This window comes from Enterobacter sp. WPR_3_1 (assembly GCF_003635055.1).
GTDB lineage: Bacteria > Pseudomonadota > Gammaproteobacteria > Enterobacterales > Enterobacteriaceae > Enterobacter > Enterobacter ludwigii.
In genome coordinates this window covers 57,672-113,685 of record NZ_RBXU01000009.1, presented here as the reverse complement: position 1 = coordinate 113,685, position 56,014 = coordinate 57,672, and the positions used below count along the sequence as shown (strand labels likewise).

Here is a 56,014-nt window from a genome sequence, read left to right as displayed (position 1 = left end):
AAACCATCGCCCGGGCCGGTGACGTGGTGCGCTTTCCGGCGGACAGTGATTTGCCCGACCCTTACGACGGGCTGATCCCGGGGCAGGAGAGCCTGAAAGTTCATGCCTGTATCGGTCTGCCGCTGTTTGCCGGACAAAACCTGATTGGGGCATTAACCCTCGACGGCCTGTCGCCGGATCAGTTCGACACCTTTAGCGATGAAGAGCTGCGGCTGATTGCCGCGCTGGCCGCCGGTGCGCTGAATAACGCGCTACTGATCGAACAGCTGGAGAGCCAGAACATCCTTCCCGGCAGCCCGTCGGCGTTTGAACCGGTGGCACACACGGAGATGATTGGGTTGTCACCGGGGATGGTGCAGCTAAAAAAAGAGATCGATATTGTGGCGGCCTCGGATTTAAACGTGCTGATTTTCGGGGAAACCGGCACCGGTAAAGAGCTGGTGGCGAAGGGCATCCACGAAGCCTCGCCGCGCGCGGTCAACCCGCTGGTGTACCTCAACTGCGCCGCGCTGCCGGAAAGCGTGGCGGAAAGTGAGCTGTTTGGTCACGTCAAAGGGGCGTTTACCGGGGCGATCAGCAACCGCAGCGGCAAATTCGAAATGGCGGATAACGGCACGTTGTTCCTCGATGAAATTGGCGAACTGTCGCTGTCGCTTCAGGCCAAACTGCTGCGCGTCCTGCAGTACGGCGATATTCAGCGCGTCGGCGACGATCGCAGCCTGAGAGTCAACGTGCGTGTGCTGGCGGCAACCAACCGTGACCTGCGCGAAGAGGTGTTGGCCGGGAATTTCCGCGCTGACCTGTACCATCGTCTGAGCGTGTTTCCGCTTACCGTGCCGCCGCTACGCGAGCGCGGTGACGATGTGGTGCTGCTTGCGGGGTTTTTCTGCGAGCAATGTCGGTTACGAATGGGCCTTTCCCGCGTGGTATTAAGCCCCGGCGCGCGAGCCCATCTGATGCGCTACGGCTGGCCGGGTAACGTACGCGAACTGGAACATGCGATTCACCGCGCCGTGGTGCTGGCGCGGGCGACACGTTCGGGAGATGAGGTGGTGATCCACGCGCGGCATTTCGCATTGCACGATGACACCGCTTCGTTCGTTACGCCTGCCGCGCCGGAAATGGCCCATGAGAACCTGCGGGAAGCAACAGAAGCATTTCAGCGTCAGGCTATCGCCCGCGCGCTGGAGCAGAATAACCGCAGCTGGGCGGCGTGTGCGCGGGCGCTGGAAATGGACGTCGCCAACCTGCACCGGCTGGCGAAACGTCTGGGACTCAAAGGTTAAATAATCCCGGCCTGGTAGAAATCCTGCAGGTTGATGGCGCCGCACAGCTTGCCGTGCTCATCCACCACCGGCGCGGCGGTGATTTTGCGTTTCATCAGCACCTCTTTGGCTTCGATGGCGCGGCTCTCGGCGTTCAGGGTCAACCCGCCCCGGGTCATCGCTTCCGAAACCTGGGATTCCAGCTTGCCGCCGCCCACCAGCCAGCGGCGCAGGTCGCCGTCGGTAAACACGCCTTTAACGCTACCGGTTTCATCGCACACCGCCACCAGACCCAGCCCGGTGCGGCTCAGTTCCAGCATCGCATCCATTACGCTGGTGTTGAGTTTGACCTGCGGAATGGCCTCGTCGGTCCGCATCAGATGATGAACTTTATTGAGCAGTCGCGCACCGAGCGCGCCCGCCGGGTGCGAGCGGGCAAAATCTTCTTCGTTAAAGCCGCGTGCCTGCATTACCGCCATTGCCAGCGCGTCGCCCATCATCAGCGTATTCACGGTGCTGGAGGTGGGGGCGAGGTGCATCGGGCAGGCTTCGCGCTCAACGGAGATATCAAGCGTGGCCTTGGCCGCCAGTGCCAGCGGTGAGCGGGATTTACCGGTCATCGCCAGCAGCGCGACCGATTTTTCCTGCAGACGCGGGATGATGAGATCCAGCTCTTTGGCCGAACCGGAGTAAGAGATAAATAGCATCACGTCGCGGCTTTCAATCATCCCCAGATCGCCGTGCAGCGCTTCGGCCGGATGCACGAAGAACGCCGGTGTGCCGGTGCTGGCAAGCGTAGCAGCAATCTTTTTGCCGATATGACCGGACTTGCCGATCCCGGAGACCACCACTTTACCTTCGCACTGGATAATGGTGTTTGCCGCGCGCACAAAATCCTCGCCCAGACGTTCCGGCAGGCGGCTGGCTTCCTGCAGCTCCAGCATCAGGGTCTGGCGGCCTGCGTTTAACAGAAAATCACTCATCTCTCTCTCCGGTTACAATCACGTCGATCCCTTTCTCTTCCAGCGCTTTTTTGAACGCCGGGTCGATACCTGCGTCGGTAATGAGCTTATCGACGCTTTCAAGGCTGCAGACAATGTTGGGACTTTTACGGCCAAACTTCGACGAGTCTGCCATCAAAATCACTTCGCGCGCGGCGTTGCACATCGCTTTGCTGACGCTGAACACCTCGTTAAAGGTCGTCACGCCGGCGTTCAAATCGATACCGTCCGTGCCCATAAAGAGTTTATCAAAGCTGAAGTGTTCAAAGGCGTTTTCCGCCAGTTGACCGTGAAACGACGCAGATTTTTTACGGAACGTCCCGCCGGGCATCAGAATGGTTTGCTCGCTGTCGAACTCCGACAGGGCGTTGACGATGTGCAGACTGTTGGTCATCACCGTGATGTTGTTAAAGCGGCTGAGCATCGGGATCATCTGCAGCACGGTGCTGCCTGCATCAAGGATAATGGAGTCGCCATCATGGATAAATTTTACGGCGGCCTCGGCAATCAGCGCTTTCTGGTGAGTATTGATCAGCGTTTTGTGATCGATAGGCGGGTCGGCTTCATCTTTGTTGAGCATCACGCCGCCGTAGGTTCGGATGACTGCACCAGAGTTTTCGAGCAATACCAGATCCTTTCGTATTGTCGTGCCGGTGGTGTCAAAGTAGTGGGCCAGTTCTTCTACCGAGCATTTTCCCTGCTTTTGCAGATGCTCCAGAATGGCCGCCTGACGCTGACGTGGTTTCATAGGCGCTCAATTCCTTAGGTTGCGAAATGATAATTTCGCAAGCTTATCGCGTTCACAACGAAATTATCCATGTTTCAGATTAAGCGCTAATGATAGAGCATTCTGGCAGAGCGAATCATGGGGAAAGATCACATCGGGTTGTAATTCCTGCAGCGATATCCCGTTAATCGCCTGGATTTTCGCCGGGCGGGCAAAAACGGTCATCCCGCGCATGATGAGAGAATCGCAGACCCTATTGTGTTCGTCCAGCGCAATGGCAACCACCACGCGCGGTTTGAAACGCCCGCCGGAACGCCCGACGCCCACGCGCCCTTTCTGACACAGGGCATCAAACGCGCGGTTAAACTGGCGGATTTGCCAGCCGCCAAAGATCAGCTGGCACATCCAGGCGATGGCGGCAACGGTAATGAGTGCGGTAACCATACGAGCTCCTTGTTGTTCCCTCTCCCGAAGGAGAGGGGGATACGGGCATCAGCGTGTTCGATCAGAACATCACCTGCCCGCCGGTGACATTAATGGACTGCCCGGTGCAGTAAGAGGCTTTGGGGCTGGCATAAAACAGCAGCATGTTCAGCACGTCCTGATAATCGCAGCCGCGCTTCAGCGGCACTTTGTCGATGTAATACTGCTCCACTTCCTCCTCTTTCAGCCCGAGCTTGGTGGCATATTGCGGCAGCAGGGACTGGAACATCGGCGATTTCAGCAGGTTGCCCAGCATCAGCGAGTGAACGGTAATGCCATATTCGGCCAGATCGAGGGCCAGAGATTGCGTCAGCCCTACGCCGCCAAATTTCGCCGCGCTGTAACCGGAGTTGTGTTTGCTGCCCACTTTGCCCGATTTCGAGTTGATCTGGATGATGCGCCCCTGAATGCCATCGCGGATCATCAGACGGGAAAACTCGCGCGCGCAGAGGAAATAGCCCACGAGGTTAACCTGCAGAGAGCGGTCGAAATCCCCCAGTTCGAAATCGCTGATAAAGGCTGCTTTGGCTATTCCTGCGCTGTATACCAGCAGGTCGGTACGGCCAAAAATCTCGTCCACGCCGCGGGCCAGCGCCATTACGCTCTGCTCGCTGGTGGCATCAGCACCAAATCCGTAGGCCATCCCTTCACCCAATTCGGTGTTGATGGTGTCCGCCACGCGTGCGGCTTTTTCACTCTGAATATCCACTACCGCCACGCGGTAACCCTCTGCAGCAAGCCCACGGCAGAGGAACTCGCCTAAGGTTTGTCCCCCACCAATGACAACGGCAACCTGACTCATATCTTTCTCCTTAAATTACGCAACAAACTTCAACGTGCAGCCTGGGGTGACAGCCTGCGGAACCGGGCCATCCACATGAACCGTACCGGGATATTCCGCCTGCGGCTGGCCATCAAAACGCAGGGTGATATGGCCGAGCTCCCGCAGGTTTTGTCCGGCCACGTCGCCGACGGCGGTCACGGCGTAGCGCGCGTCGCCCAACTCCAGCTGGCTCCCGGCCTTCAGCTCACCGTTCATCTCGCCGTGACAGTGGATAAAGCAAAACTCTTCGATATCCGCGGGCGCACCTTCGCGGAAGGTAATCAGCATCTTGTCGCTGAGCGCATCGGCCGCGCTCTGGCCAATGCGGGTGATGGTGGTCTGGTAAATTACGGTCATCACAGGAACCTCTTATTGGTAAATAAAGCCGGAGACAAACCAGGCAATCAGCACCGTCGGTGCGCCGGTCAGGAAACGGCTGACCAGTACAGACGGCACGCCAACGCGCACGGTGTCCTGGCGCGCTTCTGCCAGCGACAGCCCGACAGGAATGAAATCACACGCCGCCTGGGCGTTAATGGCAAACAGGGCGGGCAGAGCCAGATGCGGGGGAATGTTGCCAAGGCCGATCTGCACGCCAATCAGCACGCCGATAACCTGCGCAATGACCGCGCCCGGGCCGAGAAACGGCGACAGCAGCGGGAAGGAGCAGATCAGCGCCAGCGTCACCAGCCCGAGCGGGTGGCTCGCCAGCGGGGCGAGGCCGTGAGCAATCCAGTCGCCAAGACCCGAGGCCATGATGATGCCGATCAGCGCCGAAACGAATGCCATAAACGGCAGAATGGTTTTCAGCACCGTGTCGATGGTGTCGCGCCCGGACTGGAACAGCACGGCCACGGCAGAGCCCATCCCCATTCCGACTTTTGCCAGCAGGCCGTCACTCTGTTCGGTGATTTTTTTACTCGTGTCGTAATCACGCGGGGCCGCTTTCTGAGGGGCAGCAGACCCTTGTGCCAGGTGAATGTTTTCCTCCTTCACGCCGGAGACGTAAATGTCCTCCAGGATGTACTGAGCCAGCGGACCTGATTTACCGGTGGAATGGATATTCACGGTAGGAATACGCCGCTTGGGGTAGATGCCGCAGCGCAGCGTGCCGCCGCAGTCAATCACCGCCACGCCAATTTCCGCTTCAGGCGGTTCGCCCTCTTTGAAGCCGTCGACCGCTTCCCAGCCGGTCAGCTCACGCAGTTTGTCGACAATGGCCGGACGTGTGCCTGCGGTGATATAGACGATTTTTTTGCCTTCAGTGGCGTCGAATTCCAGCGGGCCGCCCCAGCCGCCCGTTCCTTTTTCAATGCGAATACGGCTCATGCTGCGGCTCCTGAAAGATGGACTTTCTGTTCAAGCTGGATACCCATTTTCTTCTCGAAAATGGCGGTGGTGAGGTCCGTGACCCAGCCGCGGAAAAAGTTGGTGACCAGACCGACCAGCAGATAACTTACCGCCAGCGGACCGAGCGGCAGGCCAAGCGTGGTCAGGCCGCTGGCAATGCCCAGATAGACAAACAGCTCGCCGGGGTTGATATGCGGGAACAGGCCATTCATGGAGTGGCAGCTGTAGGAGGCTGCGGCGTAATAGCTGGGCTTGTATTTTTCAGGCATAAAGCGGCCGAGGCTCAGCGTCATCGGGTTGCAAAAAACAAACGTGCCGATGAAGGGCAGAACCAGGTAACGGGACAGCGGATTGCCGGCGCAGCGCTGGGCAAAGCGTTCAATGCGTTGCTGGCCGATAAAGTTAATCAGCGCGTTCATGATGACCAGCAGGCTAATCAGCAGGGGCAGGATCCCGGTCACCATGCCGGTGAACACTTCTCCGCCTTTCTGAAACAGCCCGATGAACCACTCGGCGCCGTGGGTGATGGTTTCTATCATTCTTCTCTCCTGTGGGGCTTTTTTGTTTTTGTATAACTGAGGCTAATAATAATCACTTTGAAAGGTTTTAAAGTGTTAATTAGATCTCACAATGAAAGAAAAATGGATTATTTTGAAAGTTAATTGCCAATGGGAGTCTTGTGTGGATGAAAATTGCACAGATTTGCGATGGGGAGCGTAAAGATTTGGTGGGGGAGGTGCGTACCACTTCCTTGAGGTGTTGCGGATGCTTTACCATACTGGGTTCTTATCGAACCCGTTAAATGGATGTCACATGTTCAAGCGTCGTTATGCAGCGTTGTTACCTGCGCTTATTCTGCTGTCTGCCTGTAGTAGCAAACCCAAGACCGAAGCCGTGCAGCAAACGGCTGGCGCGCCTTCCGGAGGATTCCTGCTGGAGCCGCAGCATAATATGATGCAGATGGGCGGCGACTTTGCGAATAACCCGGCGGCCGAGCAGTTCATCGATAAAATGGTGAGCAAACACGGTTTTGACCGCCAGCAACTGCATGAAATTCTGTCGCAGGCGAAGCGACTGGATTATGTTCTGCGTTTGATGGATCGCCAGGCACCGACGGCTCAGGTACCGACCGGGCCAAATGGCGCATGGCTGCGTTATCGCAAACAGTTCATTACGCCGGATAACGTGCAAAATGGCGTGGTCTTCTGGAACCAATATGAAGATGCGCTGAACCGTGCGTGGCAGGTGTATGGCGTACCGCCTGAAATCATCGTCGGGATTATCGGCGTGGAAACCCGCTGGGGCCGCGTGATGGGCAAAACCCGTATCCTCGATGCGCTGGCGACGCTCTCCTTTAACTACCCGCGTCGCGCTGAATATTTCTCGTCTGAGCTGGAAACCTTCCTGCTGATGGCGCGCAATGAACAAGATGACCCGTTAGATCTCAAAGGCTCGTTTGCCGGTGCGATGGGCTACGGCCAGTTTATGCCGTCCTCCTATAAGCAATATGCCGTCGACTTTAACGGAGATGGCCACATTAACCTGTGGGATCCGGTGGATGCCATCGGCAGCGTGGCGAACTACTTTAAAGCGCACGGCTGGGTGCCGGGCGGTCAGGTGGCGGTGCAGGCTAACGGCCAGGCACCAGGGCTTGAGAACGGCTTTAAAACCAACTACAGCGTTTCGCAGCTGGCCGCTGCAGGCTTAACGCCAACGCAGCCGCTGGGAAATACGCAACAGGCGAGCCTGCTGCGTCTGGATGTCGGTACGGGTTATCAGTACTGGTACGGGCTGCCTAACTTCTACACCATCACCCGCTATAACCACAGCACTCACTATGCGATGGCCGTATGGCAGCTGGGGCTGGCGGTATCACAGGCGCGCGTGCCTGCCGCGTCGCCGTTCAGTCAGTAACGCTTGATGTTCAACCCTCTTCCGCCGGGAGAGGGTTGGGCTGATATCCAGAAACATTTCGCCACACTCCCGGTAATCTCCGCTCATTTACATCCGCATTATCTTTCATTATTGTTATGTTATAACATTTGATGTGGTGATGAGATGTCTACTTCCTTTTTTTCTCTGTCTGCGCCGGTCCGGCTTCTGATGGCGCTGGCGCTGATTGTCTTTATCGGACTGGCCGTGTGCTGGGCGGTGGCATTGCCATGATCGTGATGAATCAACTCACGGCGGGTTACGACCGCGAGCCGGTCACGCGCCCTCTGTCCGGGGTGATTGAATGCGGGAGCATGACCGCCATCCTCGGGGCCAACGGCTGCGGTAAATCAACGCTTCTGAAAACCCTCGCCGGGTTTATCCCGCCGGTAAGCGGCCGTTTTCACTGGCAGAAAAAACGCCCGGTAATGGGCTGGCTGGCACAGCGTCATGCCCTGGAGGCGCAATTTCCGCTAACCGTGCAGGATGTGGTCAGCATGGGCTGTTGGCCTGAAGCGTCGCTTTTTTCTGGCCTTCGCCGTGAAATGCGGCTGCGCATTGCCGGTGCGCTTGAGCGGGTGGGGCTTGGAACGATGGCGCTAACGACCATTGATGAGCTCTCCGGCGGTCAGTTTCAGCGCATGCTGTTCGCGCGGGTATTAGTGCAGCAGGCGCCGCTGGTCATGCTCGATGAGCCCTTTACCGGCGTTGATGAAGCTACCTGTAATGTGCTGATGGACCTGATGCTGGAAATGTATATGCAGGGGCAAACGGTGCTTGCGGTGCTGCACGACAGCGAGCGTGTATCGCGCCACTTCCCGCAGACGTTACGGCTGGACGCTGACATGCCCCAGTGGAAAACCGAGCGGGTGAGGGTGGCATGATCTGGCATATCTTTTTTCAGCCTTTTATTGAGTATGGCTTTATGCGCCGCGCGCTGGTGGTTTGCCTGGCGTTGTCCGTCAGTACCACTGCTCTGGGCGTTTTCCTTCAACTGCGCCGGATGAGTCTGATGGGCGATGCCCTCTCTCACGCCATTTTGCCCGGTGTCGCGGTGGGGTATTTGCTCAGCGGTATGTCGCTGCTGGCCATGAGTGTGGGAGGCTTTATTGCCGGTATTACCGTGGCGCTGGTGGCCGGGCTGGTCAGCCGTCGAACGCCGCTCAAAGAGGACGCCAGTTTTGCCGGGTTCTATCTTGGCTCGCTGGCGCTGGGCGTCACGCTGGTATCACTGCGCGGTTCGAGCGTCGATCTTCTGCACCTGCTGTTTGGCTCCATCCTGGCGGTGGATAACGATGCCGCGCTGTTTGTGGCAGGCGTTTGCATGTTCACCCTTATTACGCTGGCGATTTTCTACCGTGGGCTGGTGACCGAGGCCTTTGACACCGCCTGGCTGCAGGTAAACGCCCGCCATGTTCCCGGCTTATTACACGGCCTGTTTCTGGCGCTGCTGGTGCTTAACCTCGTTGCCGGTTTTCAGGTGCTTGGCACGTTGATGGCGGTCGGGCTGATGATGCTCCCTGCGGTAGCGGCACGCTGCTGGGCACGCACCTTACCCGGACTGCTATTGATGGCGGGTATCAGCGGTATTTTCTGCGCGTGGCTCGGACTCAGTCTCTCCTGGGCCGCCAGCCTGCCCGCGGGGCCGTCCATCGTGCTTACCGCCAGCGCGCTGTTCTTTATTTCCATTTTATTTGGCACGCGCAGCAGACTGGCTGGCAGCCTGCGTGCGCTTTTTTAACGCAAGGGGAAACGATGAAACGTACGGGATTCGTAGTGGCGCTCGCGCTGGGGATGATGTCGCAAACGGTGATGGCGAAAACGCTCAATGTGGTGACTAGCTTTTCCATTCTGGGGGATATGACCCGGGAGGTGGGCGGTGACCATGTGAACGTCACGACGCTGGTGGGGCCGGACGGCGATCCGCATACCTTCGAGCCCTCGCCAAAAGATAGCGCGGCGCTAAGCAAGGCCGATGTTGTGGTGGTCAATGGTCTGGGGCTGGAAGGGTGGCTGGATCGCCTGGTGAAAGCCTCCGGGTTCAAAGGCCAGCTGGTGGTGGCGTCGCGGGGTGTGCAGACGCATACCCTCGAAGAAGAGGGCAAAACCGTCACTGACCCGCACGCCTGGAACAGCGCGGCGAACGGGGCGCTGTACGCGCAAAATATTCTCAACGGGCTGGTGAAAGCCGACCCAGAAGATAAAACCGCGCTGGAAGCGACCGGAAAACCGTACATCGCGCAGCTTAAGCAGCTGGATAGCTGGGCCAAAACGCGTTTTAGCCAGATCCCGCTGGTGAAACGTAAAGTGTTGACCAGCCATGACGCGTTCGGCTATTTCAGCCGCGCCTACGGGGTGACGTTTATGGCGCCCCAGGGGTTGTCATCAGAAAGCGAGGCCAGCGCGGCACAGGTCGCTGAGATCATTAATCAGATTAAAGCGGACGGCGTGAAAACCTGGTTTATGGAAAACCAGCTCGACCCGCGGCTGGTTAAACAGATTGCTACAGCTACCGGCGCGCAGCCTGGAGGCGAGCTTTACCCGGAAGCGCTCTCGGCAAAAGGGGGCGTGGCAGAGACCTACATTAAGGCGTTCCGCCACAATGTGGATACCCTCGCTGACAGCATGAAATAATCCTCGCCACCGCCGGTGCGCTCGCATCGGCTTTTTTCTGAAGCCCCCTCGTAAATCCTGCAGCGCATCCCCATATCTGACGAGAAAGTGCTATCTTGTGCTGCATGTTTTTCTAAGGCCTGGAGCGAGAATGACTGACCATGAATTGATGCAGCTTAGCGAAGTGGTAGGGCTGGCGCTTAAGCAACGCGGGGCGACCCTCACCACCGCGGAGTCCTGCACCGGCGGCTGGGTGGCGAAAGCGATTACCGATATTGCCGGCAGTTCCGCCTGGTTTGAACGTGGTTTTGTGACCTACAGTAATGAAGCTAAAGCGCAAATGATCGGCGTGCGGGAATCTACGCTCGAACAGCATGGCGCGGTCAGCGAGCCGGTGGTGATTGAGATGGCTATTGGTGCGCTCAAAGAGGCGCGCGCGGATTATGCAATATCGATTAGCGGCATCGCGGGCCCGGACGGGGGCAGTGACGTGAAGCCTGTCGGCACCGTCTGGTTTGGTTTTGCTACCGCCAGAGGTGAAGGGATCACCCGCCGGGAGTGCTTTAGCGGCGATCGCGAAAGCGTGCGTCGTCAGGCAACCGTTTATGCGTTAAAAACGCTCTGGCAACAATTTCTACAAAATACTTGATACTGTATGACCATACAGTATAATTGCACCAACAGAACAGAAATCCACGGTGAAGCACAGTCGCTTCTCCCGGCATGACAGGAGTAATAATGGCTATCGACGAAAACAAACAGAAAGCGTTGGCGGCAGCACTGGGCCAGATCGAAAAGCAATTCGGTAAAGGCTCCATCATGCGCCTGGGTGAAGACCGTTCCATGGATGTGGAAACTATCTCCACCGGTTCGCTTTCTCTGGATATCGCGCTGGGCGCTGGCGGCCTGCCAATGGGCCGTATCGTAGAAATCTACGGGCCCGAGTCCTCAGGTAAAACAACCCTGACGCTGCAGGTTATCGCTGCGGCACAGCGTGAAGGTAAAACCTGTGCGTTTATCGATGCCGAGCACGCGCTGGACCCTGTTTATGCTCGTAAGCTGGGCGTTGATATCGACAACCTGCTGTGTTCTCAGCCGGACACCGGTGAGCAGGCGCTGGAAATTTGTGACGCGCTGGCCCGTTCCGGTGCGGTTGACGTTATCGTGGTCGACTCCGTTGCTGCTTTGACGCCAAAAGCTGAAATCGAAGGCGAAATTGGTGACTCTCACATGGGCCTCGCGGCACGTATGATGAGCCAGGCAATGCGTAAGCTGGCCGGTAACCTGAAGCAGTCCAACACGTTGCTGATCTTCATCAACCAGATCCGTATGAAAATTGGTGTGATGTTCGGTAACCCGGAAACCACTACCGGTGGTAACGCGCTGAAATTCTACGCGTCTGTCCGTCTGGATATCCGCCGTATCGGCGCGGTGAAAGAAGGTGAAAACGTGGTGGGTAGCGAAACCCGCGTGAAGGTTGTGAAGAACAAAATCGCAGCGCCGTTCAAACAGGCTGAATTCCAGATCCTCTACGGTGAAGGTATCAACTTCTACGGCGAACTGGTTGACCTGGGCGTGAAAGAGAAGCTGATTGAAAAAGCGGGCGCATGGTACAGCTACAACGGCGACAAGATTGGTCAGGGTAAAGCAAATGCAATCTCCTGGCTGAAAGAGAACCCGGCTGCGGCGAAAGAAATTGAGAAGAAAGTGCGTGAGCTTCTGCTGAACAACCAGGACGGTACGCCTGATTTCGTGGTGGATAACGCGGGTGCTGAAGAAACCAACGAAGATTTCTAATTCTCTCGTTTAAAGATGAAGGGCTGCTAATGCGGCCCTTTTTGCATTTCTGAATCAGCAGGTTTTTTATGAGTGAATCGACTTCACGCCGCCCTGCCTATGCACGCTTACTGGACCGTGCGGTGCGCATTCTTGCCGTCCGTGACCACAGCGAACAGGAGTTGCGGCGAAAACTGTCGGCCCCCGTCATGAGTAAAAACGGGCCGGAAGAGATTGATGCGACTGCGGAAGATTACGACCGCGTCATTGCCTGGTGCTATGAGCACCGCTATCTGGATGACGAGCGTTTCGCTTCCCGGTTTCTTGCCAGCCGTGGCCGCAAAGGATATGGCCCCGCGCGTATCCGCCAGGAGCTGAACCAGAAAGGGGTCGCCCGTGAAACCATTGAAAAGGCCATGCGCGAATGCGACACAGACTGGTGCGCGCTGGCAAAAGAACAGGCCATTCGCAAGTACGGCGAACCCTTGCCACGTGAATTTTCAGAAAAAGTTAAAATCCAGCGCTTTTTGCTCTACCGCGGCTTTCTGATGGAAGATATTCAGGATATCTGGCGTAATTTTGCGGATTGAACGCATGCGGGATTTTACTTCCCACTAAAGAAAACTTATCTTATTCCCACTTTTTCCAGTAGCTGGTCTGTCCAACGTTTTACCGATACAGGCTTGCTACGACATTTCGTTAGCTTGATTTCAGGATAATTATGAGCAAGAGCACCGCTGAGATCCGTCAGGCGTTTCTCGATTTTTTCCATAGTAAGGGACATCAGGTAGTTGCCAGCAGCTCCCTGGTACCGAACAACGATCCGACTCTGCTGTTTACCAACGCCGGGATGAACCAGTTCAAGGATGTGTTCCTTGGTCTCGACAAACGTAATTATTCCCGCGCCACAACCTCACAGCGTTGCGTGCGTGCGGGTGGTAAACACAACGACCTGGAAAACGTCGGTTACACCGCGCGTCACCATACGTTCTTCGAAATGCTGGGTAACTTCAGCTTCGGCGACTACTTCAAACACGATGCCATTCAATATGCGTGGGAACTGCTGACCGGTGAAAACTGGTTCAACCTGCCGAAAGATCGTCTGTGGGTTACCGTCTATGAAACCGATGACGAAGCCTACGAAATCTGGGAAAAAGAGGTTGGTATCCCGCGCGAGCGTATTATTCGCATCGGTGATAACAAAGGCGCACCTTATGCGTCTGACAACTTCTGGCAGATGGGCGATACCGGCCCTTGCGGTCCGTGCACCGAGATCTTCTACGATCACGGCGACCACATCTGGGGTGGTCCTCCAGGCAGCCCGGAAGAAGACGGCGATCGCTACATTGAGATCTGGAACATCGTCTTCATGCAGTTCAACCGTCAGGCTGACGGTACGATGGAGCCGCTGCCGAAACCGTCCGTTGATACCGGTATGGGTCTGGAGCGTATTGCGGCTGTTCTGCAGCACGTTAACTCCAACTACGAAATTGACCTGTTCAGCACTCTGATTAAAGCCGTTGCGCAAGTGACGGGTGCAACCGATCTGAACAACAAATCGCTGCGCGTTATTGCAGACCATATCCGTTCCTGCGCGTTCCTGATTGCCGACGGCGTGATCCCGTCGAATGAAAACCGTGGCTATGTGCTGCGTCGTATCATTCGTCGTGCTATCCGTCACGGCAACATGCTGGGCGCGAAGGACACCTTCTTCTATAAACTCGTTGGGCCACTGATTGGCGTGATGGGCGCAGCCGGTGATGAGCTGAAACGTCAGCAGGCGCAGGTTGAGCAGGTTCTGAAAACGGAAGAAGAGCAGTTTGCTCGTACTCTGGAGCGCGGACTGGCGCTGCTGGATGAAGAGCTGGCGAAACTTCAGGGCGATACGCTGGACGGCGAAACCGCTTTCCGCCTGTATGACACCTACGGCTTCCCGGTTGACCTGACGGCGGACGTTTGCCGTGAGCGCAACATCAAAGTGGACGAAGCAGGCTTTGAAGCCGCAATGGAAGAGCAGCGCCGCCGTGCGCGCGAGTCCAGCGGTTTTGGTGCTGACTACAACGCGATGATCCGTGTTGATGGCGCATCAGAATTCAAAGGCTACGAAAATCTGGAACTGACTGGCAAAGTGACCGCCCTGTTTGTTGACGGTAAAGCCGTAGACAGCATCAACGCGGGTCAGGATGCGGTTGTCATTCTGGACAAAACGCCGTTCTACGCGGAATCCGGCGGCCAGGTTGGCGATAAAGGCGAACTGAAAGGCAACGGTTTCAGCTTCAGCGTAAGCGACACGCAGAAATACGGTCAGGCGATTGGCCATCAGGGCAAACTGACTGCCGGTTCTCTGAAAGTGGGCGAGGGTGTTCAGGCGAACGTTGATGAAGCTCGTCGTGCGCGCATTCGTCTGAACCACTCAGCTACGCACCTGATGCACGCTGCCCTGCGTGAAGTTCTGGGAACGCACGTTGCACAGAAAGGTTCTCTGGTTAACGATAAAGTGCTGCGCTTCGACTTCTCTCATTTTGAAGCGATGAAGCCGTCAGAAATCCGCGCGGTGGAAGATCTGGTGAATGCGCAGATCCGTCGTAACCTGCCAATCGAAACCCATATCATGGATCTCGAGGCGGCGAAGAAGAAAGGCGCGATGGCACTGTTCGGCGAGAAATACGACGACCGCGTTCGCGTGCTGAGCATGGGCGACTTCTCGACTGAACTCTGCGGCGGGACGCATGCCTCCCGTACCGGCGACATTGGTCTGTTCCGCATTGTTTCCGAATCAGGAACGGCGGCGGGCGTGCGTCGTATTGAAGCGGTAACCGGTGAAGGCGCGATTGCCAGCCTGCATGCGCAGAGCGATCAGCTGCACGACATCGCGCAGTTGTTGAAAGGTGATAGCCAGAACCTGGGCGAGAAAGTGCGCGTTGCGCTGGATCGTACGCGTCAGCTGGAAAAAGAGCTGCAGCAGCTGAAAGAGCAGGCTGCGGCGCAGGAGAGTGCAAACCTCTCCAGCAAAGCTGTAGACATTAAGGGCGTCAAACTGCTGGTCAGCGATCTGGCGGGCGTTGAGCCTAAGATGCTGCGTACTATGGTCGACGATCTGAAGAACCAGCTCGGTTCCACAGTTATCGTGCTGGCGACAGTGGCAGAAGGTAAGGTTTCTCTGATTGCGGGCGTCTCTAAGGATGTGACCGACCGCGTAAAAGCAGGGGAACTGATTGGTATGGTCGCCCAGCAGGTGGGCGGTAAGGGTGGCGGTCGTCCGGACATGGCGCAAGCCGGTGGTACGGATGCGGCGGCACTTCCTGCGGCATTGGCCAGTGTTGAAAGCTGGGTGAGCGCGAAACTGTAATAACTACAAAGCACAAGCAGACGCCATAGCGGTAACGTTATGGCGTCTTGTTCACTGCGCTATCGATAACGATAAAGTCAGGTTGAGTTTGTGTATATCGGCTAAACTTACGTTTAACAGAATGTGATGCCGTGACTGCTTACACTTTACGTGTTTGTCATCGCTTACTTTTTGGCGTTATATGATGGATAATGCCGGGATACAAGAGACCCGACTCTTTTAATCTTTCAAGGAGCAAAGAATGCTGATTCTGACTCGTCGAGTTGGTGAGACCCTCATGATTGGGGATGAGGTCACCGTGACAGTTTTAGGGGTAAAGGGTAACCAGGTACGTATTGGTGTAAACGCTCCTAAAGAAGTATCTGTCCACCGTGAAGAGATCTACCAGCGTATCCAGGCTGAAAAATCCCAGCAGTCCAGTTACTGATATTGTCGCGTCTCGCTGTCGGGCGAGACGCAACCTCTCCCGCCATTTTTCCTGCTTAAAGTTACCGTTTAATTTCAATCGCTCTGTTTTTAACCACTCTCTTACCCTTAACTCGCCTCAACATCACTATTCTGTCATCAGTTTTCTGAGAAGATGCCTGCAAAATCCGCTTATAAAACACCCTCTTTGCAGCTTTTGCATGCGAATTGCGTGTGATTTGTGCAAACGATAAAAGCTTTTGGAAAATTGTTTGACTTATAAGTCCCAGAAAGTAATATATGCGCCACGCAGCGACGAGAAGCTCTTAACGAGTTACTCGAAGCACTCGAAAGAGGCGTTGTGTGGTGAGGTGGCCGAGAGGCTGAAGGCGCTCCCCTGCTAAGGGAGTATGCGGTCAAAAGCTGCATCCGGGGTTCGAATCCCCGCCTCACCGCCATTTTGCATCCGTAGCTCAGCTGGATAGAGTACTCGGCTACGAACCGAGCGGTCGGAGGTTCGAATCCTCCCGGATGCACCATCTATTACTTCATATTGCTTTCGAAGTGATATGAATATCGAGTAGTACAATAGTAAATCCCGATGCATCCGTAGCTCAGCTGGATAGAGTACTCGGCTACGAACCGAGCGGTCGGAGGTTCGAATCCTCCCGGATGCACCATCTTCTCCGAGATAACAGCAAGGCTGTTGTTTCAAGGTCTGCGGGTTAGCCGCAAGCACCAGGGAGGATAACGTTGCTTTAGCAACGGCCCGAAGGGCGAGGCGCAGCCGAGTAATCCTCCCGGATGCACCATTTACTATTTCTGAAAGCAGTACCCTGATGCATCCGTAGCTCAGCTGGATAGAGTACTCGGCTACGAACCGAGCGGTCGGAGGTTCGAATCCTCCCGGATGCACCATCTTCTCCGAGATAACAGCAAGGTTGTTGTTTCAAGGTCTGCGGGTTAGCCGCAAGCACCAGGGAGGATAACGTTGCTTAGCAACGGCCCGAAGGGCGAGGCGCAGCCGAGTAATCCTCCCGGATGCACCATTTACTGTTTCAAAAGCATTTCCCGATGCATCCGTAGCTCAGCTGGATAGAGTACTCGGCTACGAACCGAGCGGTCGGAGGTTCGAATCCTCCCGGATGCACCATATTCTCCGAGATAACAGCAAGGCTGTTGTTTCAAGGTCTGCGGGTTAGCCGCAAGCACCAGGGAAGATAACGTTGCTTAGCAACGGCCCAAAGGGCGAGGCGCAGCCGAGTAATCCTCCCGGATGCACCATCTTCTTTTCTGTACCACTCTCTTTCTCCCTGGTTATTCCTTCGACGTTCCGTCAGCAATCATTTCTCTTTGAGCGACAAAAACCACCGTTTACGATAAAGTAATGCTTTGTTAATCGTTTAGCGAGAGCACGATGTACGCACAGTATGACGGTTTGATCTTCGATATGGATGGCACTCTCCTGGATACCGAACCCACGCATCGTCAAGCCTGGACTGATGTCCTTGCTCGTTACGGTATGCGTTTCGATCTTCAGGCGATGATCGCCCTCAACGGAGCCCCAACCTGGCGTATAGCGCAGGCCGTGATTGAACGTAATCATGCCGATCTCGACCCGCACCTTCTGGCTCGTGAAAAAACCGATGCGGTAAAAGCGATGCTTTTAGATACCGTGCGCCCGTTACCGTTAATTGACGTCGTAAAAGCATGGCACGGGCGTCGCCCTATGTCCGTTGGCACGGGCAGTGAAAGCGCTATTGCGGAAGCGCTGCTCACCCATCTTGGCCTGCGCCATTATTTCTCTGCGGTGGTTGCCGCCGATCATGTTCAAAATCACAAGCCCGCACCGGACACTTTCCTGCGTTGTGCAGAACTGATGGGTGTGCCTGCGGTGAAATGTGTTGTGTTCGAAGATGCTGATTTTGGTATTCAGGCCGCGCGCGATGCCGGGATGGATGTTGTGGACGTCCGCTTACTGTGAGTGACGCGCTGTCACTTTTATCATTATTCGCCAGCAGTTTTTTAAGTGCCACGCTCTTGCCGGGAAATTCGGAAGTGGTGCTGGTAGCGATGCTGTTGTCTGGCGTAAGTCAGCCCTGGTTGCTCGTGTTAATAGCAACAATGGGTAATAGCTTTGGAGGGCTGACTAACGTTATTCTTGGGCGTTTCTTTCCGCTGCGTGAAAAATCGCGCTGGCAGGAAAAGGCAGTCGGCTGGCTAAAACGCTATGGCGCTGCCACGCTGTTATTAAGCTGGATGCCTGTAATAGGTGATTTACTGTGCCTGCTGGCGGGATGGATGCGCATCTCCTGGGGGCCAGTGCTCTTTTTTTTGTGCCTTGGCAAGGCGTTGCGCTATGTTCTCGTGGCATGGGCAACACTACAGGGTATGACGTGGTGGCACTAATTGGTGGAATGAATACGCGACCTTCAATCGTCAACCATTACAATTATGCTGAGTAACAATACTTTGACAGGCGGGAGGTCAATTTGATCCCGGACGTATCTCAGGCGCTGGCCTGGCTGGAAAATCACCCTCAGGCACTGAAGGGTATTCAGCGTGGTCTTGAGCGTGAAACGCTGCGCGTTAACGCGGACGGTAGCTTAGCGACAACGGGTCACCCGAAGGCGTTAGGCTCGGCGCTGACACATAAATGGATCACAACCGATTTCGCTGAAGCGCTGCTGGAATTCATCACGCCAGTGGATGGTGATATTGATCATATGCTAACGATTCTGCGCGACATCCATCGCTACACTGCCCGCAATCTGGGTGATGAGCGTATGTGGCCGCTCAGCATGCCGTGCTATATCGAACAAGGCCAGGAGATTGAACTGGCGCAATACGGCACGTCAAATATCGGTCAGCTGAAAACGCTCTATCGTGAGGGGCTGAAAAACCGCTACGGTGCGTTGATGCAGACCATTTCTGGCGTGCATTACAATTTCTCTTTACCCATGGCGTTCTGGCAGGCGAAGTGCGGCGAAACGGATAAAGACGCGATCTCCGCGGGTTATTTCCGCCTGATCCGCAACTACTATCGTTTTGGCTGGGTCATTCCGTATCTGTTTGGGGCATCGCCTGCGATATGCTCGTCATTCCTGCAGGGGAAACCGACCACGCTGCCATTCGAGAAGACAGAGTGTGGAATGTACTATCTCCCGTACGCCACCTCCCTGCGTCTTAGCGATCTGGGTTATACCAATAAGTCGCAAAGCAATCTCGGTATTACGTTTAACGAATTGCACGAATATGTGGCAGGATTGAAGCGGGCGATCAAAACGCCGTCGGAAGAGTACGAGAAAATCGGCCTCGAAAAAGACGGTAAGCGCCTGCAGATCAACAGCAACGTGCTGCAGATTGAAAATGAACTGTACGCGCCTATTCGTCCGAAGCGCGTTACGCGCAGCGGTGAAACCCCGTCGGATGCACTGCAGCGCGGCGGGATTGAATACATAGAAGTGCGCTCGCTGGATATCAACCCGTTCTCACCCATCGGCGTTGATGAGCAGCAGGTTCGCTTCCTGGATCTGTTTATGGTCTGGTGCGTGCTGGCGGATGCGCCGGAAATGAGTTCAGAGGAACTGCTCTGTACCCGTACCAACTGGAACCGCGTGATTCTGGAAGGGCGCAAGCCGGGTCTGACGCTGGGTATTGGCTGCGAAACAGCGCAGTTCCCGCTGACGAAAGTCGGTAAGGATCTGTTCCGTGACCTGAAGCGTGTTGCCCGGACCATGGACAGCATTGACGGTGGGGAAGCCTATCAAAACGTCTGCGACCAGCTGGTTGAATCGTTTGATAACCCGGAACTGACGTTCTCAGCGCGTATTCTGCGTTCTATGATTGATCAGGGTATTGGCGGCACCGGGCGTTCGCTCTCTGCGGAATACCGCGAGATGCTGAAGCAGGAGCCGTTAGAGATTCTGAGTGAAGCCGATTTTGTGGCAGAACGAGACGCCTCTGTCGTGCGTCAGAAAGAGGTTGAAGCGGCGGATACGGAGACGTTTGAGGCGTTTCTGGCGAAACAGGCTTAACAGAAAAGAAAAAGGCCACATCGCTGTGGCCAAAATATACATCTCTGAATTCAGGGATGATGATAACAAATGCGCGTCTTTCATATACTCAGACGTGCATTTTGTAGAAGAGTTCAGTTTATTTTAAAAAAAATCACTATCGGAGGTGACGTATGCCGTTATTAGATAGCTTTACTGTCGACCATACCCGTATGGAAGCACCTGCAGTACGTGTGGCGAAGACCATGCACACCCCGCACGGCGACACGATCACCGTATTCGATCTGCGTTTCTGCGTGCCTAACAAAGAAGTGATGCCAGAGAAAGGCATTCACACCCTGGAGCACCTGTTTGCCGGGTTTATGCGCGACCACCTGAACGGTAATGGCGTGGAGATCATCGATATCTCTCCGATGGGTTGCCGTACCGGTTTCTACATGAGCCTGATTGGTCAGCCTGAAGAGAAACGCGTCGCGGATGCCTGGAAAGCGGCAATGGAAGATGTGCTGAAGGTGAAAGAGCAGAACCAGATCCCTGAGCTGAACGTATATCAGTGCGGAACTTACCAGATGCACTCTCTGGAAGAAGCCCAGGAGATCGCGCGTCATATCATCGAGCGTGACGTTCGCGTAAACAGCAATGAAGAGCTCGCGCTGCCAAAAGAAAAACTGCAGGAACTGCACATCTAGTGCACCTTTTCCCTCTCCCTCAGGGAGAGGGTAGGGTGAGGGGTGTTTAACCTCATGACCACAACCTCAACCTTCTCCTTTACCCATCGCCCACTTGTTCCTTATGCCCATGATTACCTTCATGGCGACAGCGAGCCGTGGCATCAGCACGACTGCGCGCAATTGCTGCACACCCTGAGTGGGGTGGTGAGAGTCGATACCGCATCAGGTTGTTGGGTGGTGCCGCCCGGACGCGGCGTCTGGCTACCCGCGGGCACTCCGCACTCTTTGCGTATTACCGGCAACGTTGCGGCGCGCACGCTGTTTATCGATCCCCTCGCGCGAGCCGATCTTCCGGCAACCTGTCAGATAGTCCAGATCTCCGGTCTGTTACGCGAACTTATCCTCACCTCGCTGACGCTTGAGGCGTCCTACTCCCCGGGCAGTCGTGATGAGCGCGTATATGAGCTCATTCTGGATGAAATCCGCACGTTGCGGGTGCTGCCGTTTCACCTGCCTGAGCCGGAAAGCGAGCCGTTGCGTACCCTTTGCCAGCAGATCCGGCTGTTGCCGGGGGAAAGTTGGGGCAGCATGCAGGCCGCAAACACGCTTGGTATGAGTGAACGCACGATGAACCGCCATTTCAAGCAGCAGACGGGGTTAAGCTACGGTGAGTGGCTAAGAAGGGCGCGCCTGCTGGAAGCGCTGCTGCGCCTGGGACAAGGTCAGCCAGTGCTACGCGTGGCGCTGGATCTGGGCTACGGCAGCCACAGTGCCTTTACGGCGATGTTTCGCCGGGTGATGGGGATATCACCCAGCGATTATTTCAAAGACAGCTAGCTGACAGCATTGAACAGGGCCTGAAGAGACGCGCGGGCCACGTCGCTGTCAATGCCGACGCCCCAGCGGCTGCTACCATCCTGAAACAGACAGCGGATATACGCCACCGAGCGGCTGTCGCTGCGCTCCCCAAGCGTATGTTCGTGATAGTCCTTAATCACAAACGGGGTCGTGACCCAGCGGCTTATACCATTGGCTGCCGCGGATAACAGCCCGTTGCCTTGCCCCTCCAGCTGGCGCATCCCGCCCTGCGTCGTGACGCTTGCCGTCAGATGTAACTGCCCGTCCTGCTGGCTGTCGCTACGGTAAGCGTGCAGGGCAAAGCCCGGCGTCTCTACCAGCCCATAACGTGTGCGGAACAGTTGCCACAGCGCATGCTGCGTCATCTCTTTACCGTGCTGGTCGGTTTCCTGCTGTACGTGCTGGCTAAAGTCCTGCTGCAGGGCGCGGGGTAATTTCAGACCATGATTTTGTTCGATAAGCCACGCGCTGCCGCTTTTTCCTGACTGGCTGTTAACCCGGATCACCGCTTCGTAGGTGCAACCAATATCCTGTGGGTCAACCGGCAGATAGGGCATCTCCCAGCGTTCGTCAGGCTTGCGGGCTTCAAAGCCTTTCTTGATGGCATCCTGATGTGAACCCGAAAATGCGGTATACGCCAGCCGTCCTGCCCACGGATGGCGCGGATGCACCGGCAGCTGGTTGCAGGTTTCTACCACCTCCACCACGTGATTCATGTCGCTAAAGTCCAGATTCGGGCTAATCCCCTGGCTGTAGAGGTTCATTGCCAGCGTGACCAGGCAGACGTTACCGGTTCGTTCTCCGTTACCAAACAGACACCCTTCGACACGGTCTGCACCGGCCATCAGGGCAAGCTCCGCGCTGGCGACACCGGTGCCGCGGTCGTTATGCGGATGGACGCTGATGCAGACATCGCTGCGGCGGCTGAAATGACGGCAGAAATACTCAATCTGATCGGCATAGACATTCGGTGTACTAACCTCAACGGTGGCCGGTAAGTTGATCACCATCGGGCGTTCGGCGCACGGCTGCCAGATGTCTGCCACGGCTTCGCAAATCTCCAGCGCAAAGTCCGGCTCGGTAAAGCAGAAAGTTTCCGGAGAGTATTCGTATTGCCAGCGGGTGGCGGGATTCTCTTCGCACAGCGTGCGGATAAGACGCGTGGAACGGGTCGCCAGCTCAACGATTTGCGCTTTCTCCATGCCGAACACCAGGCGGCGGAACAGCGGGGCGGTGGCGTTATACAGGTGTACGGTGGCCTGCTTCGCCCCGCGCAGCGACGCAAAGGTACGCAGGATAAGGTCTTCACGCGCCTGGGTTAATACCTGAATGGTGACGTCATCCGGAATGCGGTTTTCGTCGATCAACTGACGCACAAAATTGAAGTCCGTCTGCGAGGCAGAGGGGAAAGCGACTTCGATTTCTTTGAATCCGCAACGCAGTAACAGCGCCCAGAACTGCAGTTTGCGGTTGCTGTCCATCGGCTCGGTAAGGGCCTGATTACCGTCGCGTAAATCGGTGGAAAGCCAGCGCGGCGCCTGCGTGAGGCGTTGCTCAGGCCAGCGGCGATCGGGCAGGGAAATAGCAGGTTGAGGTTGGTATTTGTCGGAAGGTGTTTTCAGCATGGTGCGCTCCTGTTGTCTTTTCACTATCGTGAATCGATTTCAGGAGCGCTGCTTTATCGTTACTGACAATCGCTGTCGCGATCTGGACACCGCACGTTAGTGCGCACCGCCGCCACCGCCTCCGGCGCCAAACGGTGGTCGGGCAAACCATACCAGTCCCAGCAGGATGATAAAGATCCCCGCCGATATCCAGAATATCTCGTTTGCCGAGATAATCAGGCCCTGGTTGGTGATCTGCTGGGCGATCCAGCCGGATGCCTGCTGCTCCGTCATTCCCATTCCCTGAAGCTGACTGTACATCTGCTGCGAGTTAGGGTTAAACGGGTTCACCGCTTCGGTCAATTGCGCATGGTGCATCGACTCGCGGTTGGTCCAAAGGGTCGTGGTGATCGACGTCCCGATGGAGCCTGCCAGCGTACGCGTAAAGTTCGACAGGCTTGATGCCGCCGCCATGCGCTCTGGCGGTAAGCCGGAAAGCGTAATGGTCGTCAGCGGCATAAAGAAGCACGCCACGGCGAAGCCCTGAATGAACTGCGGCCATGCGGATGCGCCAAAGTCCATGCCCGGCTCGAACGTATACGCGCGCCAGTAGAAGCACACCGCGTACATGATAAAGCTGAAGGTCACCAGCCTGCGCATGTCGAGCTTGTGAGCGAAGCGGCCGATAATCGGCGACAGCAGGACCGGAATTAACCCCACTGGCGCAGAAGCCAAACCTGCCCAGGTTGCGGTGTAGCCATATACCTCCTGCAACAGCTGCGGCAGCAGAACGATTGCGCCGAAGTAGAGCATGTAGGCCAGGCTGATACACAGGCAGCCGATGGTGAAGTTTCGCGACTTAAACAGCGAGAGATCGACGATCGGGTTATCGTCCGTCAGCTCCCAGACTATCAGGAAGCTCAGCGATATCACCGCGACAACGGTCAGGATGATAATCTCTGTCGAGTTAAACCAGTCCAGCTCTTTACCCTGATCGAGCATCACCTGCAGGCTACCGATCCCGACCACCAGCAGCGCCAGGCCAATGGCGTCAATTCGCCGCTGCTCTGTTCGGGTTTCGCGACCGCGCAGCGTTTGCAGGGTCAGCATCACCACCAGCGCACCAATCGGCACGTTGATGAAGAAGATCCAGCCCCAGTGGTAATTGTCGCTGATATAGCCGCCGAGGATAGGTCCGCAAATCGGTGCGACAATCACCGTCATTGACCACAGCGCCAGCGCGATAGAGCGCTTAGCGGGCGGATAGTTGTTCAGCAGCAAACTCTGCGACAGCGGAATCAGCGGCCCGGCCACAATCCCCTGAATGACGCGGAAGATGATCAGCATCGTCAGGCTGTTGGACATGCCGCACGCCCAGGAGGCGAGCACGAACAATACCGTTGACCACAGGAACAGCTTCACTTCACCGACGCGCTTCGCCAGCCAGCCGGTGATAGGGATGGAGATGGCGTTTGCCACCCCAAACGAGGTAATGACCCAGGTCCCCTGGCTCAGTGACGAGCCAAGGTTACCGGCGATGGTTGGGATCGCCACGTTTGCGATGGTAGAGTCCAGCACCTGCATGAATGTCGCCAGCGACAGCGCAATGGTCATGATAACCAGTTGCGCCCCCTCCAGCGGTTTTTGCGGCTTTTGCTGTTGCATAACGCTCACCTTCGGATTAACCGGCGTTTGCCTTCACGATGTCATCGATCAGTTTATTGACCGGATCGAGGCTAATTTCACGGGCGTTACTTTCATAAGCCGGGGTGCTGCGCACCTGACTTGCCAGGATCTGACCATCGCGGTTGGCGGTATCAACCGTTACCAGCGTAGAGAGGCCAATACGCAGCGGATGGTCCGCCAGCTGTTTTGCATCCAGTTCAATACGTACGGGCAAGCGCTGAACCACTTTGATCCAGTTCCCGGTGGCGTTTTGCGCTGGCAACAGGGAGAAGGCACTGCCGGTCCCCATATCCAGGCCGACCACTTTCCCGGTGTACTTCACGTCATCACCGTAAATATCGCTGATCACCGTCGCGGTCTGGCCGATACGCATATGGGCAAGCTGCGTCTCTTTAAAGTTCGCATCAACCCACAGGTTGTCCGCCGGAACGACCGCCATCAGCGGCGTGGTTGGGCTAATTTGGGCGCCAGGCTGGACGGAACGACGAGAGACGTAGCCGGTCATCGGGCTGACAATTTTAGTACGCTGCAGGGCAAGCCACGCGTTGCGCACGTCGGTGGCAGCCTGTTGCACGGCAGGCTGGTTTTCCAGGCTGGTGCCCAGCACCATCGCCTGGTTGGCGTTGTACTGTTGAATCGCCACGTCCAGCTGCGCCTGTGCGCTGGCAACGGCATCACGCGCGTGCTGCAGCTCTTCACGGCCAATCAGGTTGGCAGTGCCGAGGGGAACGCGACGGTTCAGGTCGCTTTGCGCCTGCGCCAGTGCGGTTTTCTGCACGTCGATGTTGGCCTGCAGCTGCTTGCTGTTGATCATCAGCTGGCGGGTCTGACGGACGCTGGAGGCCAGCGCGGTCTGGGCTTTTTCAAAAGCCTGTTGGGCGTCGGTCGGATCGAGCGTGACCAATACATCCCCTTTTTGCACAAAATCGGTGTTATCAGCCCAGACTTTCGTCACGCTGCCCGATACCTGCGCCATAATTTGTACCTGGTTCCCTGCCACGTATGCATCGTCTGTCTCTTCAGCATGACGCAATACTAAAAACCAATAGATCCCATATGCCACGGCAATAATAATAAAGAGCAATGTCAGTACAATAAGGGCGCTTTTGCGTTTGCCCTTTTTATTGACCGGTTGCTGCGGGGTAGTGCTCTCCGCATTTGCGCTCATTGTTGTTCTCCACGATCTTCTTATTTTCACATCGGCTGAGCCGAGCTGTTGTCAGAAAGGCCAGCAGTGTGACGTGCTGGCCTGTCGGTTTTCTTATGAGTCTGGGATTGTTGAGCGTGTTGTCGCGTTAGCGCAGCGCCTCTAGAACAGCGCCGTCTTCATCCATCTGGTCCAGACGGGTCAGCAGCTTGCGAGTAATGTGCTCAAGCTGGTCGCGCTCGGTGGTGCTGAGGGCAGACCACAGTTGATGCAGGCAATTATGCTGAGGTGGCAGCACCTCACGCAGGAATTGGTGACCTTTGTCGGTCAGCTGCAGATGCAGGCAGCGGCGATCGTTATCGCTTTCACGGCGTTCAATCCAGCCGCGTTTTTCCAGTTCATCGGCAATACGGGTGGCATTAGTACGGGATGAACCCAGCGCGCAGCTCAGCTCTGACGGCTGAATGCTGTGATTTTCCTGAGACTCCAGCGTAATTAACGCCATAAACAACGTCTCGTTAATCCCTTGAGCTTTCAGCATCTTATTACGATTTTCCAGTAGCTTACCCTGCATGTGCATGCACAGGCGGGTCAGCAGGATCTCCTGATACGGGAAGTCCTCATGACGACTGGCGCGGAATTTAAGCATTTGTTCAATGGGCGTAAACGAACTATCCATTTGGGCATAACCTCATTAATTACAGCCGATATAGTAACGATAGTGACAAATAATGTAAATGAATTATTTGTGCGGTTATATCCGCCAAACTTATGTCACCATCAGAAAGCGCCGGGTAAGTCCGTGACCCGGTGAGCACAGAGAGCGTTGGGAGTGAACCCGCGGAAGAGAGGATGTGAGGACGGGGGGCTGAACTATTCATGCCGATAGAAAATATGTCACCCACATTAAAATTTCTGGGATAAATGATTACGTTTACATTAACAGAGTGCAGGGCCCCTTTACACCCTAAGAGGCCCAAAGCAATGTAAAACTTAGTTAATTACGTCCTGGCGATGGTACCCACGCCACCATACTAGCAGATTCAGCGCGGCGACGATTGCCCCTATCCCACACACGCCTGACCAACCGGCATGCTGCCACGCCGAGGCTGAAATTAACGAACCCGCTGCGCCGCCAATAAAATAGCTGGTCATGTATCCGGCCGTGAGGCGGTTACGCGCCTCTGGCTTCACGCGGTAGATGACGGTCTGGTTAGTGATATGCACGCCCTGCACGGTGAGGTCGAGTACCAGAATACCGACGATCAGCGCCAGTACAGAGGTATGGCCATACCATATGGCTGCCCAGGAGAGCAGGAGCAGAACCAGCCCGGCAGAGGTCGTCAGATGGGATTTGCCTTTATCCGCCAGTCCGCCCGCCGGACGCGCGCCCAGGGCTCCCGCAGCGCCCGCCAGACCAAACAGACCAATCACCGCTTCGGAATAATTGAACGGCGGCGCGGCCAGCAGAAACGCCATTGAGGTCCATAAGATGCTGAAGTTGGCGAAGGTCAAACAGCCCAGCAACGCACGTGTACGCAGCAGTTTATCGTGTGTGAAGAGGCTGAAAACGGAGGCGAGAAGCTGCGGATAATTAAGGTGATTTTCCTGCTTCACCTTTGGCAGCCCGCGCCACAGGGCAAGCGCCATCACGGCCATCAGTACGCTCGCCACCCAATACACGGTACGCCAGCCACCAAGACTCGCCAGCAGCCCGGCGACGGTCCGCGCCAGCAAAATCCCCAGCAGCAGGCCGCTCATGATTGTTCCCACCACCTTGCCGCGTTTTTCCGGTGAGGCGAGAGTGGCGGCGAGCGGAACCAGAATCTGCGCCACGACGGAGAACAGACCCGTTAACGCGGTGCCGATAATCATCATCGTTAACGAGTGGCTGCTGGCGGTGATCAGCATCCCGCCTGCGGCCAGCAGGGTCATGGAGACAATCAGCATCCGACGCTCAAACATATCGCCCAGCGGCACGAGGAAAAGCAGCCCGGCGGCATAGCCAAGCTGCGCGGCGGTGACAATAAAGCCAGCGGAGCTGGCAGAAAGGTTAAACGCGCGGGCGATGGTATCGAGCAGTGGCTGCGCGTAGTAGTTACTGGCGACGGCCAGACCCGTTGCCACGGACATTAAAAGGATGAGTGCCGGGCTAAGCCCTTGAGTTGTTTTAGTCATCAGGTTCAGGAATCGTGAGTTAAGTGATTATTTTTCCGTGAACCATAATAGCGAATGATTGTGAATGTGGTGGGATTGTTACGTGCTGGATTGTGCGGTTTAGGGGAGTTAACCCTCTCCCGTGGGGAGAGGGCAGGTCTGAAGGGCTCTTATGACTTCTGCGCGTCCATCGCTTCTTTTACCCAGCCATCAAATTGCTGCTGGTGGGCTTTGATCCAGCCATCCACGTGGCCTTTGATGTCAGCTTCGGACGATTTCCCCGCGTGCATCATTGCGTTCTGGGCGTTGATGTCCGCCAGAGGCAGTTTCATCACCGAGAACAGCTTCGCTGCCGCCGGGTTTTTCTCAGCCCAGGCTTTGTTAGCAACGATATGCATCGTGTTTACCGGGAAGCCATAGTTCATGCCGTTTGGCAGTTTGGTGTCGATATCTTTCTGCTCGCCCGGCAGGGAAGAGAAGGGTACCTGCAGCCACACCACGTCTTTCCCCGGCTTCAGCACGTCGCTCACCCAGTACGGTGTCCAGGTGTAATAGATAACCGGTTTACCCTCTTTGAAGCGGGCAATGGTGTCGGCCATCATCGCCGAGTAGTTACCGTGGCTGACGTCGACCGTTTTCGCCAGGTCAAAGGCTTTGTTCTGGTGATTAATCACCGCCTCACAGCCCCAGCCCGGCGAGCAGCCCATCATGTCAGCTTTGCCGTCACCGTTGGTGTCGAACAGTTTGGCAATCTTCGGATCCTTCAGCTGCTCGATATTGGTGATGTGGTACTGGTCGGCTGTTTTCTTGTCGATCAGGTACCCCTGCGCCGCGCCGGTCACGAAGGTGCCTTCGCGGTAGAATTTCTTATCCCCGCCGGCGGCGGCATACATGTCGTCGTGCAGCGGCTGCCAGTTGACGGCGGTAAAGGTGGCATCACCGGAGGCAATCGAGGTGTAGCCCACGTTGTAATCCACTTCACTTGGGGTGTTGACCGTATAGCCCAGTTTTTCCAGCGCGCGGCTGACTAACAGCGTCTGGAAGGTCTCTTCTGAAATGGTGCTCTGCACCGGTTGCACGGTAATGCCTTTGCCCGGCAGGTCTGCAGCAAACGTGCTGGTGGAGACAAGGGTGGCAAACGCTGTGGCAAAAAGTACGCGATGTCGCATCGTTGTTCCTTATTTTCTGAATGGGCGGGTGATTAACCCGACAGGGCCGGTGCTATACCAGCGACGGTTGCCGCGACTGCGTGAATCACGACCGACAGCCTGCGTCAGGCGGTCAAGGATAATGGCGAGGATCACAATGCCGACGCCGCCCACGGTGGCCAGTCCCATATCAAGACGACCAATGCCGCGCAGCACCATCTGACCCAGCCCGCCGACGGCGATCATTGAGGCAATTACTACCATGGAGAGGGCCAGCATCAGCGTCTGGTTGACACCCGCCATGATGGTTGGCATCGCCAGCGGAAGCTGAACTTTAAACAGCATCTGGCGCGGGCTGGCACCAAATGAACGCGACGCCTCGATAAGATCGGCCGGTACCTGGTTAATCCCGAGTATCGTCAGACGAATGACCGGCGGCAGGGCGAAGATAATGGTCACCACGACGCCCGGCACGTTGCCGATACCAAACAGCATCACGATCGGCACCAGGTAGACAAACGCGGGGGTGGTCTGCATCGCATCCAGCAGCGGACGAATAATCTTCGCCGCCCGAGGACTGCGCGCCAGCCAGATCCCCATCGGCAGGCCGATAGCGACGCAGAAGAGCAGGGCGGTGAGCACCAGCGCTAAGGTGATCATTGCCTGTGACCAGGCGCCAATCGCGCCGATGGCAATCAGTGAGATCAGCGTGGCGACACCCATGCCGGCGCTGCCAAACTGCCAGGCAATCAGGGAGAAGAGCACAATAGCGACCGGCGCGGGCATGCCGAGCATCAGCTGCTGGAAACCGTTCAGGATGTAATCCACCGGTACGCGGATCCCCTGGAAGACCGGACGGAAGTGAGTCACTACCCAGTCGATCCCCTCCGTGACCCAGCTATCCAGCGGGATCAGCGTTTTATGAAACGGATCCATAATATTGAAGTGCTCTGGCGCAGGGGCCGGTGCACTGTTGAGCCAGTCCGCCGCGCCGCCATCGGTTGGCACAGGCGTGGAAGACCCCCACGCATCGGCAGATTGAGCAGCGCTGTCCGCCGCCTCGGTGGTTCCCCACGGGTTAGATTGATCAGCCATTGTTTGTCCCCTCGCGATCTAAAGCCTGCAGCAACATGCGTTTTGAGATGATGCCGACGTACTGTTGTTCCTCACTGACTACCGGTACGGCACACGGGGCCTGACCAACGTGAGAGAGCAGCTCGCTGAGCGGCGTTTCGGCGTCCACGGCAAGCGGGGAGTCGATAACCGCCGCATCAATACCCTGATTTTCGCTGAGCGCGGTTTTCAGGGAGTCGATGGAAACAATGCCAACAAATTTATTACCGCGTTCGATCAGATAACCGTATTCCCGATCTTCATCCTGCAACAGTTTCAGTGCAGAGCGCGGACCAAAGCCCGGTGTTTTGCGGATAAGACCGTTCGGTGAACGACGGGCGATATCTTTCGCACTAAAGACCTGACTAATATCCACGCCGCGGAAGAAGGTGCGCACATAATCATTGGCCGGATTATTCAGAATTTCATCCGGCGTGCCGACCTGCACCACTTCACCATTTTGCATAATGGCAATACGGTCACCAATACGCATGGCTTCATCAAGATCGTGGGAAATAAAAACAATGGTACGTTGATGTTTAGCCTGTAATTTTACCAGCTCATCCTGCATCTCGGTGCGAATTAATGGATCGAGTGCCGAGAAGGCTTCATCCATTAATAAAATGTCTGGGTTAATGGCTAATGCGCGGGCTAATCCGACACGCTGGCGCATCCCGCCGGAAAGCTCATCCGGGTAGGCATGCGCATAATTCTCGAGGCCTACCTGACGTAATGCATCCAGCGCTTTTTCCTGACGTTCATTAGCGGTAACGCCCGCTAATTCCATGCCAAAGGCGGCATTATCCAGAACCGTCATATGCGGCATCAGCGCGAATGACTGGAACACCATTGCAATCTTCTTTCTGCGCACCTCGCGAAGTTCAGCCTCTGATATTCTGGCGATATCAACGCCATCTATCAGCACCTGTCCACGGGTGGGTTCAATCAGGCGATTGAGAAGGCGAACCATAGTGGATTTACCCGAACCGGATAACCCCATGATGACAAAAATCTCGCCTTCTTCAATGGCCAGACTGGCGTCTTTAACGCCAAGCGACAGCCCGGTTTTTTCCAGAATTTGCTCTTTTGAAAGGCCTTTCTCAATATATTTGAATGCGCGCTGAGGATGCTCGCCAAATACTTTATAAAGATTTTTCACTTCTAATTTAATTGCCATGCAATAGAGAGTGTCCTGTTATTTGTTTATGTCGATATCATTACCATGGTAAATAGTTAACTGGCATTACCCTAACATACTGAGAATCTGAGACAACCCTGGGTTTGCTTATGGCAGGAATTTTGCCGTAAGCGAAACGGCTGAATTTCCCATGAGTAAAGGGCTGAGCGTGGTTTGAATTTTTCTGAATTTTTTGCTTTTGCACAGCGAAATTTCGCCTGAATCGGAGTGATTCAGGCGAATATGAACGGGGAATTACAGTGTAGTTGCCCGTAAAATATTAGGGAGGAAATTGTTAGATTTATATTAAATTAATGAACGTTAATCCGCTCATTAAAAATCCCAGTCCTCATCTTCGGTCTCCACCGCTTTGCCCATCACATACGACGAACCAGACCCGGAGAAGAAATCGTGGTTTTCATCGGCGTTGGGTGACAGTGCCGCCAGGATCGCCGGGTTCACGTCGGCCATTTCCGGTGGGAAAAGCGCTTCGTAGCCGAGATTCATCAGCGCTTTATTGGCGTTGTAGCAAAGAAACGCTTTTACCTCCTCCTCCCAACCGGTACCGGCGTACAATTCTTCGGTATAACTCAGTTCGTTCTCGTACAAATCCATCAGCAAATCGAGGGCAAAACCTTTTAACGCTTCGCGCTTTTCTTCGCTGACGTTCTCCAGCCCTTTCTGATATTTATAGCCGATGTAGTACCCGTGTACGGCTTCATCACGAATGATGAGGCGAATTAAATCGGCGGTGTTGGTCAGTTTGCCGCGGCTCGACCAGTACATCGGTAACCAGAAGCCCGAATAGAACAGGAAGGATTCGAGAAACACGCTGGCAATTTTTTTCTTCAGCGGTTCGTCGGCCTGATAATACTCCAGCACCAGGCTGGCCTTTCGCTGCAATGACTCGCTTTCTTCGCTCCAGGTGTACGCCGCGTCCACATCTTTGGTCTGGCACAGCGTCGAAAAAATCGAGCTGTAGGAGCGGGCATGGACCGCCTCCATAAAGCTGATGTTCGACATCACTGCCTCTTCGTGAGGCGTCAGCGCGTCGGCCATCAGCGCAGGGGCACCGACGGTATTTTGAATGGTGTCCAGTAGCGTCAGACCGGTGAACACACGGATCGTCAGCTGCTGTTCGGCGTGGCTGAGGGTTTGCCAGGCCGGAATATCGTTTGAAAGCGGGACTTTTTCCGGCAGCCAGAAGTTGCTGGTCAGGCGGTTCCACACCTCCAGGTCTTTATCATCCTGAATTTTATTCCAGTTAACGGCACTCACGCGTGACAGTTTCATCCTTTCTCCTTACAGCGCGCAGGACACGCAGCCTTCAATTTCGGTGCCTTCCAGCGCACGCTGGCGCAGGCGAATGTAGTAGAGGGTTTTGATCCCTCTCTTCCAGGCGTAAATCTGCGCCCGGTTGATGTCGCGCGTGGTGGCGGTGTCCGGGAAGAAGAGCGTCAGCGACAGCCCCTGATCCACGTGTTTTGTCGCCTCGGCGTAGGTATCAATAATTTTCTCAGGGCCAATCTCATACGCGTCCTGATACAGGGCCAGATTGTCGTTGGTCATAAACGGGGCAGGGTAGTAAACGCGCCCGGTCTTACCTTCCTTGCGGATCTCAATCTTCGACACAATCGGGTGGATACTCGACGTGGCGTGGTTAATGTAAGAGATTGATCCGGTTGGCGGTACGGCCTGCAGGTTCTGGTTATAGATGCCGTAACGCATCACATCGTCCCGCAGCTGCTGCCACATCTCGCGGGTGGGCAGGAGAACCCCGGCATCGGCAAACAGCTGGCGCACTTTGTCGGTTTTCGGCTGCCAGTCTCCTTCCAGATATGGCCTGAAGTACTCACCGCTGGCGTAACGCGACTGTTCAAAGCCCGCAAAGCGCTGGTTACGCTCGCGCGCCAGCATCATTGAGGTATGCAGCGCATGCCAGGTAATGGTGTAAAAATAGAGGTTGGTGAAATCCAGTCCTTCCGGGCTACCGTAGGCGATACCTTCCCGCGCCAGATAGCCGTGGAGGTTCATCTGCCCAAGGCCGATGGCGTGCGAGGCGGCATTACCGGCTTCAATGGACGGCACGCTGCGGATGTGGCTCATGTCTGACACCGCGGTCAGCCCACGAATAGCGGTCTCCACCGTGCGGCCAAAATCGGGGGAGTCCATGGTGTGGGCAATATTCAGCGACCCGAGGTTACAGGAGATGTCTTTGCCGATGTCGGCGTAGTCCAGGTTTTCGTCATACGTGGATGCGCTGTTCACCTGCAATATCTCGGAGCAGAGGTTGCTCATATTGATTCGCCCGGCAATCGGGTTAGCACGGTTGACCGTATCTTCATACATGATGTACGGATAGCCGGACTCAAACTGAATTTCGGCCAGCGTCTGGAAGAAATCGCGGGCATTAATGTACTTCTTACGAATGCGATCGTCGGCCACCAGATCGTGATACAGGGCGCTTATCGCCACATCACCAAACGCTTTCCCGTAAATACGCTCAATGTCGTATGGCGAGAAGAGCGCCATCTCGGCATTTTCTTTGGCGAGCGCAAAGGTGATATCCGGAATCACCACCCCAAGCGACAGGGTCTTAATGCGGATTTTTTCATCGGCGTTTTCACGTTTGGTATCCAGGAAGCGCAAAATATCCGGATGGTGCGCGTGCAGATAGACCGCCCCCGCGCCCTGACGCGCCCCCAGCTGGTTGGCATACGAGAAAGCATCTTCCAGCATTTTCATGACCGGAATCACGCCGGAGGACTGGTTTTCGATGCGCTTAATTGGCGCACCGGCTTCACGCAGGTTCGACAGCAGAAACGCCACACCGCCGCCGCGTTTGGAGAGCTGCAGCGCCGAATTCACCGCGCGACCAATCGACTCCATATTGTCTTCGATGCGCAGCAGGAAGCAGGAGACCAGCTCGCCGCGCTGGGCTTTTCCGCAATTGAGAAAGGTCGGTGTGGCGGGCTGGAAACGGCCGGAGAGCATCTCATCCATCAGGCGTTCTGCCAGCGTTTCATCGCCCTGCGCGAGCGTCAGGGCAACCATCACCACGCGGTCCTCGAAGCTTTCAAGATAGCGTTTGCCGTCGAACGTTTTCAGGGTATAGCTGGTGTAAAACTTCCATGCGCCAAGAAACGTCTGGAAACGAAAACCGCGGCTATGGGCCTGCCCGAACAGCGTCTCCACAAAGGCACGATCGTACCGGGCCAGCACGCGCTCTTCGTAATAGCCTTCCTTGACCAGATAATCGAGACGTTCATTCTGGCTTGCAAAGGTCATGCTGTTGGGGCGGACGTGGGTGGCGATAAACGCCTCCACCGCCTCATGATCTTTGCCAAACTGAATGTGCCCCTCACGGTCATAGAGGTTCAGCATTGCGTTTAATGCGTGGTAATCCGGTGTCGCCTGAATTACACGTTCTGCGGTTGTCGTTGCCAAAATTCGTTCACTCCTTTACGCACGTTCTCTACGTCCTGCTGTGTCCCCATCAGTTCAAAACGATAGAGAGACGGCACGCCGCATTTTTGAGAAATGACATCCCCGGCACGACCAAAGGCATCGCCGAAATTGCGATTGCCCGCCGCGATAACGCCGCGAATAAGCTGTCGGTTGTGGGGATCGTTGAGAAAGCGGATCACCTGGCGAGGCACGGCCCCCGCGGTGCCACCTCCACCATAGCTCGGGACCACCAGAATGTAGGGTTCGTCTACCCGGATCCGTTCCCGCTCATTAAGCGGGATACGTATCGCAGGCAGCCCGACGCGCTCAATAAAGCGGAGCGTGTTTTCCGAGCTGCTGGAGAAGTAGACCAGCCCAGTCATGCCCTGGCGGCCTGGGCGGCGAGGCGGTTAATCATGTCGGGGCGAAAGCCGGACCAGCTGGTCTCCCCGGCGACGACGACCGGCAGCTGGCGAAAACCTTGCGCCCGCAGGGTATCGGCAGCTTCGGGCTGCAGGTCAATATTCACCATCTCAAAGGCCACTCCACGGCTTTCCATTGCACGTTTTGTCGCGTGGCACTGAACACAATCGTTACGAGTGTAAATAATAATGCTCATGATTCGTATTTCCATTTAAAATGAGAGAGCGGCGCGAATCATCGCGTCAGGTTGTGTGTATCTTGCTAAAGGGAATACTAGATGTAGTTGTCGTAAGATTCAACCATACAAGATATGGGAATTTCAGATTGATATAGCCCCGATGATGAGCACAGCGGGGCAGGGCGGGCTGTACGGCTTTTTCAGACGCGCAGGCAAAGAAAAGCCCCGGGGGCTGACGCGACCGGGGCGGATACGGACAGGCTGAGACGACTATTTGCGCAGGCTAAGCAGCGCCCCCACGAAGATACCCACCGCGGCTACCGTACCAAGCGTACAGAGGGGTTTTTCGCGAACGAAGGTATTGGCGCAGCTAATGGCATCGCAGGCAGCCTGCGTGGTGCGCGAACGCCCATTCATGCGGGCGCGGGTTTCACGTAGCAAAGACTGAGCCTTACGTTTTGCGGCATCCGCTTCGTCCTTCGCACCGGAACCCCAGGATTTCAGCACTTCTTCCAGCGAGTCCGCTAATTGGCTGACATCGTTACGAATATCCTGTGTGTCGTCGTTAATATCGTTTCGGTTCGGTCTGTTAAACATACGATCCTCCGTAATTTTGCGTTCCCGTTTAGTTTAGTCCAGAAATTTAATATCTGAAGCGCGGCACGCGTTATCTGGCAGTTTATGGAATATTCTGAAAGCCCTGCTAATGCTGAATACTGTAAGGTTGCCGGGCAGGAAAAGATAACGAGGAAAAGATATGTATTTACGACCTGATGAGGTGGCGCGCGTTCTTGAAAAAGAGGGATTCACCATGGATGAGGTGACATCAAAAGCGTATGGATATCGCCGTGGCGAGAATTATGTTTACGTTAATCGTGAAGCAAGAATGGGACGTACCGCTCTCATTATTCACCCGACGCTGAAAGACAGAAGTTTGTCATTTGCTGAGCCTGCCTCGGATATTAAAACCTGCGATCATTATCAGCAATTCCCACTGTATTTAGGTGGTGAAACGCATGAACATTATGGTATTCCGCATGGCTTCAGTTCGCGTATGGCGCTGGAGCGGTTTTTGAAGGGACTGTTTGGCGACGTACAGTAAATCTGCGACTGGCATTCGCCAGTCGCCTCACATCATGCTTTGGCCTGGCTGTACTGGCTGACCTTAAACAGGCGGCGACAGTAGTCGAGAAAATAGCCATACACCGCACCCATCAGCATTGAAATCACGATATTTGAACTGACCGCAGCGACGATTTGATGCCAGTCTGCGCCCACTGTCAGCAGAATAGCCACGTAAACCGGCGACTGGAACGTCACGTATGCCAGAACGTCGGCGAGGTTTTTCACCCACCCTGACGGGCTAATACGACGCGCAAAGCGCATGACCGCATCGCGGTATAATCCATAAGGCCACGCAATAATAATGTTGACCGGAATTGCCACCAGACGAGAAGAAAGTGACTGCTCAAAGGACATTCCGGAGAGGAAAATTTCGATCAGCATGTTCACGACGGAACAGTAAACAACCATCGCGAAGGTATCCGCTACCGCATGGCGCAGGCGAGATTGCGGTGAGAACATGTCTGAACTCCTTGAGAAGAACACAATAGAAACGATTTTCCCTCAGCGGTTAGTGCTTTAGGTTGGTTTGTCAGGCGTGTATAGCGTATATCTCTGCCTTTGAACTAACAACTAGTTATTAATTTTTATTTAGTCGCGTTTTGTCCACAAAATTCTCTAAAATTGCGTGTTTTTTGTTCGGTTCGTTATAATCTGTCCCTGCCGTCAGTTTTTGTATGTAAATCAATCTGTTGATCTTGAGCGTGTCGAAGCGAACGTTCTGCCCGAACGACGGCAGTGCGGCATGCTTTGATTTGGATTAAATCTAACCGTTTATACTGAGATAAAGATTGAATCCGGCGGTATCGACAGTTATCCGCGGATATTATTAAACGCGATATTTTAAAACATTTACATTTTTAGCAAGACGTGCCCGCGGGTAGATATTCCAGGCGAAATGAATTATTCTCTTGTCGATTTTTCGATTTACCCTAAAGAAAAGGTTTTCAAATATATGTCTTTGACGTTACAGAATCTTAATAATATCCGAACTCTGCGTGCGATGGCGCGTGAATTATCCCTGGACGTTCTTGAAGAAATGCTGGAAAAAGTCAGGGTCGTTGCTGAAGAGAAACGGAGTGAGCTGGCGGAATTAGAGCAACAACGCGCTGAGCAGCAGGAAAAAATTAATGCCCTGCTGGAACTGATGAAAGCTGATGGTATTTCACCGTCCGATCTCCTCGGTTCAGATATGGCGCAGGCCGGTAAGCCAGCGAAAAAACGTAAACCGCGTGAAGCGAAATATCGCTTTATTGATCTCAACGGTGAAGAGAAAACATGGACCGGTCAGGGGCGTACGCCAAAGCCTATTGCCAATGCACTGGCAAACGGTAAATCACTGGATGATTTTCTGATTTAATCCATGAGCCGGGCGGAGGACTCCGCCCGGTTGCCTGTTTAGCAGACGCCGAAATCACCCTCTTCGGTATACAGGGCCAGGTCTGCGGCCTTCAGGGTAAATTTCTCGCCTTGCTCATTGCTGGCCTGAACCGCCACAACGCTATCGCCGTTCACTTCGAGTACTTTCAGTTTTGGGCCGCCTTTACGCGGTTGCACATAATCACCGACAGAAAACATACTACCTCCTCATCGTTTCAATGATCTTCACCTTAGCCCACGTCTGATACCGGGTACAGCGTATTTCACCGATTACTGCTTACGAGGTACGCCGGTTCCAGGGCATCACTTTCAGCAGTCTCGCCATTCCGCAAAACCCGGTCAGCCCGGCAAACAGCAGCCCGGCACCCACAAAGCCGCTCAGCAGGAAAAAGCCGCTGGAGAGCGTAAAGCCCAGCACGACCCCGCACAGGGTGAGCAGCCCGGCGGCAATTTGTACCTGGCGCATCAACGGCAGCGGCTGTGATGTGTCTTCCTGCGTGATCAACCCGGCCTGCTTCCACCCCTGAATTCCGCCTTCAACGATAAACGCCTGAGCAGGCGCGGCAGCCTGAGCAAGGCGGGCTGCGTTCGAGGATGTCCGGGCGCCAGACTGGCAGTGAAAAATCACCGTTTCGCCCGCGTGCGTCTCAAGCCCGCCGGGTAAGGTGTCCAGCGGCACGGACCGGGCGGCGGGAATATGCTCGCGGGCATATTCGTCGGGATCGCGAATATCGATCAGTTTTGCACCTTCAGCAACGAGCGCATTGGCCTGCTGGGGTGAAATGAGCGGTAGTGACATGGTGGCTCCTTACGGGCAATAGAGGCTTTTCAGGGTGCTGATCAGCTGATGCACCGCATCGTTTTTAATGAAATACAGAATGCGCTGCGCTTCACGGGTGCTGTCGATAAGCCCCTCTTCACGCATACGCGCCAGATGTTGTGACGTGGCGGATGGGCTAAGCCCCGTCGCCCGCGCCAGATCGCCCGCGCTGGTACCCGGTGTACCGCACAGCATGCAGAGGATCAGCAACCGACGCGGATTGCTCATCGCTTTTAACAGGGCTGCGGCCTGTCCGGCGCTGGCCTGAAGTTGTTCGAGTTCAGTCATATTAGTTTAGTCTTTACTTAATTAAGGAAACTCTAAACTAATGGGGAGGATTAAGCCAGTGTCAAAAGCGTAAAAGAGGGTAAAAGGGCGATAAAGAGATGGCGCAGGCCGTTAAACTGGCTACGCTTAGAGAATGTTCTCTTTTTTATTTTCAATTGGTTAGCTTGCACGGAGTCGTTATGGGTTTTTGGCGTATTGTCTTTACTATTATCCTGCCACCGCTGGGCGTGCTGCTCGGCAAAGGGTTTGGCTGGGCGTTTATCATTAACATCGTTCTGACCTTACTGGGCTACATCCCTGGTCTTATTCACGCGTTTTGGGTGCAAAGCAAAAACTAAGCGCGCCACAATAGATCGCTGTATATCCCGGTCAGCACGCCCTGTGGACCAAACTGCTGTTTGATCCAGCGCGTGACCTGGCCGGTCGCCGCATGCTGCGTGGCAAGCAGCATGCGTGAATCCTGACGCGGATTATTGATTCGCCGCGTGACCAGCAGCCCGTCCTCCACCGCCTCGCGGGCCATATACTCCGGTAAAAAACCAATCCCGTCCCCAAGGATCTGACACTGGCATTTGGTGTTGAAGTCGGGCACCAGAATCGCCTCCTGGCCGTGCAGCAGCCAGCCGACCTTCTTGTTTATAGTGTGCGCCGTGTCTTCCACCATGATGTTGGGGTACAGACGCAGCTGGCTTTCGGCTATCGGCTCCGGCACGAAGGCCAGCGGGTGTTCCGGCGCGATGGCGAATACCCAACGGATGGCACCGATCTCGGTGTAATCAATGCCGCCGCCGTCGAGCAGGGTATCCGGTGCGCCAATCGCGATATTGGCCTGGTTGTTGATGATGGAGTCCCAGACGCCGTTGTAGACCTCGGTCGTGACGGTGATCTGGCAGGTAGGAAACTGTTTTTTCAGCACCTGCAACAGCCGCGCCGTATGGCGCGGGGTGTACAAAAGCTGATTGATGCAGATGCGGACCCGCGCCTCAATGCCCTGCGAAATGGTGTCTATCCCGCGCTTGATGGCATGAAAATCATTCAGCAGGTCGGTCGCTTTACGGTAAAAGTAAAACCCCGACTCGGTCAGCTCAATGCTGCGCGTATTGCGTACAAACAGCACCACATCCAGCCCGGTCTCCATACGCTTGATGGTGTAACTGATGGCAGAGGTGGTTACGCCAAGCTCGGTGGCGGCTTTGCTGAAGCTGCCAAAGCGTGCCGCCGTGGTGAAGGCCAGCAGGTTCTCTTCAGTAAAGATGGAATTCATATTGCGGCTCCTGGTAGCCATCAGTTTTGAACATATTTTAACAGCGCTGTTACAACGCATATGACGGCGGTCACAGTTCTGATTATTCGCGTCGAGCCGCGTCATGTCAGGCTTCATCAGGCATAAGCAGAATGCTGTCTGAGGCGAATAAAAGCGCTAAAACATAAGTAAAACATTGCACGGCCGCACATTTTGGCTGAATTGTTGAATTTAACTCAATAATGAATTGACTGTCGATGAATGATTTTTAAGCGGATTCTTTTCTCACCAGGCTGTTGCTATTCTCAGGTCATGAGCAATACATCATGGGGAGTCTGAATATGTCTGCGAACGAACTCGTTACTGAATTTTTGCTGGCGGCAGAGCAGGGCAATATTGACGGGCTAAAAGCCTGCCTTGAAAAAGGTGTCGATATTAATGCCACTCAACGCCAGAAAAGAACGGCCGTTATTATTGCCAGTCTGAAAAAGCATTATGACTGCGTGGCATTTTTAATTGCCGCCGGAGCAGATATTGATCAACAGGATCAGACCTGTTTTAACCCCTTCCTGATTAGCTGCCTGACAAATGATTTAACCCTGCTGCGGATAGTCTTACCCGCCAACCCGGATCTTGATCGCCTGACCCGCTTCGGTGGCGTCGGCATTACGCCTGCCAGCGAGAAAGGGCACGTTGAGATTGTGCGCGAGCTGCTGGAGAAAACCGATATTAACGTCAACCACACCAACTTCGTGGGCTGGACGCCGCTGCTGGAAGCGATTGTCCTCAACGATGGCGGCGCGAAACAGCAGGAAATTGTAAAGCTGTTACTGGATAACGGCGCAAATCCGCACATGACCGATAAATACGGCAAAACCCCGCTCGAACTGGCGCGGGAAAAAGGCTACCACCAGATAGCAGACCTGCTGCTGGCCGCAGGCGCGTAATTCCTTCGGCCAGCCTTTTCCGGCTGGTCGCTCATCAGACCGTATTTTACCGACGTGCCTATTGCACGACGGCGGCCCCCTTTTATCCTCATTCAGGAGAAAATAATGCCCACCAAAATCGTCATAAAAAAGAATACTTATTTTGACTCGGTGTCATTGATGTCGGTTTCCACCAGGGCCAATAAATTGCCGGGCGTTGAGCAGGCTTTTGTGGCTATGGCGACAGAAATGAACAAAGGCGTATTAAAAAATCTCGGGCTATTAACGCCGGAATTAGCGGATGCCAAAAACGGCGACTTAATGATCGTGATTAAAGGCGAGGCGGCGAATGACGAAACGCTGGCAGCCATCGAAGCGCTTTTCACCCGCAAGGAGAGCGGCGGGAGCCATGAAGCGCGTTATGCCACCCTTGCCAGTGCGAAAACCCATCGTCCTGAGAGCAATCTGGCGGTGATTTCGGTAAACGGCACGTTTGCCGCCCGCGAAGCACGTCAGGCGCTGGAAAACGATCTCAACGTCATGCTCTTCTCCGACAACGTCAGCCTTGATGACGAGCTGGCGCTGAAGCAGCTGGCACACCAGAAAGGGCTGCTGATGATGGGGCCGGACTGCGGCACGGCCATTATCAACGGTACCGGGCTGTGCTTCGCCAATGCGGTGCGCCGCGGACCGATCGGTATTATCGGGGCGTCCGGGACCGGCAGCCAGGAGCTGAGCGTGCGGATCCATGAATTCGGCGGCGGCGTGTCGCAGCTGATTGGCACCGGCGGGCGCGATCTGAGCGAAAAGATAGGTGGCCTGATGATGCTGGATGCCATCGCGATGCTGGACGCTGACGACGCCACCCAGGTGATTACCCTCATCTCTAAACCGCCTGCGCCGTCGGTGGCAGAAAAGGTGCTGGCTCGCGCCCGCACCTGCCGCAAACCGGTGGTGGTCTGTTTCCTCGGTCGTCATCAGCCGCCGGCTGATGACGGCAACCTGCAGTTCGCCCGTGGCACCAAAGAGGCGGCGCTGAAGGCCGTGCTGTTAACGGGGGTGAAAAAAGAGTCTCTCGACCTGCATCCGCTGAACTGGCCACTGATCGAAGAGGTGCGTGCCCGGCTGACACCCCAGCAGAAATACATCCGCGGCCTGTTCTGCGGCGGCACCCTGTGCGATGAGGCCATGTTCGCCGCGCTGGAAAAGTTCGACGACGTCTACAGCAACATTCAACCCGATCCGGCAAAACGGCTGGACGATATCAACGTCAGTAAAGCCCACACCTTCCTTGATTTTGGAGATGACGATTTCACCCACGGCAAACCGCACCCGATGATCGATCCGACCAACCGCATCAGCCGCCTGTTGCAGGAGGCGCGTGACCCCGAGGTGGGCGTGATCGTGATGGACTTTGTCCTGGGCTTTGGCGCGCACGAGGATCCGGTCGGCGTGATGCTTGAGGCCATAAAAGAGGCGCAGGCGACGGCGAAAGCCGATAACCGTCCGCTGGCAATTCTCGGCTATGTGCTCGGAACCGACCAGGACTCACCGTCCCTGACACAGCAGTGTCAGCTTCTGACCGAGGCAGGGGTGATCTGGGCGAGCAGCAGCACCAACACCGGACTACTGGCACGTGAATTTGTCTTTAAAGGGGAGACTGCCTGATGACGACCTTATTTAACCAGCCGTTGAACGTGATTAACGTCGGTATCGCGCTGTTCAGTGCGGATCTCAAAAAGCAGCATATCCCCGTGACCCAGCTCGACTGGACGCCGCCGGGGCAGGGGAATTTGCAGGTTGTAGAGGCGCTGGATCAGCTGGCCCTTACGCCACTGGCTGACAAAATCGCCGCCGCCAATAAGATTGCCCTTGAGCGCATTATCCAGTCCCATCCGGTGCTGGTGGGCTACGACCAGGCGATCAACGTCGTGCCGGGCATGACCCGCACCACCATTCTGCACGCCGGTCCGCCCGTCAGCTGGGAAAACATGTGTGGCGCAATGAAAGGGGCCGTGACCGGGGCGCTGGTGTTTGAAGGGCTGGCACGCGATATCGACGACGCGGAGCGCGTGGCGGCGTCAGGGGCAATCACCTTCTCGCCCTGCCACGAGCACGACTGCGTAGGCTCAATGGCGGGCGTCACTTCGGCATCGATGTTTATGCACATCGTTGAGAACAAAACCTACGGCAACCGGGCGTTCACTAACCTTAGCGAGCAGATGGCGAAGATCCTGCGCATGGGTGCCAACGACCAGAGCGTTATTGACCGCCTGAACTGGATGCGTGACGTGCTCGGCCCGATGCTGCGCGATGCCATGAAAATCATCGGTGAAATCGACCTGCGCCTGATGCTGGCCCAGGCGCTGCACATGGGCGACGAGTGCCATAACCGCAACAACGCCGGCACCACGCTGCTGATCCAGGCGCTGACGCCCGGGCTGATTCAGGCCGGGTATCCGGTGGCACAGCAGCGTGAGGTGTTTGAGTTCGTCGCCAGCAGCGATTACTTCTCCGGCCCGACGTGGATGGCGATGTGTAAAGCCGCCATGGATGCCGCACACGGTATTGAGTACAGCACCGTGGTCACCACCATGGCGCGTAACGGCTACGAGTTCGGCCTGCGCATCTCCGGGCTGCCGGGGCAGTGGTTCACCGGCCCGGCGCAGCAGGTGATAGGGCCCATGTTCGCGGGCTACAGGCCGGAAGACTCCGGGCTGGATATTGGCGACAGCGCCATTACCGAAACCTACGGTATCGGTGGTTTTGCGATGGCCACAGCCCCGGCGATCGTCGCACTGGTGGGTGGCACGGTGGATGAAGCCATCGATTTCTCCCGTCAGATGCGCGAGATCACCCTCGGTGAAAACCCGAACGTCACCATTCCGCTGCTCTCGTTTATGGGCATTCCAACCGCCATCGACATCACAAAAGTCGCGGGCAGCGGCATTCTGCCGGTCATTAACACCGCCATTGCCCACAAAGACGCAGGTATTGGCATGATTGGGGCGGGCATCGTTCACCCGCCGTTTAGCTGTTTTGAAAAGGCGCTGTTGACCTTCCGCGATCGCTACTTTTTATAAGGCATGCATCCATGAAAAACATGAAACTGGAGTGGAAAAGAGGTGACTGGGCGGCATATTTCGGGTTGATGACCAACAACCTGACCAATTTGCTGACCATGATGGGGCTGCTCATTTTTGTCGTCGGCATCCCGAAGGAGATTGTTTATGGACGCATTGCGCCAGCCTTCGGGCTGGCGGTGCTGGTCGCGAGCGTCTGCTACGCGTGGTTTGGCCTGCAGATGGCGCGCCAGACCGGGCGTACGGATGTCACCGCGCTGCCGTCTGGCCCAAGCGCGCCGTCAATTTTCACCGTGACCTTTCTGGTGCTGATGCCGGTCTACCAGCAAACCGGTGATGCGGATTTCGCTATCCAGATTGGTCTGGTGTGGTGCTTCGTGGAGGCGATGATTCTGGCGGGCGGTTCGTTCCTTGGGGAAACCATCCGCAAGATGATCCCGCGTACCGTCCTGCTGTCGTGCCTGTCCGGGCTGGGCCTGCTGCTGCTGGCGATGAACCCGATGCTGCAGGCGTTTGAGGCACCTACCGTGTCGTTCATCGTGCTGCTGCTGATCTTTATTAACTGGTTTGGTAAAAAGCCGATCTTCGCCAAAATCCCGACCGGCCTGCTCTTGCTGATTGCCGGTACCGCGCTGGCGTGGATCTCCGGTCTGCAAAGCCCGGAGGCCATCAAAGCCTCGATGTCGTCGTTTGGCTTTAACCCGCCGGAAGTGCATGTCGACAGCTTTATGCAGGGACTGCCGCACGCATTACCGTACCTGGCCTCTGCCGTCCCGCTGGGTCTGGCGAACTACATTTTTGACCTGGAAAACATCGAAAGCGCCCACGCGGCGGGGGATGAGTACCCGACCCGCAAGGTGATGCTGGCAAACGGGCTGGCCTCCATGCTCGGGTGTCTGATGGGTAACCCGTTCCCGGTGACGGTTTACGTCGGCCACGCGGGCTGGAAAGCGATGGGGGCCAGCATTGGCTACACGCTGGCCTCCGGTGTGACCATGTTTATTGTGCCGCTGTTCGGGCTGGGGGCGTTTATGCTCGCCATCATACCGATGACCGCCATCGTGCCGATTCTGGTGTTTATCGGGGTGGTGACCGCCAACCAGGTAGTAAGGGAAACGCCCAAAGTGGAGGTCCCCGTGATCTTCATCTGCCTGTTCCCGTGGATCGCTAACTGGGCGCTGACCATGATGAACAGCGTGATGGGCGCGGCGGGGACCAGTGCGGCGAAAATTGGCACCGACGTGCTGCACAGCAAAGGTATCTACTACCAGGGACTGGTGCATCTGGGTAACGGCGCACCGCTCGCCAGCATGCTGTGGGGCTGCATCGCTATCTTCGCCATCATCAACAAACCGCTGCGCGGAGCCGTGGCCGCCGCCGTTGGGGCGTTGCTGGCGCTGTTCGGCGTGATCCACGCGCCAGTGGTTGGCTTTGCCGAAGGCAGTTCGCTGATGTTTGTCACGGCCTACCTGATGATGGGGGGCATGTTTGTGGTGAAGCATTTTCTTGATAGCCGCGACGTGGTGAGCGCGGCAGCGCCGGTTTCGGAGTCCTGATAATGGCTGATGTCCTCACCTCGCACCATTTCAAAGGAAACACTATGAAAGAGCTCATGGTCGTCGCCATTGGCGGAAACAGCATTATCAAAGATAACGCCAGTCAGTCCATTGAACACCAGTCACAGGCCGTGAAACTGGTTGCAGAGTCAGTGCTGGAGATGCTGGCGTCTGACTATGACATCGTGCTCACTCACGGTAACGGCCCCCAGGTGGGGCTGGATCTGCGCCGCGCTGAAATTGCTCACGAGCGGGAAGGACTACCCCTCACGCCGCTGGCAAACTGCGTGGCGGATACCCAGGGCGGTATCGGCTACCTGATCCAGCAGGCACTCAATAACCGCATGGCCGCCCACGGCGAGCAAAAAGCGGTCACGGTCGTCACGCAGGTGGAAGTGGATAAACACGATCCGGGTTTCGCCCATCCCACCAAACCTATCGGCGCGTTTTTCAGTGAGACGCAGCGTGATGCGCTCCAGCGTGCCCATCCTGACTGGCATTTTGTTGAAGACGCCGGGCGCGGTTATCGCCGGGTGGTGGCCTCACCGCAGCCGCTGCGTATCGTTGAAGCGGAGGCTATCAAGACCCTGACGCAAAAAGGCTTTGTGGTGATCGGGGCGGGCGGTGGTGGTATTCCGGTGGTGCGCACAGCGCAGGGGGATTACCAGAGCGTCGATGCGGTGATTGATAAAGATCTCTCGACCGCGCTGCTGGCCCGCGAGATCCATGCCGACGTGCTGGTGATCACCACTGGGGTGGAGAAAGTGTGCATCAACTTTGGTAAGCCGGACCAGCAGGCGCTGGATACGGTGAATGTGGCGCAGATGAAACGCTACGTGGCGGAGGGGCACTTCCCGGCGGGCAGCATGCTGCCGAAGATCGTCGCCTCGCTGGCGTTTCTGAACGACGGCGGCAAGCGCGTGGTCATCACCTCGCCGGACTGCCTGCCTGCGGCGCTGCGCGGTGAGACCGGTACCCATATTGTGAATGCGTAAGTAAAAGGAAGAGAAGATGAGTGAGAATAAAAGCCGACGCGAGTTTATTAGCCAGAGCGGCAAAATGGTTACCGCCTGCGCCCTGTTTGGCACCACCGGCTCCGTCGCGTATGCTGCAGAGACCGCGAAACCACGTTGTGAGACAGGCAAACCGATGAACATTACCGCCAGACACTACTACCTGGATAACGTGCTGCTGGAGGCCGGGTTCAACGTTGACGGCGGCGTGGCGACAAGCACCCGCACCGAACTGAAAACACTCGAAATTAATGACGGCAAAATTGTCGCCCTGCGTGATAACAAAAGCCATGGCGATGCCACACTGCCACACTATGATGCAGGCAGTAAGCTGATGCTGCCGGCAATGCGCGACATGCATATCCACCTGGATAAAACCTTTTACGGTGGTCCCTGGCATTCCCTTAACCGCCCGGCGGGCACGACCATTCAGGACATGATCCGTCTTGAGCAAAAATTGCTGCCAGAGTTACAGCCCTACACGCAGGAGCGTGCGGAAAAGCTTATCGATCTGATCCAGTCGAAAGGCTCCACCCTCGCCCGCAGCCACTGCAATATTGAGCCGACATCTGGCCTGAAGAATCTGGAAAATCTCCAGGCCGTCTTAGCGCGCCGCAAGCCGGGGTTTGACTGTGAAATTGTCGCCTTCCCGCAGCACGGCTTGCTGTTGTCGCACTCCGAAACGCTGATGCGCGAGGCCATGCAGGCTGGCGCACACTACGTGGGCGGTCTGGATCCGACTAACGTGGACGGTGCGATGGAAAAATCCCTCGACACGATGTTCCAGATTGCGCTGGATTATGACAAAGGGGTGGACATCCACCTGCATGAAACCAGCCCGGCAGGCGTCGCGGCGGTGAACTACATGGTAGAGACCGTGGAGAAAACGCCCGCACTGAAGGGGAAACTGACCATCAGCCATGCCTTCGCGCTGGCCACGCTCAACGAGCAGCAGGTCGATGAAATCGCCACCCGCATGGCGGCGCAGCAGGTGACCATTGCCTCTACGGTGCCGATTGGCACCCTGCATATGCCGTTGAAGCAACTCCGTGACAAGGGGGTGTTCGTCATGACCGGCACCGACAGCGTCATTGACCACTGGTCGCCGTATGGACTGGGCGATATGCTGGAAAAAGCCAATCTTTACGCCCAGCTCTATATTCGCCCGAATGAACAGACGCTCTCCCGCGCGCTGGGTATCGCCACCGGTGATGTGCTGCCGTTGAACGACAAAGGCGAGCGCGTGTGGCCAAAAGCGCAGGACGATGCCAGCTTTGTGCTGGTGGACGCTTCCTGTTCCGCCGAGGCCGTGGCGCGGATTTCACCGCGCACCGCGACCTTCCATAAGGGCCATCTTGTGTGGGGCACCGTCTCCTGACGCCACGTCGGGGTATTGCTACAGGTGATACCCCGACAGACGCAGCTCGCGATCAATCCACTCAACAAACTGCTGGATCTTCCAGGTGCGCTCGTTCATGTGCGGCATCACCAGATGATGCGCATTAATGGCGATCCCCGTTTCATCTGGTAGCACCTGCACCAGGGAGCCATCGTTCAGGTGATCGGTGGCCATCATCTTGCTTTCCAGAATAAATCCCAGCCCCATACGCGCGGCTTCAAAGCTCATGTAGGAACGATCAAAACTCAGGCTGAAGTTGAGCCAGGGGCGGTCGATATTGTGCCAGGCAAACCATTTTTCCCAGTTGACGAGGGTGCTGGTCGACGAGATAAGCGCCTGTGAAAGCAGGTCCTGCGGCGTGTTGACGGGATGTGCACGCAGATATGCCGGTGACGCCAGCACCACCAGCGCATCGTTTTTAATGGTCATGACCCTGTAAGCGTCCCAGTCCGGGATGCCGTGGCGAATATCAATATCGATGTTATCGCGTGCAAACTGCAGGTTCTCATAGGAGCAGGAAAGATTGACCGTAATATCCGGGTATTCACTGCGAAATTTGCCGAGCCGGCGCAATAACCACGTCAGGCCAAACGTTGGTGAAGAGTGAACGCGCAATACCGGATTATCGGCCTCTTTCATCACCTGTTCAGTTGCACGGCCGATGGCGCTCATCGCTGCGGAGACGTCGCGCAGATATTTTTCCCCCGTCGGGGTCAGGGTCACGCCTTTGCCGCTGCGGATAAATAACTTCTTCCCCATCCAGGATTCCAGCGAGGCGATCTGATGACTGACGGCTGACGCGGTGACGTTAAGCTGTTCGGCCGCCAGATGGATACTGAGAGAGTTGGCCACGGCGATAAAGGACTGAATATTTCGCAGCGAGGGTATGGGGAGGGTCTGGCGATCCTGCGCGGGCATGGCCCACTCCTTTCAAACGAGACAATTTTAAAAAACATAACACTGCGGCATCGCGTCAGCAATTTTTACCCGGCTGAATGGATTAAACATGATCCTGTTCACAGTGTTTTATCGATGAATATCGATGAGGATTACATTTTATTTTTATGACCTGTATCGCGTATCAAATTTATCTCAGTAATAAATGAGTTTTATTGAATGGTGTTTCGTTCGATAGCCGATATATTGACGTTGAACGCATAAATAAAACGACTCACGTTGTTCGAATAATGAGGTAAAACATGTCTCGTATAGAACAAGTTGCCCCCTACATAGCGACAAAGAAAACCAATTACCGTTTCGTTGTACTGGCATTAATTTTTATTGTGTATGCCATTAACTATGCCGACCGAACAAATATTGGTGCTGTACTTCCTTTTATCATCGACGAGTTTCATATCAATAATTTCGAAGCCGGTGCGATCGCCAGTATGTTCTTTTTGGGATACGCCCTGAGCCAAATACCGGCGGGCTTTTTTATCGCCAAAAAGGGCATTCGCGGGATGGTGGCGCTGTCGATATTTGGTTTCTCGGCGTTTACCTGGTTGATGGGGACAGCGACCTCAGTGCTGGGCCTGAAGTTTATCCGCCTCGGGCTGGGGTTAACCGAGGGGCCATGTCCGGTGGGGTTGGCATCAACGATCAATAACTGGTTTCCACCAAAAGAGAAGGCCACGGCGACCGGCGTCTATATTGCTGCCACCATGTTTGCCCCCATTCTGGTGCCGCCGCTGGCAGTGTGGATTGCCATGACATGGGGCTGGCGCTGGGTCTTTTTCTCTTTTGCTATTCCGGGACTGGTCATTGCTGTCCTGTGGTATTTACTGGTACGTACCCGGCCTTCCGAGAGCCCTTTCGTGTCAAAGGCCGAACTGGAGACCATCACCGCAGGTCAGGCGACACCGGATGCCAGACGGGAAAATATCGTGATTTCCCCCGGCTTCTCCCGCCTTGACCGTCTGATCCGCGTACGGGAACTGTCGCCCATCAGCACGGTAAAAGGTCTGTTCACATCGAAAAATATTCTCGGTGACTGTGTGGCCTACTTCATGATGGTCAGCGTGCTGTATGGCCTGCTGACCTGGATACCGCTTTATCTGGTGAAAGAAAAAGGCTTTACGTTCATGAGTATGGGCCTCGTCGCGAGTATGCCGTGTATCGGCGGTTTTATCGGCGCGATTTTTGGCGGCTATGTCTCCGATAAATGGCTCGGGCGCAGGCGTAAACCGACCATGATGTTTACAGCCATCAGCACCGTACTGATGATGGTCATCATGCTGAATATCCCGCAAAGCACCGTTGCGGTTTGTGTCGGCCTCTTTTTTGTTGGTCTCTGTCTGAATATAGGCTGGCCCGCCTTCACCGCTTATGGAATGGCCGTTGCGGACAGCAAAACGTATCCCATCGCCGCATCAATTATTAATAGCGGCGGTAATCTCGGCGGATTTGTTTCGCCGATGCTGGCAGGTTATCTGCTGGATAAAACTGGAAGCTTTAATTCTGTCTTTATTTATTTCGGTATTTGCGCAGCAATTGGATTAGTCATGATTATCTTGCTGGAAGAACCGAAATAATAAATAAAACCTCTCTTACAATACTGGAGTAAATATATGCTTCTGAAAGATAAAGTCGCCGTGATTACCGGCGCGGCCTCTGTGCGCGGTTTGGGTTTCGCCACGGCAAAATTATATGCCGAGCAGGGCGCGAAAGTGGTCATTATTGATTTAGATGCCGAGGCCAGCCAGCGTGCGGCTGCATCTCTGGGTGAAGGGCATCTGGGGCTTGCGGCAAACGTCAGCAACGAGTTGCAGGTGAACGCAGCCATTGAGCAGGTTCTGGGTAAATATGGGCGCATCGACATTCTGGTGAATAACGCCGGGATAACCCAGCCGCTCAAACTGATGGATATTAAGCGCGACAATTACGATGCCGTACTGGATGTCAGCCTGCGCGGTACGCTGCTGATGTCCCAGGCGGTGATTCCCACTCTGCGCGCGCAGAAGTCCGGCAGCATTGTCTGTATCTCTTCAGTTTCGGCACAGCGCGGCGGCGGTATTTTTGGCGGCCCGCACTACAGCGCTGCAAAAGCCGGCGTGCTGGGGCTGGCCAAAGCCATGGCCCGTGAGCTTGGGCCGGATAATGTGCGCGTGAACTGCATCACCCCGGGGCTTATCCAGACGGACATCACTGCTGGCAAGCTGAGCGATGAGATGAAAACCGCCATTCTGGCGGGTATTCCGCTCAACCGTCTTGGTGATGCAGAGGATGTTGCCCGTGCCGCGCTGTTCCTGGGGAGCGATCTCTCTTCTTATTCCACCGGTATCACGCTCGACGTGAACGGCGGCATGCTGATCCATTAAGGGGAGACGAGAATGACGAATACGACAGTTCAACAGGTTGCCGCGGCCGCGTGGCGCATTCGCCGCTACGCGCTGCGAATGGGCGAAGTACAAGGCCAGGGCTATATCGGTCAGGCGCTGGGCTATGCCGACGTGCTGGCAACTGCGTTTGCGCACGGTATGACCTTCAGGGCTCAGGAGCCGGAGTGGGAAGGCCGCGACCGCTTCCTGCTCTCCCACGGACATTACGCCATTGCGTATTATGCGGCGCTGATCGAGGCGGGGATCGTTCCTGAAGAGGAACTTGAAACCTACGGCTCGGATGACAGCCGCCTGCCGATGTCCGGCATGGCAACGTATACACCCGGCATGGAGATCTCCGGCGGTTCTCTGGGGCAGGGACTCAGCATTGGTGTGGGAATGGCGCTGGGGCTGAAGCACAAACAGAGCACGGCGTGGGTAATTAACTCCATGTCTGACGGTGAGCTGGACGAAGGTTCAACCTGGGAAGCCGCCATGTCAGCCGCGCATCATGGGCTCTCGAACCTGATTGTGCTGGTGGACATTAACCGGCAACAGGCGGACGGTAATTCACATAACATCCTCGGTTTTGAGCCGCTGGAAGATAAGTGGACCTCCTTTGGCTGGTATGTACAACGCGTTAACGGTAACGATATCCCCGCGCTGGTGTCGGCGTTTGATAATGCCAGACGCTATCCCGAACAACAGCCGCGCGTCATCTTGTGCGACACGCTGATGGGCAAGGGCGTACCTTTCCTCGAGCAGCGTGACAAGAACCATTTTATTCGCGTGGATGCCGATGAGTGGCAACAGGCGCTCGCCGTGCTCGATGCAAATAAACCAGAAGGAGTCCTGTAATGAGCCAGCCCGTCGAAAATAAACCGCGTTTAACCACCTCCGCCATGATTGCCTCGATTGCAGAGGAAGGGCAGGAAACCCGGGCCGCGCCGTTTGGCCACGCGCTGGTGAAACTGGCGGCTCAGCGTCAGAACATTGTCGGCATGACGGCAGATTTGTCGAAATATACCGACCTGCATATCTTTGCCCAGGCATACCCTGACCGTTTCTTCCAGATGGGAATGGCGGAACAGCTGTTAATGGGGGCGGCAGGTGGGATGGCCAAAGAGGGCTTTATTCCCTTTGCCACCACCTATGCCGTGTTCGCCACCCGCCGTGCCTACGATTTTATTCATCAGGTCATTGCTGAGGAACACCTCAACGTCAAGATTTGCGCCGCGCTGCCGGGGTTGACCACCGGCTACGGGCCAAGCCATCAGGCAACGGAAGATATTGCGATCATGCGCGGCATTCCGGGCATGACCATTATCGATCCTTGCGATGCGATTGACACCGAACAGGCGGTGCCTGCCATTGCCAGCCACGAAGGGCCGGTTTATATGCGTTTGTTACGCGGTAAGGTTCCGGTGGTGCTGGATCAGTACAATTACCGGTTTGAAATAGGCAAAGCCGCGCTGCTGGAAGAGGGCAGTGATGTGCTGATTATCGCCTCAGGGCTGATGACCATGCGCGCACTGGAGGCGGCAAAGCAGTTGCGCAAGGATAATGTCAGCGTGGCGGTACTTCACTCACCCACGATTAAGCCCCTGGATGAAGCGACCATTCTGGCGCAAGCCGCGAAACCCGGACGTCTGGTTATTGTGGCTGAAAACCACAGTAGCGTTGGCGGGCTTTGTGAAGCCGTGGCGTCGCTGTTGATGCGCCATCGCGTTAACGTCGACTTTGACACCGTTGCGTTGCCGGATGCTTTCCTTGATGCGGGTGCGCTACCGACCCTTCACGCGCGTTACGGGATTTCGACTGCCGCCATGGTGGAGAAGATCCGGCGCAGGCTCTGATTTTCAGACGGGTATGTTGTCAACGGGCGAGGGGTGTTTTACCCTCGCCTCTGTTGCGATAAAGGAGTCCGTCATGGCACAAAACATCTACGACAACCCGGCGTTTTTTGAAGGCTATGCCCGGCTACCGCGTTCGGTGCAGGGTCTGGACGGCGCACCGGAATGGCCTGCGCTGAAAAGCATGCTGCCACCGTTATCCGGCAAGTCAGTTATCGATCTTGGCTGCGGTTACGGCTGGTTCTGTCGCGCTGCACGCGCGCTGGGGGCGGCAGAAGTGACCGGCGTTGATCTCTCCGAAAAGATGCTCGCCCGGGCGGCTGAACTGACGGATGACGCGAAAATTCACTATCAGCGCAGCGATCTGGCATCTCTGGCGTTACCTGAGCACAGCGTTGATTTGATCTACAGTTCACTGGCGCTGCACTACCTGCCGGCGCTGGAGACCCTGTTTGAGAAAATCCGGCGGGCGCTTAAACCCGGCGGCAGCTTCGTCTTTTCAATGGAACATCCGATTTATACCTGCGCCACACGTCAGGGCTGGCTGACCGACGACAACGGCGAGCGTTTCTGGGGCGTTAATCGCTATCAGGATGAGGGCGAGCGCGTCAGCAACTGGCTGGCAGACGGGGTGATCAAATACCACCGTACGCTCGGTACCACGCTCAATGCGCTTATTAAGGCGGGGCTGACAATAACGGAAGTGAACGAATGGGGACCAACGCAGGCACAAATTGATGCCTGGCCCGCGCTGGCCGAAGAGGCGGAACGTCCGATGCTGGTCCTGATTTCTGCCGCTAAGGCTCAGTAACCCACTTTATACACCCGTCCATTCTGCACTCCTTCCACGCTGCGACGATAGGCCTGCGCCACCGTTGCGGCGGGAACACTTTCAAAGCCCGGGAAGAAGCCTTCGTACGCTTCCGCTGATTCGGTAAGCACCGTCGGGCTAATCAGGTTGATGCGGATCCCGCGCGGGAGTTCACAGGCCGCGGCGCGGACAAACCCTTCCAGGGCGGCGTTCACCGTGGTGGCATTCACCCCCTGAGCGATAGGCTCATGCGCCACGATCCCGCTTATCAGGGTGATGGAGCCGCCTTCGTTGAGATAATGCTGGCCGGTCAACGCCAGACGAACCTGTCCCAGCAGCTTATCCTGCAAGCCCTGGTTGAAATCGCTGTCTTTCATGGTCGCGAGCGGGCCGAAGTGCAGGCCGCCACTGGCAGAGACAATCGCATCCACCGCACCGATGTTTTCAAACAATGCCTGCACGCTGGCCTGAGAGGTGATATCCACCTGGTAGTCGCCCTGCGTGCGACCCACGCGGATCACGTCGTGGCGACGGCTCAGCTCTTCTGTTACCGCACGACCGACCGTACCGCTGGCACCAATAATCACGATTTTCATAGCTGACTCCTTAGGTTGTGAGCCTTCATTCTTTAATAAATCAAAACTCAGATAAACTGGGCTAAAGTTAGAGGATTGCTAACCAGGGGTTTGGAATATGGATAAGCTTCGCAGCATGGAGACCTTCATTGCTGTCGTTGAGAGCGGCAGTTTTACCGGCGCGGCAGGCCGCTTGGAGATGTCGGCGGTGATGGTGGGGAAGTACATTGCGTTGCTGGAGTCTCAGCTCGGCACCCGGCTGCTGGAGCGAAACACGCGGCGTCAAAGTCTGACGGACGCCGGGCGGGTCTATTTCGACGAGGCGAAGCGGGTGCTGGAGCAGGTCTCTATCGCCGAAAGCGCGGTTGAGCGACTGCGTGCCGCCCCAGCCGGGACTTTGCGGGTCACGGCGCCCACCTCGTTTGGCGGTTGTGTGATAGCCCCCCTCACCGCGACCTTTTTGCAGCGCTACCCGGACGTGCGCGTGGAGCTGGATCTGACCAACCGGATGGTGGATCTGGTGGATGAAGGGGTCGATCTGGCCATTCGCATCGGTGATATTCATAACGACGATCTGGTGGCGAAATACCTCTGCCCGTACCGAATGGTGATCTGCGCGGCCCCGGCGTATCTGGCGCGTTACGGCACGCCGCGAACGCCTGCCGATCTGGTGGATCATCTCTGCCTGTCACACACGGTGTGGACCGCGCGTAACGAATGGCGGCTGCCGGGGGTTGAAGGTGAGATGCGCTGGAAGCGCGATGCCATTCTGCGCTGCAACGATGGCTATGGGCTACGGATGGCGGCGAGAGCGGGGGCGGGATTATTACTGCAACCCGAAGTGCTGGTGGCAGAAGAGCTGGCGAGCGGCAGGCTGGTGCAGGTGCTGGAGAACTACACGCCTGCGCCACGACCGGTACATTTGCTGTGGCGCCAGGATTTACGTCCGCTACCCAAGCTCACGCAATTTGTCGCGCATATTCTGCAGGACGCGGAATATTTCGGCCATGCCGTTGAAGAAAAGTAATTATCAAAGCCGCAGACTTATGCTACTAAGATTAGGCACATTATAAAAAAAGAAGGTAAGCAAAGAATGTCTGTGAATAAACTCGCCAGCAGCGCACAGGGCCTGCAATCATCTGCCATCCGTGAATTATTAAAACATAGCAAAATGGCCGGGGTGATTTCGCTGGGTGGCGGTATTCCTAACCCTGCACTGTTCGATCATGAAGGCCTGAAAATTGCCGCTGATGCCGTATTATCACAGCATTTTGGTGAA

58 protein-coding genes and 5 tRNA genes (2 of these 63 only partly in view) are annotated in these 56,014 nt (G+C 55.7%); 36 read left to right on the top strand and 27 right to left on the bottom strand.

Annotated features, from left to right (window positions below):
• Positions 1–1,286 carry the 3' portion of a nitric oxide reductase transcriptional regulator NorR gene (norR, locus tag BJ887_RS08890; protein ID WP_121339896.1) on the top strand. 229 nt of this gene lie to the left of the window's left edge, so 1,286 of the gene's 1,515 nt are visible here — the last part of the coding sequence; the start codon falls outside the window, past its left edge; the stop codon is at positions 1,284–1,286.
• Here norR and gutQ read toward each other — a convergent pair.
• The 7 genes from gutQ to srlA form a co-directional block, all read right to left on the bottom strand.
• The gene (gene gutQ / locus BJ887_RS08885) at positions 1,283–2,248 is read right to left on the bottom strand and encodes an arabinose-5-phosphate isomerase GutQ (RefSeq protein WP_020883846.1); all 966 of its coding nucleotides are present in this window, start codon (positions 2,246–2,248) and stop codon (positions 1,283–1,285) included. The two genes, norR and gutQ, sit on opposite strands and share 4 nt — an antisense overlap.
• Positions 2,241–3,014: a DNA-binding transcriptional repressor gene (locus BJ887_RS08880; protein WP_014171348.1), complete on the bottom strand. Its 774-nt coding sequence runs from the start codon at positions 3,012–3,014 to the stop codon at positions 2,241–2,243. Before BJ887_RS08880 ends, gutQ begins: the two co-directional genes overlap by 8 nt.
• A gap of 63 nt (positions 3,015–3,077) precedes the next feature.
• Positions 3,078–3,437, bottom strand: coding sequence for a transcriptional regulator GutM (gutM, locus tag BJ887_RS08875; RefSeq protein WP_020883847.1), 360 nt, complete (start codon positions 3,435–3,437; stop codon positions 3,078–3,080).
• A 61-nt stretch (positions 3,438–3,498) separates the two neighbouring features.
• Entirely contained in the window at positions 3,499–4,278 is a 780-nt protein-coding gene (srlD, locus tag BJ887_RS08870; RefSeq protein ID WP_014171346.1) for a sorbitol-6-phosphate dehydrogenase, read from the bottom strand.
• Between the two features lie 15 nt (positions 4,279–4,293).
• Positions 4,294–4,656 (bottom strand): PTS glucitol/sorbitol transporter subunit IIA, encoded by a 363-nt coding sequence (srlB, locus tag BJ887_RS08865; RefSeq protein WP_020883848.1) that lies wholly within the window; start codon positions 4,654–4,656, stop codon positions 4,294–4,296.
• A gap of 12 nt (positions 4,657–4,668) precedes the next feature.
• On the bottom strand, positions 4,669–5,628 hold the full coding sequence (locus BJ887_RS08860; protein ID WP_014171344.1) for a PTS glucitol/sorbitol transporter subunit IIB: 960 nt from the start codon (positions 5,626–5,628) through the stop codon (positions 4,669–4,671).
• The gene (gene srlA / locus BJ887_RS08855) at positions 5,625–6,188 is read right to left on the bottom strand and encodes a PTS glucitol/sorbitol transporter subunit IIC (RefSeq protein ID WP_014171343.1); all 564 of its coding nucleotides are present in this window, start codon (positions 6,186–6,188) and stop codon (positions 5,625–5,627) included. The genes BJ887_RS08860 and srlA overlap by 4 nt, the downstream gene beginning before the upstream one ends.
• Positions 6,189–6,462: 274 nt before the next feature.
• Between srlA and mltB the strand changes: the two genes are divergently transcribed.
• The 19 genes from mltB to BJ887_RS08760 all read left to right on the top strand — a co-directional run bounded on the left by mltB (position 6,463) and on the right by BJ887_RS08760 (position 21,248).
• A complete protein-coding gene (gene mltB, locus BJ887_RS08850; RefSeq protein ID WP_025203388.1) occupies positions 6,463–7,563 on the top strand; it encodes a lytic murein transglycosylase B in 1,101 nt (366 codons plus the stop codon).
• 248 nt (positions 7,564–7,811) lie between these two features.
• Positions 7,812–8,465, top strand: coding sequence for a metal ABC transporter ATP-binding protein (locus tag BJ887_RS08845; protein WP_040018928.1), 654 nt, complete (start codon positions 7,812–7,814; stop codon positions 8,463–8,465).
• A complete protein-coding gene (locus tag BJ887_RS08840) occupies positions 8,462–9,322 on the top strand; it encodes a metal ABC transporter permease (RefSeq protein ID WP_020883852.1) in 861 nt (286 codons plus the stop codon). The genes BJ887_RS08845 and BJ887_RS08840 overlap by 4 nt, the downstream gene beginning before the upstream one ends.
• Before the next feature lie 14 nt (positions 9,323–9,336).
• The gene (locus BJ887_RS08835) at positions 9,337–10,215 is read left to right on the top strand and encodes a metal ABC transporter substrate-binding protein (RefSeq protein ID WP_025203391.1); all 879 of its coding nucleotides are present in this window, start codon (positions 9,337–9,339) and stop codon (positions 10,213–10,215) included.
• Positions 10,216–10,345: 130 nt separating this feature from the next.
• Positions 10,346–10,843 (top strand): nicotinamide-nucleotide amidase, encoded by a 498-nt coding sequence (pncC, locus tag BJ887_RS08830; protein WP_020883854.1) that lies wholly within the window; start codon positions 10,346–10,348, stop codon positions 10,841–10,843.
• Positions 10,844–10,932: 89 nt separating this feature from the next.
• Entirely contained in the window at positions 10,933–11,991 is a 1,059-nt protein-coding gene (gene recA / locus BJ887_RS08825) for a recombinase RecA (RefSeq protein WP_020883855.1), read from the top strand.
• Between the two features lie 68 nt (positions 11,992–12,059).
• Complete coding sequence (gene recX, locus BJ887_RS08820; RefSeq protein ID WP_014171334.1) at positions 12,060–12,560, top strand: recombination regulator RecX; 501 nt, start codon at positions 12,060–12,062, stop codon at positions 12,558–12,560.
• 131 nt (positions 12,561–12,691) lie between these two features.
• Complete coding sequence (gene alaS, locus BJ887_RS08815) at positions 12,692–15,319, top strand: alanine--tRNA ligase (RefSeq protein ID WP_025203392.1); 2,628 nt, start codon at positions 12,692–12,694, stop codon at positions 15,317–15,319.
• A 241-nt stretch (positions 15,320–15,560) separates the two neighbouring features.
• Complete coding sequence (csrA, locus tag BJ887_RS08810) at positions 15,561–15,746, top strand: carbon storage regulator CsrA (protein ID WP_000906486.1); 186 nt, start codon at positions 15,561–15,563, stop codon at positions 15,744–15,746.
• 343 nt (positions 15,747–16,089) lie between these two features.
• Positions 16,090–16,182: transfer RNA gene (locus tag BJ887_RS08805), tRNA-Ser, on the top strand.
• Positions 16,183–16,186: 4 nt separating this feature from the next.
• Positions 16,187–16,263 (top strand) — tRNA-Arg (locus BJ887_RS08800).
• A gap of 64 nt (positions 16,264–16,327) precedes the next feature.
• Positions 16,328–16,404: transfer RNA gene (locus tag BJ887_RS08795), tRNA-Arg, on the top strand.
• A 161-nt stretch (positions 16,405–16,565) separates the two neighbouring features.
• Positions 16,566–16,642 (top strand) — tRNA-Arg (locus BJ887_RS08790).
• A 158-nt stretch (positions 16,643–16,800) separates the two neighbouring features.
• Positions 16,801–16,877: transfer RNA gene (locus BJ887_RS08785), tRNA-Arg, on the top strand.
• 264 nt (positions 16,878–17,141) lie between these two features.
• Complete coding sequence (gene yqaB, locus BJ887_RS08780; protein WP_014171331.1) at positions 17,142–17,708, top strand: fructose-1-phosphate/6-phosphogluconate phosphatase; 567 nt, start codon at positions 17,142–17,144, stop codon at positions 17,706–17,708.
• Positions 17,705–18,133, top strand: coding sequence for a YqaA family protein (locus BJ887_RS08775; protein ID WP_032678833.1), 429 nt, complete (start codon positions 17,705–17,707; stop codon positions 18,131–18,133). The genes yqaB and BJ887_RS08775 overlap by 4 nt, the downstream gene beginning before the upstream one ends.
• An 83-nt stretch (positions 18,134–18,216) precedes the next feature.
• Positions 18,217–19,761: a glutamate--cysteine ligase gene (gshA, locus tag BJ887_RS08770; protein ID WP_025203395.1), complete on the top strand. Its 1,545-nt coding sequence runs from the start codon at positions 18,217–18,219 to the stop codon at positions 19,759–19,761.
• A 152-nt stretch (positions 19,762–19,913) separates the two neighbouring features.
• Entirely contained in the window at positions 19,914–20,429 is a 516-nt protein-coding gene (gene luxS, locus BJ887_RS08765; protein WP_008499539.1) for an S-ribosylhomocysteine lyase, read from the top strand.
• Between the two features lie 54 nt (positions 20,430–20,483).
• Positions 20,484–21,248, top strand: coding sequence for a helix-turn-helix domain-containing protein (locus BJ887_RS08760; protein WP_040018931.1), 765 nt, complete (start codon positions 20,484–20,486; stop codon positions 21,246–21,248).
• Here BJ887_RS08760 and leuA read toward each other — a convergent pair.
• From leuA to BJ887_RS08695, 13 genes are all read right to left on the bottom strand, one after another.
• Complete coding sequence (gene leuA / locus BJ887_RS08755) at positions 21,245–22,894, bottom strand: 2-isopropylmalate synthase (protein ID WP_121339770.1); 1,650 nt, start codon at positions 22,892–22,894, stop codon at positions 21,245–21,247. The two genes, BJ887_RS08760 and leuA, sit on opposite strands and share 4 nt — an antisense overlap.
• Before the next feature lie 96 nt (positions 22,895–22,990).
• Positions 22,991–24,538 carry a multidrug efflux MFS transporter permease subunit EmrB gene (gene emrB / locus BJ887_RS08750; RefSeq protein WP_020883860.1) on the bottom strand — a complete coding sequence of 516 codons (1,548 nt, stop codon included), beginning with the start codon at positions 24,536–24,538 and terminating at the stop codon, positions 22,991–22,993.
• Between the two features lie 16 nt (positions 24,539–24,554).
• On the bottom strand, positions 24,555–25,727 hold the full coding sequence (emrA, locus tag BJ887_RS08745) for a multidrug efflux MFS transporter periplasmic adaptor subunit EmrA (protein ID WP_020883861.1): 1,173 nt from the start codon (positions 25,725–25,727) through the stop codon (positions 24,555–24,557).
• A 127-nt stretch (positions 25,728–25,854) separates the two neighbouring features.
• Positions 25,855–26,385 (bottom strand): multidrug efflux transporter EmrAB transcriptional repressor EmrR, encoded by a 531-nt coding sequence (gene emrR / locus BJ887_RS08740; RefSeq protein ID WP_014171323.1) that lies wholly within the window; start codon positions 26,383–26,385, stop codon positions 25,855–25,857.
• A gap of 314 nt (positions 26,386–26,699) precedes the next feature.
• Positions 26,700–27,884, bottom strand: coding sequence for an MFS transporter (locus tag BJ887_RS08735; RefSeq protein WP_014171322.1), 1,185 nt, complete (start codon positions 27,882–27,884; stop codon positions 26,700–26,702).
• Between the two features lie 149 nt (positions 27,885–28,033).
• Positions 28,034–29,032, bottom strand: a complete 999-nt coding sequence (gene proX, locus BJ887_RS08730) for a glycine betaine/L-proline ABC transporter substrate-binding protein ProX (protein ID WP_014171321.1) — start codon at positions 29,030–29,032, stop codon at positions 28,034–28,036.
• A gap of 9 nt (positions 29,033–29,041) precedes the next feature.
• Complete coding sequence (gene proW, locus BJ887_RS08725) at positions 29,042–30,106, bottom strand: glycine betaine/L-proline ABC transporter permease ProW (protein WP_121339769.1); 1,065 nt, start codon at positions 30,104–30,106, stop codon at positions 29,042–29,044.
• Entirely contained in the window at positions 30,099–31,301 is a 1,203-nt protein-coding gene (gene proV / locus BJ887_RS08720; protein WP_020883862.1) for a glycine betaine/L-proline ABC transporter ATP-binding protein ProV, read from the bottom strand. The genes proW and proV overlap by 8 nt, the downstream gene beginning before the upstream one ends.
• 333 nt (positions 31,302–31,634) lie before the next feature.
• Positions 31,635–32,594, bottom strand: a complete 960-nt coding sequence (gene nrdF, locus BJ887_RS08715) for a class 1b ribonucleoside-diphosphate reductase subunit beta (protein ID WP_020883863.1) — start codon at positions 32,592–32,594, stop codon at positions 31,635–31,637.
• A 9-nt stretch (positions 32,595–32,603) separates the two neighbouring features.
• The gene (nrdE, locus tag BJ887_RS08710; RefSeq protein ID WP_086532183.1) at positions 32,604–34,748 is read right to left on the bottom strand and encodes a class 1b ribonucleoside-diphosphate reductase subunit alpha; all 2,145 of its coding nucleotides are present in this window, start codon (positions 34,746–34,748) and stop codon (positions 32,604–32,606) included.
• Positions 34,721–35,131: a class Ib ribonucleoside-diphosphate reductase assembly flavoprotein NrdI gene (gene nrdI, locus BJ887_RS08705; RefSeq protein WP_121339768.1), complete on the bottom strand. Its 411-nt coding sequence runs from the start codon at positions 35,129–35,131 to the stop codon at positions 34,721–34,723. Before nrdI ends, nrdE begins: the two co-directional genes overlap by 28 nt.
• A complete protein-coding gene (gene nrdH, locus BJ887_RS08700; protein WP_020883865.1) occupies positions 35,128–35,367 on the bottom strand; it encodes a glutaredoxin-like protein NrdH in 240 nt (79 codons plus the stop codon). The genes nrdI and nrdH overlap by 4 nt, the downstream gene beginning before the upstream one ends.
• A gap of 252 nt (positions 35,368–35,619) precedes the next feature.
• Positions 35,620–35,946, bottom strand: coding sequence for a DUF883 domain-containing protein (locus BJ887_RS08695; RefSeq protein ID WP_014171314.1), 327 nt, complete (start codon positions 35,944–35,946; stop codon positions 35,620–35,622).
• Between the two features lie 160 nt (positions 35,947–36,106).
• Between BJ887_RS08695 and BJ887_RS08690 the strand changes: the two genes are divergently transcribed.
• Positions 36,107–36,451, top strand: coding sequence for a DUF2002 family protein (locus tag BJ887_RS08690; protein WP_006811693.1), 345 nt, complete (start codon positions 36,107–36,109; stop codon positions 36,449–36,451).
• Between the two features lie 32 nt (positions 36,452–36,483).
• Here the strand turns inward: BJ887_RS08690 and alaE are convergent, their stop codons facing one another.
• Positions 36,484–36,933 carry an L-alanine exporter AlaE gene (gene alaE / locus BJ887_RS08685; protein WP_020883866.1) on the bottom strand — a complete coding sequence of 150 codons (450 nt, stop codon included), beginning with the start codon at positions 36,931–36,933 and terminating at the stop codon, positions 36,484–36,486.
• Positions 36,934–37,426: 493 nt separating this feature from the next.
• Here alaE and stpA point away from each other — a divergent pair, with 493 nt between their 5' ends.
• The gene (stpA, locus tag BJ887_RS08680; RefSeq protein WP_020883867.1) at positions 37,427–37,831 is read left to right on the top strand and encodes a DNA-binding protein StpA; all 405 of its coding nucleotides are present in this window, start codon (positions 37,427–37,429) and stop codon (positions 37,829–37,831) included.
• Between the two features lie 38 nt (positions 37,832–37,869).
• On the opposite strand, the gene BJ887_RS08675 is transcribed toward stpA, so the two are convergent.
• The 3 genes from BJ887_RS08675 to BJ887_RS08665 form a co-directional block, all read right to left on the bottom strand.
• Positions 37,870–38,049, bottom strand: coding sequence for a hypothetical protein (locus BJ887_RS08675; RefSeq protein ID WP_014171310.1), 180 nt, complete (start codon positions 38,047–38,049; stop codon positions 37,870–37,872).
• Between the two features lie 79 nt (positions 38,050–38,128).
• On the bottom strand, positions 38,129–38,650 hold the full coding sequence (locus BJ887_RS08670) for a rhodanese family protein (RefSeq protein ID WP_014171309.1): 522 nt from the start codon (positions 38,648–38,650) through the stop codon (positions 38,129–38,131).
• A gap of 9 nt (positions 38,651–38,659) precedes the next feature.
• Positions 38,660–38,959: a helix-turn-helix transcriptional regulator gene (locus tag BJ887_RS08665; RefSeq protein WP_020883869.1), complete on the bottom strand. Its 300-nt coding sequence runs from the start codon at positions 38,957–38,959 to the stop codon at positions 38,660–38,662.
• A 179-nt stretch (positions 38,960–39,138) separates the two neighbouring features.
• On the opposite strand from BJ887_RS08665, the gene BJ887_RS08660 reads away from it, so the two are divergent.
• Entirely contained in the window at positions 39,139–39,297 is a 159-nt protein-coding gene (locus BJ887_RS08660) for a YqaE/Pmp3 family membrane protein (RefSeq protein ID WP_032678825.1), read from the top strand.
• Here BJ887_RS08660 and BJ887_RS08655 read toward each other — a convergent pair.
• Positions 39,294–40,223: a LysR substrate-binding domain-containing protein gene (locus tag BJ887_RS08655; RefSeq protein ID WP_020883871.1), complete on the bottom strand. Its 930-nt coding sequence runs from the start codon at positions 40,221–40,223 to the stop codon at positions 39,294–39,296. The genes BJ887_RS08660 and BJ887_RS08655 overlap by 4 nt on opposite strands.
• Positions 40,224–40,543: 320 nt before the next feature.
• Here BJ887_RS08655 and BJ887_RS08650 point away from each other — a divergent pair, with 320 nt between their 5' ends.
• From BJ887_RS08650 to BJ887_RS08625, 6 genes are all read left to right on the top strand, one after another.
• Positions 40,544–41,149, top strand: coding sequence for an ankyrin repeat domain-containing protein (locus BJ887_RS08650; RefSeq protein WP_020883872.1), 606 nt, complete (start codon positions 40,544–40,546; stop codon positions 41,147–41,149).
• A 105-nt stretch (positions 41,150–41,254) separates the two neighbouring features.
• Complete coding sequence (fdrA, locus tag BJ887_RS08645; RefSeq protein ID WP_121339767.1) at positions 41,255–42,796, top strand: acyl-CoA synthetase FdrA; 1,542 nt, start codon at positions 41,255–41,257, stop codon at positions 42,794–42,796.
• Positions 42,796–44,211: a DUF1116 domain-containing protein gene (locus tag BJ887_RS08640; protein ID WP_229216835.1), complete on the top strand. Its 1,416-nt coding sequence runs from the start codon at positions 42,796–42,798 to the stop codon at positions 44,209–44,211. The genes fdrA and BJ887_RS08640 overlap by 1 nt, the downstream gene beginning before the upstream one ends.
• A gap of 11 nt (positions 44,212–44,222) precedes the next feature.
• On the top strand, positions 44,223–45,767 hold the full coding sequence (locus BJ887_RS08635; RefSeq protein WP_047742219.1) for a hypothetical protein: 1,545 nt from the start codon (positions 44,223–44,225) through the stop codon (positions 45,765–45,767).
• Positions 45,768–45,811: 44 nt separating this feature from the next.
• Positions 45,812–46,762, top strand: coding sequence for a carbamate kinase family protein (locus BJ887_RS08630; RefSeq protein WP_079231744.1), 951 nt, complete (start codon positions 45,812–45,814; stop codon positions 46,760–46,762).
• A 16-nt stretch (positions 46,763–46,778) separates the two neighbouring features.
• Positions 46,779–48,158, top strand: a complete 1,380-nt coding sequence (locus BJ887_RS08625; protein ID WP_020883877.1) for an amidohydrolase family protein — start codon at positions 46,779–46,781, stop codon at positions 48,156–48,158.
• An 18-nt stretch (positions 48,159–48,176) separates the two neighbouring features.
• On the opposite strand, the gene BJ887_RS08620 is transcribed toward BJ887_RS08625, so the two are convergent.
• On the bottom strand, positions 48,177–49,097 hold the full coding sequence (locus BJ887_RS08620) for a LysR substrate-binding domain-containing protein (RefSeq protein ID WP_020883878.1): 921 nt from the start codon (positions 49,095–49,097) through the stop codon (positions 48,177–48,179).
• A 281-nt stretch (positions 49,098–49,378) separates the two neighbouring features.
• On the opposite strand from BJ887_RS08620, the gene BJ887_RS08615 reads away from it, so the two are divergent.
• From BJ887_RS08615 to BJ887_RS08595, 5 genes are all read left to right on the top strand, one after another.
• The gene (locus BJ887_RS08615; protein ID WP_121339765.1) at positions 49,379–50,710 is read left to right on the top strand and encodes an MFS transporter; all 1,332 of its coding nucleotides are present in this window, start codon (positions 49,379–49,381) and stop codon (positions 50,708–50,710) included.
• A gap of 36 nt (positions 50,711–50,746) precedes the next feature.
• A complete protein-coding gene (locus BJ887_RS08610; protein WP_121339764.1) occupies positions 50,747–51,496 on the top strand; it encodes a glucose 1-dehydrogenase in 750 nt (249 codons plus the stop codon).
• 12 nt (positions 51,497–51,508) lie between these two features.
• The gene (locus tag BJ887_RS08605; protein WP_020883879.1) at positions 51,509–52,354 is read left to right on the top strand and encodes a transketolase; all 846 of its coding nucleotides are present in this window, start codon (positions 51,509–51,511) and stop codon (positions 52,352–52,354) included.
• Entirely contained in the window at positions 52,354–53,352 is a 999-nt protein-coding gene (locus tag BJ887_RS08600; protein WP_014171295.1) for a transketolase family protein, read from the top strand. The genes BJ887_RS08605 and BJ887_RS08600 overlap by 1 nt, the downstream gene beginning before the upstream one ends.
• 73 nt (positions 53,353–53,425) lie before the next feature.
• Positions 53,426–54,160: a class I SAM-dependent methyltransferase gene (locus BJ887_RS08595; protein WP_044859259.1), complete on the top strand. Its 735-nt coding sequence runs from the start codon at positions 53,426–53,428 to the stop codon at positions 54,158–54,160.
• On the opposite strand, the gene BJ887_RS08590 is transcribed toward BJ887_RS08595, so the two are convergent.
• Positions 54,154–54,756, bottom strand: a complete 603-nt coding sequence (locus tag BJ887_RS08590; RefSeq protein ID WP_025203409.1) for a short chain dehydrogenase — start codon at positions 54,754–54,756, stop codon at positions 54,154–54,156. The two genes, BJ887_RS08595 and BJ887_RS08590, sit on opposite strands and share 7 nt — an antisense overlap.
• A 97-nt stretch (positions 54,757–54,853) precedes the next feature.
• Between BJ887_RS08590 and BJ887_RS08585 the strand changes: the two genes are divergently transcribed.
• Entirely contained in the window at positions 54,854–55,762 is a 909-nt protein-coding gene (locus BJ887_RS08585; protein ID WP_121339763.1) for a LysR family transcriptional regulator, read from the top strand.
• 66 nt (positions 55,763–55,828) lie between these two features.
• On the top strand, positions 55,829–56,014 hold the beginning of the coding sequence (locus BJ887_RS08580; protein ID WP_121339762.1) for a PLP-dependent aminotransferase family protein. 996 nt of this gene lie beyond the right edge of the window; the window shows 186 of its 1,182 coding nt (coding positions 1–186); it begins with the start codon at positions 55,829–55,831; the stop codon falls past the right edge of the window.

Coding starts and splice junctions, on each gene's coding strand:
- gutQ (WP_020883846.1), bottom strand. CDS start 2,248: ATGAGTGATTTTCTGTTAAACGCAGGCCGCCAGACCCTGATGCTGGAG.
- BJ887_RS08880 (WP_014171348.1), bottom strand. CDS start 3,014: ATGAAACCACGTCAGCGTCAGGCGGCCATTCTGGAGCATCTGCAAAAG.
- gutM (WP_020883847.1), bottom strand. CDS start 3,437: ATGGTTACCGCACTCATTACCGTTGCCGCCATCGCCTGGATGTGCCAG.
- srlD (WP_014171346.1), bottom strand. CDS start 4,278: ATGAGTCAGGTTGCCGTTGTCATTGGTGGGGGACAAACCTTAGGCGAG.
- srlB (WP_020883848.1), bottom strand. CDS start 4,656: ATGACCGTAATTTACCAGACCACCATCACCCGCATTGGCCAGAGCGCG.
- BJ887_RS08860 (WP_014171344.1), bottom strand. CDS start 5,628: ATGAGCCGTATTCGCATTGAAAAAGGAACGGGCGGCTGGGGCGGCCCG.
- srlA (WP_014171343.1), bottom strand. CDS start 6,188: ATGATAGAAACCATCACCCACGGCGCCGAGTGGTTCATCGGGCTGTTT.
- mltB (WP_025203388.1), top strand. CDS start 6,463: ATGTTCAAGCGTCGTTATGCAGCGTTGTTACCTGCGCTTATTCTGCTG.
- BJ887_RS08845 (WP_040018928.1), top strand. CDS start 7,812: ATGATCGTGATGAATCAACTCACGGCGGGTTACGACCGCGAGCCGGTC.
- BJ887_RS08840 (WP_020883852.1), top strand. CDS start 8,462: ATGATCTGGCATATCTTTTTTCAGCCTTTTATTGAGTATGGCTTTATG.
- BJ887_RS08835 (WP_025203391.1), top strand. CDS start 9,337: ATGAAACGTACGGGATTCGTAGTGGCGCTCGCGCTGGGGATGATGTCG.
- pncC (WP_020883854.1), top strand. CDS start 10,346: ATGACTGACCATGAATTGATGCAGCTTAGCGAAGTGGTAGGGCTGGCG.
- recA (WP_020883855.1), top strand. CDS start 10,933: ATGGCTATCGACGAAAACAAACAGAAAGCGTTGGCGGCAGCACTGGGC.
- recX (WP_014171334.1), top strand. CDS start 12,060: ATGAGTGAATCGACTTCACGCCGCCCTGCCTATGCACGCTTACTGGAC.
- alaS (WP_025203392.1), top strand. CDS start 12,692: ATGAGCAAGAGCACCGCTGAGATCCGTCAGGCGTTTCTCGATTTTTTC.
- csrA (WP_000906486.1), top strand. CDS start 15,561: ATGCTGATTCTGACTCGTCGAGTTGGTGAGACCCTCATGATTGGGGAT.
- yqaB (WP_014171331.1), top strand. CDS start 17,142: ATGTACGCACAGTATGACGGTTTGATCTTCGATATGGATGGCACTCTC.
- luxS (WP_008499539.1), top strand. CDS start 19,914: ATGCCGTTATTAGATAGCTTTACTGTCGACCATACCCGTATGGAAGCA.
- BJ887_RS08760 (WP_040018931.1), top strand. CDS start 20,484: ATGACCACAACCTCAACCTTCTCCTTTACCCATCGCCCACTTGTTCCT.
- leuA (WP_121339770.1), bottom strand. CDS start 22,894: ATGCTGAAAACACCTTCCGACAAATACCAACCTCAACCTGCTATTTCC.
- emrB (WP_020883860.1), bottom strand. CDS start 24,538: ATGCAACAGCAAAAGCCGCAAAAACCGCTGGAGGGGGCGCAACTGGTT.
- emrA (WP_020883861.1), bottom strand. CDS start 25,727: ATGAGCGCAAATGCGGAGAGCACTACCCCGCAGCAACCGGTCAATAAA.
- emrR (WP_014171323.1), bottom strand. CDS start 26,385: ATGGATAGTTCGTTTACGCCCATTGAACAAATGCTTAAATTCCGCGCC.
- BJ887_RS08735 (WP_014171322.1), bottom strand. CDS start 27,884: ATGACTAAAACAACTCAAGGGCTTAGCCCGGCACTCATCCTTTTAATG.
- proX (WP_014171321.1), bottom strand. CDS start 29,032: ATGCGACATCGCGTACTTTTTGCCACAGCGTTTGCCACCCTTGTCTCC.
- proW (WP_121339769.1), bottom strand. CDS start 30,106: ATGGCTGATCAATCTAACCCGTGGGGAACCACCGAGGCGGCGGACAGC.
- proV (WP_020883862.1), bottom strand. CDS start 31,301: ATGGCAATTAAATTAGAAGTGAAAAATCTTTATAAAGTATTTGGCGAG.
- nrdF (WP_020883863.1), bottom strand. CDS start 32,594: ATGAAACTGTCACGCGTGAGTGCCGTTAACTGGAATAAAATTCAGGAT.
- nrdI (WP_121339768.1), bottom strand. CDS start 35,131: ATGACTGGGCTGGTCTACTTCTCCAGCAGCTCGGAAAACACGCTCCGC.
- nrdH (WP_020883865.1), bottom strand. CDS start 35,367: ATGAGCATTATTATTTACACTCGTAACGATTGTGTTCAGTGCCACGCG.
- BJ887_RS08695 (WP_014171314.1), bottom strand. CDS start 35,946: ATGTTTAACAGACCGAACCGAAACGATATTAACGACGACACACAGGAT.
- BJ887_RS08690 (WP_006811693.1), top strand. CDS start 36,107: ATGTATTTACGACCTGATGAGGTGGCGCGCGTTCTTGAAAAAGAGGGA.
- alaE (WP_020883866.1), bottom strand. CDS start 36,933: ATGTTCTCACCGCAATCTCGCCTGCGCCATGCGGTAGCGGATACCTTC.
- stpA (WP_020883867.1), top strand. CDS start 37,427: ATGTCTTTGACGTTACAGAATCTTAATAATATCCGAACTCTGCGTGCG.
- BJ887_RS08675 (WP_014171310.1), bottom strand. CDS start 38,049: ATGTTTTCTGTCGGTGATTATGTGCAACCGCGTAAAGGCGGCCCAAAA.
- BJ887_RS08670 (WP_014171309.1), bottom strand. CDS start 38,650: ATGTCACTACCGCTCATTTCACCCCAGCAGGCCAATGCGCTCGTTGCT.
- BJ887_RS08665 (WP_020883869.1), bottom strand. CDS start 38,959: ATGACTGAACTCGAACAACTTCAGGCCAGCGCCGGACAGGCCGCAGCC.
- BJ887_RS08660 (WP_032678825.1), top strand. CDS start 39,139: ATGGGTTTTTGGCGTATTGTCTTTACTATTATCCTGCCACCGCTGGGC.
- BJ887_RS08655 (WP_020883871.1), bottom strand. CDS start 40,223: ATGAATTCCATCTTTACTGAAGAGAACCTGCTGGCCTTCACCACGGCG.
- BJ887_RS08650 (WP_020883872.1), top strand. CDS start 40,544: ATGTCTGCGAACGAACTCGTTACTGAATTTTTGCTGGCGGCAGAGCAG.
- fdrA (WP_121339767.1), top strand. CDS start 41,255: ATGCCCACCAAAATCGTCATAAAAAAGAATACTTATTTTGACTCGGTG.
- BJ887_RS08640 (WP_229216835.1), top strand. CDS start 42,796: ATGACGACCTTATTTAACCAGCCGTTGAACGTGATTAACGTCGGTATC.
- BJ887_RS08635 (WP_047742219.1), top strand. CDS start 44,223: ATGAAAAACATGAAACTGGAGTGGAAAAGAGGTGACTGGGCGGCATAT.
- BJ887_RS08630 (WP_079231744.1), top strand. CDS start 45,812: ATGAAAGAGCTCATGGTCGTCGCCATTGGCGGAAACAGCATTATCAAA.
- BJ887_RS08625 (WP_020883877.1), top strand. CDS start 46,779: ATGAGTGAGAATAAAAGCCGACGCGAGTTTATTAGCCAGAGCGGCAAA.
- BJ887_RS08620 (WP_020883878.1), bottom strand. CDS start 49,097: ATGCCCGCGCAGGATCGCCAGACCCTCCCCATACCCTCGCTGCGAAAT.
- BJ887_RS08615 (WP_121339765.1), top strand. CDS start 49,379: ATGTCTCGTATAGAACAAGTTGCCCCCTACATAGCGACAAAGAAAACC.
- BJ887_RS08610 (WP_121339764.1), top strand. CDS start 50,747: ATGCTTCTGAAAGATAAAGTCGCCGTGATTACCGGCGCGGCCTCTGTG.
- BJ887_RS08605 (WP_020883879.1), top strand. CDS start 51,509: ATGACGAATACGACAGTTCAACAGGTTGCCGCGGCCGCGTGGCGCATT.
- BJ887_RS08600 (WP_014171295.1), top strand. CDS start 52,354: ATGAGCCAGCCCGTCGAAAATAAACCGCGTTTAACCACCTCCGCCATG.
- BJ887_RS08595 (WP_044859259.1), top strand. CDS start 53,426: ATGGCACAAAACATCTACGACAACCCGGCGTTTTTTGAAGGCTATGCC.
- BJ887_RS08590 (WP_025203409.1), bottom strand. CDS start 54,756: ATGAAAATCGTGATTATTGGTGCCAGCGGTACGGTCGGTCGTGCGGTA.
- BJ887_RS08585 (WP_121339763.1), top strand. CDS start 54,854: ATGGATAAGCTTCGCAGCATGGAGACCTTCATTGCTGTCGTTGAGAGC.